The sequence below is a fragment of the Agathobaculum sp. TL06 genome (genome assembly GCF_054658635.1).
In genome coordinates this window covers 1-57,671 of record NZ_BAAGGY010000018.1, presented here as the reverse complement: position 1 = coordinate 57,671, position 57,671 = coordinate 1, and the positions used below count along the sequence as shown (strand labels likewise).

42 protein-coding genes, 5 tRNA genes, 2 pseudogenes and 2 other annotated features (1 of these 51 running past the window's edge) are annotated in these 57,671 nt (G+C 58.3%); of the genes and pseudogenes, 13 read left to right on the top strand and 36 right to left on the bottom strand.

All coding sequences use genetic code 11. The features are described 5' to 3' along the window. Both ACYQ3S_RS11605 and ACYQ3S_RS11600 read left to right on the top strand, forming a co-directional pair. Positions 1-7,992, top strand: partial view of an InlB B-repeat-containing protein gene (locus tag ACYQ3S_RS11605; protein WP_459689279.1) — the 3' portion only. Its footprint begins 498 nt before the window's first position; the window shows 7,992 of its 8,490 coding nt (coding positions 499-8,490); its start codon lies off the left edge, out of view; it ends in the stop codon at positions 7,990-7,992. Positions 7,993-8,233: 241 nt separating this feature from the next. Beyond that, positions 8,234-9,082: a tyrosine-type recombinase/integrase gene (locus ACYQ3S_RS11600; protein ID WP_459689278.1), complete on the top strand. Its 849-nt coding sequence runs from the start codon at positions 8,234-8,236 to the stop codon at positions 9,080-9,082. 227 nt (positions 9,083-9,309) lie between these two features. Here the strand turns inward: ACYQ3S_RS11600 and ACYQ3S_RS11595 are convergent. The 22 genes from ACYQ3S_RS11595 to pheS all read right to left on the bottom strand — a co-directional run bounded on the left by ACYQ3S_RS11595 (position 9,310) and on the right by pheS (position 29,221). Further along, positions 9,310-9,385: transfer RNA gene (locus ACYQ3S_RS11595), tRNA-Lys, on the bottom strand. A gap of 14 nt (positions 9,386-9,399) precedes the next feature. After that, positions 9,400-9,474: transfer RNA gene (locus ACYQ3S_RS11590), tRNA-Gln, on the bottom strand. A 78-nt stretch (positions 9,475-9,552) separates the two neighbouring features. Further along, a tRNA-His gene (locus ACYQ3S_RS11585) sits at positions 9,553-9,629 on the bottom strand. 27 nt (positions 9,630-9,656) lie between these two features. Next, positions 9,657-9,733 (bottom strand) — tRNA-Arg (locus ACYQ3S_RS11580). Positions 9,734-9,766: 33 nt separating this feature from the next. Next, positions 9,767-9,840, bottom strand: a tRNA-Gly gene (locus tag ACYQ3S_RS11575). A 133-nt stretch (positions 9,841-9,973) separates the two neighbouring features. Further along, complete coding sequence (locus ACYQ3S_RS11570; RefSeq protein ID WP_459689276.1) at positions 9,974-11,365, bottom strand: DUF4179 domain-containing protein; 1,392 nt, start codon at positions 11,363-11,365, stop codon at positions 9,974-9,976. Between the two features lie 3 nt (positions 11,366-11,368). After that, on the bottom strand, positions 11,369-11,866 hold the full coding sequence (locus ACYQ3S_RS11565) for an RNA polymerase sigma factor (protein WP_459689275.1): 498 nt from the start codon (positions 11,864-11,866) through the stop codon (positions 11,369-11,371). Positions 11,867-12,016: 150 nt separating this feature from the next. Next, positions 12,017-14,317 carry an ATP-dependent Clp protease ATP-binding subunit gene (locus ACYQ3S_RS11560; RefSeq protein WP_459689273.1) on the bottom strand — a complete coding sequence of 767 codons (2,301 nt, stop codon included), beginning with the start codon at positions 14,315-14,317 and terminating at the stop codon, positions 12,017-12,019. Positions 14,318-14,353: 36 nt separating this feature from the next. Beyond that, entirely contained in the window at positions 14,354-14,971 is a 618-nt protein-coding gene (locus ACYQ3S_RS11555) for a CvpA family protein (RefSeq protein WP_459689271.1), read from the bottom strand. Continuing rightward, on the bottom strand, positions 14,961-16,223 hold the full coding sequence (locus ACYQ3S_RS11550; RefSeq protein ID WP_459689270.1) for a DUF5711 family protein: 1,263 nt from the start codon (positions 16,221-16,223) through the stop codon (positions 14,961-14,963). The genes ACYQ3S_RS11555 and ACYQ3S_RS11550 overlap by 11 nt, the downstream gene beginning before the upstream one ends. A 98-nt stretch (positions 16,224-16,321) precedes the next feature. Beyond that, on the bottom strand, positions 16,322-17,092 hold the full coding sequence (truA, locus tag ACYQ3S_RS11545; protein ID WP_459689268.1) for a tRNA pseudouridine(38-40) synthase TruA: 771 nt from the start codon (positions 17,090-17,092) through the stop codon (positions 16,322-16,324). After that, a complete protein-coding gene (locus ACYQ3S_RS11540) occupies positions 17,089-17,901 on the bottom strand; it encodes an energy-coupling factor transporter transmembrane component T family protein (RefSeq protein ID WP_459689266.1) in 813 nt (270 codons plus the stop codon). The genes truA and ACYQ3S_RS11540 overlap by 4 nt, the downstream gene beginning before the upstream one ends. Beyond that, positions 17,901-18,770, bottom strand: coding sequence for an energy-coupling factor transporter ATPase (locus tag ACYQ3S_RS11535; RefSeq protein ID WP_459689265.1), 870 nt, complete (start codon positions 18,768-18,770; stop codon positions 17,901-17,903). The genes ACYQ3S_RS11540 and ACYQ3S_RS11535 overlap by 1 nt, the downstream gene beginning before the upstream one ends. A gap of 61 nt (positions 18,771-18,831) precedes the next feature. Further along, complete coding sequence (locus ACYQ3S_RS11530) at positions 18,832-19,680, bottom strand: energy-coupling factor transporter ATPase (protein ID WP_459689263.1); 849 nt, start codon at positions 19,678-19,680, stop codon at positions 18,832-18,834. Between the two features lie 21 nt (positions 19,681-19,701). After that, positions 19,702-19,851 (bottom strand): hypothetical protein, encoded by a 150-nt coding sequence (locus ACYQ3S_RS11525; protein WP_459689262.1) that lies wholly within the window; start codon positions 19,849-19,851, stop codon positions 19,702-19,704. A 67-nt stretch (positions 19,852-19,918) separates the two neighbouring features. Beyond that, on the bottom strand, positions 19,919-20,785 hold the full coding sequence (locus ACYQ3S_RS11520) for a class I SAM-dependent methyltransferase (RefSeq protein WP_459689261.1): 867 nt from the start codon (positions 20,783-20,785) through the stop codon (positions 19,919-19,921). A 214-nt stretch (positions 20,786-20,999) separates the two neighbouring features. Then, positions 21,000-22,349 carry an MATE family efflux transporter gene (locus tag ACYQ3S_RS11515; RefSeq protein WP_459689259.1) on the bottom strand — a complete coding sequence of 450 codons (1,350 nt, stop codon included), beginning with the start codon at positions 22,347-22,349 and terminating at the stop codon, positions 21,000-21,002. Positions 22,350-22,411: 62 nt separating this feature from the next. Beyond that, positions 22,412-22,843, bottom strand: a complete 432-nt coding sequence (locus ACYQ3S_RS11510; RefSeq protein WP_459689258.1) for a MarR family winged helix-turn-helix transcriptional regulator — start codon at positions 22,841-22,843, stop codon at positions 22,412-22,414. 79 nt (positions 22,844-22,922) lie between these two features. Further along, positions 22,923-24,863, bottom strand: coding sequence for a YgiQ family radical SAM protein (locus ACYQ3S_RS11505; protein ID WP_459689257.1), 1,941 nt, complete (start codon positions 24,861-24,863; stop codon positions 22,923-22,925). Positions 24,864-25,165: 302 nt separating this feature from the next. Then, on the bottom strand, positions 25,166-25,411 hold the full coding sequence (locus ACYQ3S_RS11500) for an IreB family regulatory phosphoprotein (RefSeq protein ID WP_031475480.1): 246 nt from the start codon (positions 25,409-25,411) through the stop codon (positions 25,166-25,168). Between the two features lie 265 nt (positions 25,412-25,676). Further along, complete coding sequence (gene pheT / locus ACYQ3S_RS11495) at positions 25,677-28,085, bottom strand: phenylalanine--tRNA ligase subunit beta (protein WP_459689254.1); 2,409 nt, start codon at positions 28,083-28,085, stop codon at positions 25,677-25,679. Between the two features lie 116 nt (positions 28,086-28,201). Beyond that, positions 28,202-29,221 carry a phenylalanine--tRNA ligase subunit alpha gene (gene pheS / locus ACYQ3S_RS11490; RefSeq protein WP_459689252.1) on the bottom strand — a complete coding sequence of 340 codons (1,020 nt, stop codon included), beginning with the start codon at positions 29,219-29,221 and terminating at the stop codon, positions 28,202-28,204. Positions 29,222-29,287: 66 nt separating this feature from the next. Next, positions 29,288-29,527: a binding site (T-box leader), on the bottom strand. Between the two features lie 142 nt (positions 29,528-29,669). Further along, positions 29,670-29,883 (top strand) — a binding site (T-box leader). A 52-nt stretch (positions 29,884-29,935) separates the two neighbouring features. On the opposite strand from pheS, the gene ACYQ3S_RS11485 reads away from it, so the two are divergent. The 6 genes from ACYQ3S_RS11485 (at position 29,936) to ACYQ3S_RS11460 (ending at position 35,953) form a co-directional block, all read left to right on the top strand. Beyond that, positions 29,936-32,557, top strand: a complete 2,622-nt coding sequence (locus ACYQ3S_RS11485; protein ID WP_459689250.1) for a valine--tRNA ligase — start codon at positions 29,936-29,938, stop codon at positions 32,555-32,557. A 97-nt stretch (positions 32,558-32,654) separates the two neighbouring features. Then, entirely contained in the window at positions 32,655-33,092 is a 438-nt protein-coding gene (locus ACYQ3S_RS11480; protein WP_459689248.1) for a hypothetical protein, read from the top strand. Positions 33,093-33,106: 14 nt separating this feature from the next. After that, positions 33,107-34,411, top strand: coding sequence for a bifunctional folylpolyglutamate synthase/dihydrofolate synthase (locus tag ACYQ3S_RS11475; RefSeq protein ID WP_459689246.1), 1,305 nt, complete (start codon positions 33,107-33,109; stop codon positions 34,409-34,411). An 81-nt stretch (positions 34,412-34,492) separates the two neighbouring features. After that, positions 34,493-34,810, top strand: coding sequence for an anti-sigma factor antagonist (locus ACYQ3S_RS11470; RefSeq protein ID WP_054326377.1), 318 nt, complete (start codon positions 34,493-34,495; stop codon positions 34,808-34,810). Between the two features lies 1 nt (position 34,811). Beyond that, positions 34,812-35,249, top strand: coding sequence for an anti-sigma F factor (gene spoIIAB, locus ACYQ3S_RS11465; RefSeq protein ID WP_054326378.1), 438 nt, complete (start codon positions 34,812-34,814; stop codon positions 35,247-35,249). Beyond that, the gene (locus ACYQ3S_RS11460; RefSeq protein ID WP_459689244.1) at positions 35,246-35,953 is read left to right on the top strand and encodes a sigma-70 family RNA polymerase sigma factor; all 708 of its coding nucleotides are present in this window, start codon (positions 35,246-35,248) and stop codon (positions 35,951-35,953) included. The genes spoIIAB and ACYQ3S_RS11460 overlap by 4 nt, the downstream gene beginning before the upstream one ends. 106 nt (positions 35,954-36,059) lie before the next feature. Here ACYQ3S_RS11460 and ACYQ3S_RS11455 read toward each other — a convergent pair whose 3' ends face one another. Beyond that, a complete protein-coding gene (locus ACYQ3S_RS11455) occupies positions 36,060-38,480 on the bottom strand; it encodes an ATP-dependent helicase (RefSeq protein WP_459689242.1) in 2,421 nt (806 codons plus the stop codon). 255 nt (positions 38,481-38,735) lie between these two features. Between ACYQ3S_RS11455 and ACYQ3S_RS11450 the strand changes: the two genes are divergently transcribed. Beyond that, a complete protein-coding gene (locus ACYQ3S_RS11450; RefSeq protein WP_459689240.1) occupies positions 38,736-38,963 on the top strand; it encodes a helix-turn-helix transcriptional regulator in 228 nt (75 codons plus the stop codon). Between the two features lie 61 nt (positions 38,964-39,024). Here the strand turns inward: ACYQ3S_RS11450 and ACYQ3S_RS11445 are convergent. Beyond that, positions 39,025-39,861: pseudogene (locus ACYQ3S_RS11445) on the bottom strand (nucleoside recognition domain-containing protein); the annotation flags it as partial. A 335-nt stretch (positions 39,862-40,196) separates the two neighbouring features. On the opposite strand from ACYQ3S_RS11445, the gene ACYQ3S_RS11440 reads away from it, so the two are divergent. After that, complete coding sequence (locus tag ACYQ3S_RS11440) at positions 40,197-41,819, top strand: recombinase family protein (RefSeq protein WP_459689239.1); 1,623 nt, start codon at positions 40,197-40,199, stop codon at positions 41,817-41,819. A gap of 109 nt (positions 41,820-41,928) precedes the next feature. Here the strand turns inward: ACYQ3S_RS11440 and ACYQ3S_RS11435 are convergent, their stop codons facing one another. Further along, the gene (locus ACYQ3S_RS11435) at positions 41,929-43,290 is read right to left on the bottom strand and encodes an NCS2 family permease (protein WP_459689238.1); all 1,362 of its coding nucleotides are present in this window, start codon (positions 43,288-43,290) and stop codon (positions 41,929-41,931) included. Between the two features lie 40 nt (positions 43,291-43,330). Then, positions 43,331-43,855 (bottom strand): adenine phosphoribosyltransferase, encoded by a 525-nt coding sequence (locus ACYQ3S_RS11430; RefSeq protein WP_459689237.1) that lies wholly within the window; start codon positions 43,853-43,855, stop codon positions 43,331-43,333. Between the two features lie 282 nt (positions 43,856-44,137). On the opposite strand from ACYQ3S_RS11430, the gene ACYQ3S_RS11425 reads away from it, so the two are divergent. Beyond that, complete coding sequence (locus ACYQ3S_RS11425) at positions 44,138-44,800, top strand: formate/nitrite transporter family protein (protein WP_459689235.1); 663 nt, start codon at positions 44,138-44,140, stop codon at positions 44,798-44,800. Positions 44,801-44,977: 177 nt separating this feature from the next. Here ACYQ3S_RS11425 and ilvD read toward each other — a convergent pair whose 3' ends face one another. After that, positions 44,978-46,693 (bottom strand): dihydroxy-acid dehydratase, encoded by a 1,716-nt coding sequence (ilvD, locus tag ACYQ3S_RS11420; RefSeq protein WP_459689233.1) that lies wholly within the window; start codon positions 46,691-46,693, stop codon positions 44,978-44,980. Positions 46,694-46,951: 258 nt separating this feature from the next. Here ilvD and ACYQ3S_RS11415 point away from each other — a divergent pair, with 258 nt between their 5' ends. After that, the gene (locus ACYQ3S_RS11415) at positions 46,952-47,668 is read left to right on the top strand and encodes a FadR/GntR family transcriptional regulator (RefSeq protein WP_459689231.1); all 717 of its coding nucleotides are present in this window, start codon (positions 46,952-46,954) and stop codon (positions 47,666-47,668) included. Between the two features lie 36 nt (positions 47,669-47,704). Here ACYQ3S_RS11415 and ACYQ3S_RS11410 read toward each other — a convergent pair whose 3' ends face one another. The 7 genes and pseudogenes from ACYQ3S_RS11410 to ACYQ3S_RS11380 all read right to left on the bottom strand — a co-directional run bounded on the left by ACYQ3S_RS11410 (position 47,705) and on the right by ACYQ3S_RS11380 (position 53,872). Then, positions 47,705-48,175 carry a low molecular weight protein-tyrosine-phosphatase gene (locus ACYQ3S_RS11410; protein ID WP_459689229.1) on the bottom strand — a complete coding sequence of 157 codons (471 nt, stop codon included), beginning with the start codon at positions 48,173-48,175 and terminating at the stop codon, positions 47,705-47,707. 196 nt (positions 48,176-48,371) lie between these two features. Continuing rightward, positions 48,372-49,571 (bottom strand): annotated as a pseudogene (locus tag ACYQ3S_RS11405) (tyrosine-type recombinase/integrase). 123 nt (positions 49,572-49,694) lie between these two features. Then, entirely contained in the window at positions 49,695-49,928 is a 234-nt protein-coding gene (locus ACYQ3S_RS11400) for an excisionase (RefSeq protein ID WP_044939743.1), read from the bottom strand. Between the two features lie 267 nt (positions 49,929-50,195). Continuing rightward, the gene (locus tag ACYQ3S_RS11395) at positions 50,196-51,530 is read right to left on the bottom strand and encodes a virulence-associated E family protein (protein WP_459689227.1); all 1,335 of its coding nucleotides are present in this window, start codon (positions 51,528-51,530) and stop codon (positions 50,196-50,198) included. 106 nt (positions 51,531-51,636) lie between these two features. Then, positions 51,637-52,863, bottom strand: coding sequence for a serine/arginine repetitive matrix protein 2 (locus ACYQ3S_RS11390; RefSeq protein WP_459689226.1), 1,227 nt, complete (start codon positions 52,861-52,863; stop codon positions 51,637-51,639). Positions 52,864-53,289: 426 nt separating this feature from the next. Further along, complete coding sequence (locus tag ACYQ3S_RS11385) at positions 53,290-53,595, bottom strand: molecular chaperone (protein ID WP_459689224.1); 306 nt, start codon at positions 53,593-53,595, stop codon at positions 53,290-53,292. After that, on the bottom strand, positions 53,579-53,872 hold the full coding sequence (locus ACYQ3S_RS11380) for a hypothetical protein (protein WP_459689223.1): 294 nt from the start codon (positions 53,870-53,872) through the stop codon (positions 53,579-53,581). Before ACYQ3S_RS11380 ends, ACYQ3S_RS11385 begins: the two co-directional genes overlap by 17 nt. 354 nt (positions 53,873-54,226) lie before the next feature. Between ACYQ3S_RS11380 and ACYQ3S_RS11375 the strand changes: the two genes are divergently transcribed. Continuing rightward, positions 54,227-55,075: a helix-turn-helix domain-containing protein gene (locus ACYQ3S_RS11375; RefSeq protein WP_459689221.1), complete on the top strand. Its 849-nt coding sequence runs from the start codon at positions 54,227-54,229 to the stop codon at positions 55,073-55,075. Between the two features lie 264 nt (positions 55,076-55,339). On the opposite strand, the gene ACYQ3S_RS11370 is transcribed toward ACYQ3S_RS11375, so the two are convergent. Beyond that, entirely contained in the window at positions 55,340-56,407 is a 1,068-nt protein-coding gene (locus ACYQ3S_RS11370; RefSeq protein ID WP_459689219.1) for a hypothetical protein, read from the bottom strand. A 5-nt stretch (positions 56,408-56,412) separates the two neighbouring features. After that, positions 56,413-57,671: restriction endonuclease subunit S (locus ACYQ3S_RS11365; RefSeq protein ID WP_459689217.1), on the bottom strand; the 1,259-nt coding region annotated here is incomplete at its 5' end.

The following is a 57,671-nucleotide window of genomic DNA, read 5'->3' as shown; positions in this document are numbered from 1 at the left end:
TATGCGGATTTTACCTATCAGGAACCGCAGGCGGACATTACGGTTAATGTAAGCGATGGCAGCATTACCGGAAACGATACAAGCGGTGTGACCAAAAGCGGCGATACCATTCGGATTGATCCAGCGGCGCTGAACGGCAAGGTTGTTAAGATCACTGGCGAGATGATTGGCACGTCATCAAACCAGGTTATCATAACATCAAGCGCGAAAGGCGTGGAGGCAAGCCGCAGAGCAGACATTATTTTGGATGATGTCCTCATGCTGCCGGTTACCGGTACAACCAAAGAAAATTACAAGACGCACCTGAGAAGTTCGCCAGCTAGTAGAGTATCGGTATTTGTGGCTGCCGCAGGCAATACAAACAGGCAGTCCAGTTCTTTCAAGACTGTAAGCGCGCCGATTGCGATTGCGGATGCGGATGTTCATATGACGCTGACAGGCTCCAACATACTGTCCAACAATTCAAGCTATTATGACAGCGGCAGTGTAAATCAGTCAGCTATTATGGTTGATGCAACCGCGAGCCTGGTAATCACGGATAAGTCCACGGGCAATTTGTTTGCGCAGGGTGGCGGCTGCTCCGCGGCGATCGGTTCGTCAGGCACGCAGCCGAGCGGCTTCGTAGAGATCGATGGCGGTACAATACAGGCGTATTCCGCGTTTTCTCAGCATTCGTATGCCGGCATCGGTAACGGCGGCCATTACACTTCCACTGACCCCGGCACGCGCGGCTTTGTCATGAACGGCGGCGATGTGGAGGCTATTGGCTTCCATTATGGCATCGGCGGCAACGGTGGACAGAACATGACCAGCGGCAGCTATGATTCAGATGTCGGCCGGCAGTATATTAATGTTACAGGCGGCACACTGCTCAGCGAGGCGTCTGCAGGTTCGCAGGGCGCAACACTTGGTTGGGCGTATAATAACGACGAGCATGTAGTCCGCATCGGCCGGATCGGAGACAATGACAGTGATTTGTCTGTCACGGCCGTGAACTGGGGCTATGGCGCAGCAATCTCCGGCCGCATGAATTTCTATTCCGGTACGACCGCCGCGTATTCCGGAGAATACGCAGCGGCAATCGGCGGCAACGGTCTCAGCAATGCGGTTGTGGCTAACCCGAGCGAAACGAATGCACAGCAGGGTACTTCGGCAATCACAGGTACGCAGCTTTGTGTATATGGCGGTAATATTACAGCTGTTGCGGGTGCGTTCGAGCAAGAGGGGTATGGCACCTCGCCGTCTACCTGGCGTGGAATCTCGGGGAACCGATCAGATTCTAACGCGATCAATACCATACCGATACTGAAGGGTGAGGTAGGTTACGGCGCAGCGATTGGCGGCGCGAATACCAAGAGCGGCGGTAGCGCGACCTACCTGTTTGGCGGCGCCATGGATGTGCAGTCCAGCCTGTATGGTGCAGGCATCGGCGGTGGCGGTGGATACGGCAGCAACGCAGCAGGCGGCGGCGGTACGACCCGTTTCGGCAGCCTGACCGACCTCTCCAGCGCAAATGCGAAAGCTGTTGATATGAAGGTAAAGGTGAACAGTTCCGTCTATGGCGCAGGCATCGGCGGCGGCGGCTCGCAGTCAGGCAGCGGCGGCGACGGCGGCGATGGACTGTATATCAGCACCAAAACCACGCCGCCATCCGTCGGAGCGAACACGTTCAGCTTTGAGATCAATTCCGGCAAATATGGCGCGGGTATTGGCGGCGGCGGCTCGCAGAGCGGCGCCGGCGGCTCGGGCGCGAAGGAATTGACTATCGACGGCGGCAACTTTTCGATTGTCTCGGGCGGTACGACCAGCGATAACGCGAATTATGGCGCGGGTATCGGCGGCGGCGGTTCCGAGAGCGGCGCCGCGGGCAACGGCCCCACCACGGCGCGGTTGAACGGCGGCTACTTTACGATCAATTCCAAGGGCTACGGCTCGGCGATCGGCGGCGGCGGCACGAATACGGGTACGGCTGGCGGCTGCGGCACGGTTTATGTGACCGGCGGCACCATCACTGCGACGAACAGCTCCGGCAATATCCAGCTCCGCGGCCTGGGCGGCGGCGCGGCCGCAAGTGCGAGCGGTACTTCCAGGGTAGAGGATGGTAATGTCATCATCATTGGCGGCAACGTGTATACGGATGCTGGCACGGAGATCCCGAACAGCAACAACGGCCAGTATGTATGGACGCGCCCGAACAATGCAAACCTGCCCAGCGCGAGCAACTCGTATACCGATCCGGACAACTGGGATGGCACGGTTCCGACGATTACCGGCACGCAGGACCAGTTGAGCCAGACGACCACTGGCCGTTATCAGGAGATTACCGGTATTCCGGCAACCCGTATCGGCCAGCAGGTGTACCAGATACAGTACAGTTTCCCCGCGGCAAACGGAACCACGGGCTCCTTCTTTGACTATGGCACGGAGGATACCTTTGTGACTAAGGGCGAGGATGGGAACGGCGCGATGGCGGTATGGGTACCCTCCGGCTATCGCCTGACGTATGACCTGAATCCGCAGGCCGGCCAGACGGTGACCGAGCAGAACGGCTATCAGGTCGGCGACAGCTCTGAGTGGGCGTCCGGCACCATAGCGCTGATTTTCCCTGAGGATCAGGGCAAGCCCAGTTATGTTTCCAAGGGACAGACGGTGTATCTTGTGCAGCAGGATACCCGGATCACAGAGGAGTTGACCCTGGGTAACGACCCGAATAAGCCGATCAGCGGCATCTATCAGGGTAAGTCCTACGCCACGGGTGGCGGGACGATCTATCGCAGCCTGCTTGAGCATCCGGATGTGGTCAAGGAAAATGACTGCGGTTCGGTAGGTACGGGCAAGGTTTCCACGCCGGTCGTATTCGCCGGTTGGTCTGCGGAAAAAGAAGAGCGCATTTTTGACGTACACCAGGGCTATTACCCCAAGTTCATCGACAGCGTGGACTTTACCACCGCCGACCAGACGGTTTATGCGGTATGGGGCTACGATGAAAACGGCAACGGCATTGCGGACATCGTGGAACAGAACCTGGAAATGAGGTACGACGCAAACGGCGGCATCGGCGCACCGACCAAGGTGGAGCAGGGCATCCCCGGCGCGACGTACACCATTGACAGCAAGGAGCCGACCCATGATGATTACATCTTTGTTGGTTGGAGCCTGACCAGACCGAACAGCGCTGTTACGGCAACCAATAAGGATGATACCGGTATGGCGAATGCCGGCGACAACTATAAGGATATTCTGGCGGACCTGTATATCTACAATGGGCAGAAGAGCTTCGGCTCCGGCGGTGTAGTGACAGGTAAGAAAACGATCGAACAGCAGACGGGCAATATGACCCTGTATGCTGTTTGGGCGGCGGATAGCAACAGTAATAATGTGCCGGACTTCCTGGAGTCGCTGTATACGATCACCTTTACCAATGCGTTGAGCGGCCTGACCGGTGTGACGATGCCCGCGAAGGTGGAGAATCTGCTGCAATACGATAAGGTGAACGTAGGCGGCACTGCGCCGAGCGGTACTGCAACGGCGAACGGTGTTTCCATGCTGTTTGGCGGCTGGACGACGGATCGGACCTTTGCTGAGAAATCCTACGGTTATCCGGACCAGACCGGCGGCATCTCGCGCGCGGAGCTGGAGAAAAAGCTGGTCAGCGAGGTCGTGATCGGGACAGCGGACGTTGCGCTGTATCCGGTATGGCTGGAGGATAAGGGCGGCGATGGTACGCCGGATATCGACCAGAGCGGCGAAAAGCTGACCTATCAGGATACCGCAGGCCTGGTAAGCGCGACCGATCTGCCGGAGGATACCAACCTGTATTACGCAGGCGTAACGCTGGCCGGCGCGAAGCCGAAGCTCCAATACGGCGAGACGGTAATGAAGGCTTCCGGCTACATGTTTATGGGCTGGACGACGGACGCCTCCAAGGGAATCAAGTACGAAAGCACGGATAAGGCGCTGTACGAAGCGAATTTTGTAACCGTAAACGATGCGCCGACCGAGCCGACCGACCTGTATAATAAGAGCTGGAATGGGGAGGATATTACTTTCCCGACCGGCGGGTCACTGTATGCGGTTTGGGCTGCGGACAGCAATAACGACGGTTCACCGGACTGGGATGCGACCGACAGCGACAAGGGACTGAGGGTGTACTACAACTCCGGCCTGAAGCAGCTGCAGCTCGCCGGCGCGGAGTTGGACCAGGAATCGATGCCGTTTAAGGACAAGAAGCTGCAGCAGACCGGTCCGAGCGGCGTGGAAGAGCTGACGACTTACGACGATAACACAGGCGCCGGCTACAATACCGGTGATACGGTCGCGCTCGACCCGACAGTGCCGGTCGTCACGCCGTCTGGCAAGCAGTATGTATTCCTGGGCTGGAGCCCGCTGTTCTGGGAACAGACCATCTTCAACAAGGATGACTTCGGCGCGTTCAAGAACCATCTGGACCTGATCTATGATATCAAGAAAGGCCAGAATGTGAGCGGGAAGAACGAGTTCGGCAATACGGGCAAGCCATATATCTCCGAAAAGGACGCGGGTACGACCCTGGGCGGTCCAGTGAGCACGCGCAGCACGTTCTACTCGCTGAAAGGCGGCGACGTGAGACAGACCGCGTTGATTTCGGACTGGTCCGCCTATGCCGGCGAGGGCCTGCTGGAGTCGGTGACCCAGGCCTCGATCGACTGGAAAAACAATACGGCGTCCAAGAATGACGGCACATATGAAACGACCTCCTGGACCGTATATCCGCTCTGGGGCATCGATGAAAACGGCAACGGCCTGCCGGATATGTTTGAAACCAGATATAACCTGCATTATGAAGGCAATGGGACGGGCGTGCTCAACGTACCGTATGACGAAGCCTGGCTGCCGGGTCAGAACGCAATGCTGAAGGATGAGCGCGATGGCGTAAAGATTTCCCGAAATGACGCTGCCGTCAGCCCGAATCCGCTGGTGTTCATTGGCTGGACAACTGAGCCTCCCGAAAGCAAGGGCGGCAGTCTGAAGGACCATTACGAGGAAAGCGATAAGGCGGCGCTGCAGCAGGTTGCGCTGATCGATAATGTCACTTTCGGCGGTTTTGATATTACGGTTTATGCCGTATGGGGCGTTGACGCGGATGGCAACGGCAAGCCTGATGTGAAGGAGGACGAGTATACCCTTCACTATATGGCGAATACCAACCGCATCAGCGCGGATGGCAGTCCGGCGTTCAAGTCTGAAAAGCATCAGTACCAGGACGTTGTGACGCTGGACTATACCAACAAGCCGACAGACGGCAACTATATTTTCCTGTATTGGACAGAGGAGACCGGCAATAACCTGGGTTACATCTGGAAGGGCAGCGACGACCTGGCCGACCTGCCGGATAAGTGCGAACAGGTCACTTTCAACAGCGGGGATATCAGCGTTTACGCCGTATGGGGCGAGGACACGGACAATAACGGCATACCGGATATCTATGAGAAAGATTACCACCTGTACTATGATGCAAACGGCGGCAGCAACCCGCCGGTAGACAACACCAATTACAAGTGGGGCGACACCGCGTATCTCAACACGGTGGCCGCAGGTATGACGCCGCCGCAGCCGGACTATGTGCTGATCGGCTGGACCACGGCGGATAAGAGCTCGTATCCCTCTGTTTACAAGGGCGGCGATACAACGCCGCTGCCGACGCTTCTGCTGCAGGTCAAGTTTGAGACCAAGGATATCACAGTCAACGCGGTCTGGGGCGAGGACAGCAACGGCAATGGCGCGCCCGATATCCAGGAGGGAAAATATAAGCTGGCGTTCGACCTGAACGGCGGTACCGACCCCGACGGCACGAACTTCGGCAGCCAGTTCCTGAATGAAAAGGTGCAGATCAGCCTGCCCGCAGCGTCACCGGTCAAGGCAGGGGAGACCTTCCAGGGGTGGAGCGACGGCGCCAGCCTCTATCAGCCCGGCGACCGCTTCACGATGCCGGCGAAGAATGTGACGCTGGTCGCCCAGTGGAGCGGCACGACCCCGCCCGTGACCCAGCATACGGTTTCCTATGATGGGAACGGAGGCTCCGGTTCGATGACCGATCCGAACAGCCCGTATAACGATGGGGATACGGTCACCGTGCTGGCAAGCAGCTTTACCGCACCCGCCGGCAAGATGTTTACTGGCTGGAACACGCAGGCGGATGGCATGGGTACGCCCTATGCGGCGGGAGATACCTTTGTGATCCGTGCCAATACCACGCTGTACGCACAGTGGGATTCCGCGACGGTCAACCTGATGTATGATGTCAATGGCGGCACCGCCTCCAGCGGCACCACGGTGGCTGACCCAGGTAATCCGCACAACAACGGCGCCTCGATAACCGTAATGGATATCAATGATCCGGCGCTCGGCTTCACCGCGTCTGCTGGAAAGAAGTTCTTGCATTGGAACACGAGAGCGGACGGCACGGGCCTGATTTACCTGCCGAACGAGACCTTTGTTCTCACGGCGGATACTACGCTGTACGCCCAGTGGAAGGATTATGACGGTGTGACCGAGACCTGGCGGGTCAGCTACGATGGCAACGGTGCGATCAGCGGTTCGACGGTGGATCCGCAGGCGTATCACACCGGCGACAACGCGACGGTACAGAAGAGCGGCTTTACCGCGCCGGCCGGCAGCGTGTTCGACTGCTGGAATACCAAACGCGATGGCAGCGGCACAGACTATGCGCCGGAAGACACGATTTCGAACATTTCTTCGGATATCGTGCTGTACGCACAGTGGAAGCAGGCGGTGCGGGTGACCTACCACGCTAATGGAGGTTCCGGCAGCATGGCGGACCCGAACAGCCCCTATGCGGTAGGCGCCGCAGTAAAGGTGCTGGCAAACGGCTTTACCGCGCCTTCCGGCAAGAAGTTTGACAGCTGGAACACCAAGCCGGATGGTACCGGCACGTCCTATGCGGCGGGCGCTGTCTTTACCATCGCCGCAGATACCGACCTTTACGCACGCTGGAAGACTGACAGCAGTTCCGGCGGCTCCGGCGGCAGCTCTGGCGGCGGCAGCTCCAGCGGCGGCGGAGGCGGCGGAGGCGGCTCCGTCACCAAGTATCCGATCAATGTCCGGCCCTCCGGCGACGGTTCGGCCAGCTCGAATAAGGATGAAGCCGCAGCCGGCGAAAAGGTGACCATCACAACGGATGGCACGGTGGAAAAGATTACGGTTACCGACGAGAATGGCAAACAGGTAACAGTAACCGATAAGGGCAATGGGGAGTACACCTTTACAATGCCCTCTGCTGGAGTTACCGTAAATGTAAAGTTTGAAGACAAGGAAGAACCGACGATGCCCGAGATTACGGATCCGGATGAAACCGGTATTTCGGCTGTGCTGAATACTAAGGATCATATGGCCTATATGCAGGGCGATCCAGCGGGCACGTTCCGTCCGTCCAGCAATATCACCCGTGCGGAGGTAGCAACGATCTTCTACCGTCTGCTGCTGGACAAGAACGTTGAGCAGCAGGGACGCTTTACTGACGTGGCGTCCGGCCAGTGGTATCATGACGCGATCGCGACGCTTGCGGGTAAGGGCATCATCAATGGCTACAATGATGGAACTTTCCGGCCGAACAACGCGATCACCCGCGCGGAGTTTGCCGCCATTGCGACACGCTTTGCAAAGGCAAACAATTCGGGCAGCCTGTCGTTCAGCGATGTTTCGGCAAGCGCATGGTACTATAAGTCCGTGCTTACTGCGGTAAATTACGGCTGGATCAACGGCTATTCCGATGGCACGTTCCGTCCGGATCAGCCAATTCTGCGCGCGGAGGCGGCAAAAATCGTCAACTATATGCTGGGCCGTATCGCGGACCGCAGCGCTGTTGACAGCGGTGCCGGCAGGAACTTCCCGGATGTTACCAAGAGCCATTGGGCGTTCTATGAGATCGCTGAGGCGACGACCGAGCACGAATATACCAGGGAATCCAACACCGTGGAGGAGAACTGGAAGTAATCGGGTCGTGGCTTTCCCTGAGGATAGGAAAAGCTGTGCCCCAGCGTTGACTTAGCCCAACGCAATGAAAAGCGGGGGCCGTCTGCTTTGGATGGCCCTCCGCTTTTATAAAAAAGAGAAAAAGCCAATAGAAAGTATGGATGCGTGGATAAGACTGTGATGCGGATGCAAAGCTGTGTCTGTTCCGTGTGCAGGCCGCTACTGCTGCATTGCGATGCAAGAGGAGAGGATAGAGCAGAACATGAGCTTAAAAGGGGAAGCATTGGATTTCCAAGAGCGGCAAACAGAAGCGGCGCAGGGCGTAATCGTTACTCAGGAACAGATCAAGCAATATTTGGAGCAGCAGCGCCGGACGGGGCTGGCGGAAGAGAGCCTGAAAGGGTACCGGCGCAACCTGATGCTGTTGTATACCGCGCTGCCAGAGGATAAATGCCTGCAAAAAGGCACGCTGCGGCAATGGCGGGACAGAATGCTGGAACAGGGTGTCGCGCCGCGCACAATAAATACGCGGATATCCGTGGCAAACAATTTTCTGGCCTATTTGGACAGGCGGGAGTTTCAGCTTCCAAGGCAGTTAACAGCAGAGGAGCCGGTCCATCCGGAGATGAGTCGGAACGAGTATCTCCGCCTGCTGCAGACTGCGCGGCTGTTGGGACAGCAACGCACATATTTGCTGATCAAACTGTTTGTTACGACGGGGCTGTACATACAGGAACTGCCCAAAGTGACGGTAGAGGCTGTGGGGCAGGGCGGCGTTACGCTGTCGTCCAAGAGCGCGGCCAGATGGATACCGTTCCCTGTCTGCCTGCGGAAAGAATTGCTGGACTATGCAGAGAAAAATGGCATCCGATCTGGCGCGATATTTATCACGCGGACAGGGAAATGCATTGGACGGAGCACGGCGAATTGCCAGATCCGGCGTATATGCCATGACGCCCGGGTGCCGCAGCAAAAGGGGAATCCGCGCTGCCTGAGAAGACTGTATCAGTCGACATTAACGGAACTCAAAGCGAATGTCATAATGCTGATGGAGCAGGCGTACGATCAGCTATTGGAGACTGAACAGGTCGCTATCGGTTGGATAGAGTGAGAACGGTTCAAGTTTGGGGCTATTTTTGGATACAGAAAACGCGCAGACGGCAATGCATCGTCTGCGCGTTTTCACAAAATAAACAGGCTGTGGAGCATGGCTTCCAATAGGGTTAGGAGCTGCGCACAGAATGAGATTTTGCACAACGGAGCTTCGTCTTCTATTGCGAAAAAGTTTATAAAACAAAATAGCCTGCATAATCGGGCGACTATGCAGGCTATTTGTCGTGGTGATCCAGCGGGGATTCGAACCCCGGACACCCTGCTTAAAAGGCAGGTGCTCTGCCGACTGAGCTACTGGATCGTATGAAGTTGAAATGGCAGGGACGGCTGGATTCGAACCAGCGAATGTCGGCGTCAAAGGCCGATGCCTTACCGCTTGGCGACGCCCCTGTATTCGGCTGGGTTGCATGGAGCCGGTCCTTATACTTATAACGCGCTGCATCAAGCAGCGCGTCACAAGGTTTCATATGGGGTGGGTAAAGGGACTCGAACCCTCGACCCTCGGAACCACAATCCGATGCTCTAACCAACTGAGCTATACCCACCATATAAACTGTAGTCAACTGGAGAGATGGCACGCCAGGAGGGATTCGAACCCCCGGCCTACTGCTTAGAAGGCAGTTGCTCTATCCGGCTGAGCTACTGGCGCATATCAATTCCAGCCCGCGCATGGGAAAGGAAATGGAGCGGGTGATGGGAATCGAACCCACGTGTTCAGCTTGGAAGGCTGACATTCTACCATTGAACTACACCCGCGGGTTTTTCTGACGCTTAAATAGTATACCAATTATCAGCGATTTTGTCAATACTATTTTCTGCATCTTTTTTCATATCGTGCGGCAGCACAATAAAAGAGCCTCTTTTGAGGCTCTTTTATTGTGTATGGCTTTTACTGCAGATCGATCGTGACGGCCTGCTCTTCGAGCAGATCCATATCGTCGTCCGGCTGCCAGAAGGACACGCCGGCGACTCTGGCAAGCTCCTCTGCGGTTATGCCGGGGTAATACAGGGTGGCGATGATGTTCCCAGTCTCACGGTCGGTGTAGCTGTCAAAGTAAGCGTTATGGTTGAACGCCAGACGGTTCCCGTCCGCGTCGGTCAGGCTGAACTGACCGTTTTCCTGCCAGGTCACGCCGCGGGTGGAGAAGGTGGCGACCGCCTTGTCCGCGCCGATCTCCAGCGTTTCGAGCGTCAGGCCGTTTCGACCCGCGTCGGTCAGCGGCAGCGCGTCCAGCGCGCCCTGTACCTCGTGGTAGTGATAGCTCCATTTGAACGGGATAATTGTGACCGACTTTGTCGTTTCATCCGCGCCGATGAATTCGAACTGGTTGACCGACCGGCCGAATCCGCTGGCGGTCAGCCCGCCGCCGATGAGGGGCAGATAATTGCCCTTGTTGTCGCGCAGGACGAAGCTGTCCCACGGCATATTGTCGCCGGATACGCGTTCGCTGAGCGTGATGGACGAGCTGAGCGGGGAGACCGACACACGCTCGATGCGCGGGGTGCGTTCTATCGTATAGGGATTGCCCATCTCATCCGTATGGGAGAGGCGTACAGTGAAGTCCTGCTTTGGCTCGACCGTCAGGCTGTCCACCGTGCTCTTGTCGACTGCCAGTGCAAATTGGAAATCCCCATCCTCTGGGCTATTGACGACGTCGCCGGTGTACAGCAGCAGGTCAAACTGGTTGGGCAGTGCTTCCTTGAGTGCCAGCCGGTGCATGCCTTTTAGCGTGCAGTCGTCAACGAAATAGGCCTCGTTGTCGATCGATCCGCTGGTATCCAGCATTTTGCCATCCACCATGGCCAGGAATATGGGCGAGGACCACTTGGCCAGCCAGCTTTCCGGCTCGTCGCCCTCCAGCCGCTCGAGTGGGGCTTCGCCCGTCATGGTGTAGAAAACGGTCATATAGCTGTCGTCCACCGCGATGTTGTCGATGGTCAGCGTCACGCCGTTCACAGTCTGGCTCGCGCCGACCGCGGCGTTGTAGGCTTCATATTGTGCCTGGTCGGCGGCGTATTCCGAACTGCCGCTCCCGCTGAAGTAGTCGATCGCGTTCCGCGTCATTTCCAGCATGGCGGGCGCGGCCGCCGAAGCGCCCACGACCAGCGCCGCTGCCGCGGCGATGCACACGGCCATGCGGAGCGGGCGGCGCTTTTTCGTGGGCTGTGTTGTCCGTGCGGGCAGAGTATCGAGCAGCGCGTCCATACGGCTGTCAAAGCCGTCGGGCGTGGGGCAGTCCTCCCGCGCGGCGCGCGCTTTCAGTTTTTCGTCAAACGTCATGGTCTATTCCTCCTCTAACAGCGTGCGCAGACGGCTCCTTGCGCGGGAAAGGCGGCTGCGCACCGTGCCTTCGCGCACGCCGAGCGTTTTGGCGATCTCGGCGGTGGTCATATCTTCGTAATAGAACAGCACGGTCGCGATCCGATGATCCTCCGGCAGACGGCAGACCGCGTCCCACAGGCCGAGGTCGTGCCGGTCCTCCGCACCGCCCGCGAGCGGCTCGAGGTCGTCGGTATAGGTCACGCGCGCGCCCTTGCGGCGATGCTCGTAGGCGCAGTTGACCGTGATCTTGATGAGCCAGCCCTTGAGCGCCCGTTCCTCACGCAGCCGCCCGAAGGCCTGCCACGCGCGTAAGGTCGCTTCGCTGACCGCGTCCTCCGCGTCCGCGTCGCTGTCGAGCAGGGCGCGCGCCGCGCGGTACATAGCGTGCCGGTGTGCGGTCACTGCAGCGGCAAACCGCTCGCGCGCATCCTCCTGCATACCAGTTAATATCATTTCCATCGTTTCACCTCGTCTCCGTTGTCCGGACACTATTAAGATGCACCGCAGGCGCGGTTTGTTCCCCGGAAAGAAGGGATTTTTTCAGCGTTTGCACGGGATGCAAAAACAGCCGGACGGAAGCGCCGTCCGGCTGTCGTTTTTTTGAGGGGGTCAGATAGTATCCAGTACCAGCTTCCCGTCCGCGGCGTGCAGGTATGCGCCGGAAAGCGGGCGCTCGCCTGTGACGATCGCGGTCGCAAGCGGGTTCTCGATCTCCTTTTCGATCAGGCGGCGCAGGTTGCGCGCGCCGAACTTGAGGGAGAACGACTTTTCGGTCAGGTAGTCGAGCAGCGTGTCGTCCCAGGTCAGGCGAAGCTGCCTGCCCGCCAGCGTATCGCGCAGCTCGCCCAGCATAATGGTGGCGATGCGGCGGAAATCGGCGTTTGTGAGCTGGTTGAACGCAATGATCTCGTCGATACGGTTGAGGAATTCGGGGCGCATGATATCCTCCAGCGCCTTCATCGCGCGCTCCTTGCTCTGCTGGGATACCGTGCGGCCGAAGCCCGCGGGCGTGCCGCCGGTCGCGGAGCCGGCGTTCGAGGTCATGACGATCACCGTGTTTTCAAAACTCACCACGCGGCCCTGCGCGTCGGTCAGGCGGCCGTCGTCAAGGATCTGCAGCAGGGCGTTGAGCACATCGGGGTGCGCTTTTTCGATCTCGTCGAACAGCACGACCGAGTACGGGCGGCGGCGGATCTTTTCGGTCAGCTGTCCGGCCTCGTCATAGCCGACATAGCCCGGGGGCGAACCGATCAGGCGGGAAACCGTGTGCTTTTCCATATATTCCGACATATCCAGCCGCACCAGCGCGTCCGGCGAGTCGAACAGGTCGAGCGCGAGCTGTTTGACCAGCTCGGTTTTGCCCACGCCGGTCGGCCCGACAAACAGGAAGGACGCGGGCTTGCGCTTGGGGCTGATGCCCGCGCGCGAGCGGCGGATGGACGCGCAGACCGCGTCCACGGCCTCGTCCTGGCCGATCACATGCGATTTGAGACGGCTCTCCATATCCCGCAGCCGCGCGGATTCCTGCGCTGCAACCTTGGAGGCCGGAATGCCGGTCCAGATCTCAATGACTGAGGCGAGGAGCTGCTCGTCAACCGCCGGGGCGGGCTGGGTCAGCAGCTCGTGCAGCCGGCCCTCCACCTGCAGCAGACGCTGGCGGCAGGCGGCGATGCGGGCGTAGGTGTCCTCCTGCTCGGTGCGCGCGCTGGACTGGGTCAGCAGGTCGAGCTGGGTCTGCAGGCTTTCCAGCTCCGCCTGGAGCGCGGGGATTTCGGAAAGCTGCGGGGAGTCCAGATTGAGGCGCGAGCAGGCTTCGTCGATCAGGTCAATGGCCTTGTCGGGCAGGAAACGGTCGGTGATATAGCGCTCGCTCATCTCGGCGGCGCGGCGGCACATCTCGTCGGACACGGTCACGCCGTGGAAGGTTTCGTAATAGGTGCGGATGCCCTTGAGGATTTCGGTGGTTTCCGCGACCGACGGCTCGCCGATATACACCGGCTGGAAGCGGCGCTCGAGCGCGGCGTCCTTTTCAATATACTTGCGATATTCCTTGAGTGTGGTCGCGCCGATAACCTGGATATCGCCGCGCGCGAGCGCGGGCTTGAGGATGTTTGCCGCGTTCATCGAGCCTTCGGAATCCCCCGCGCCGACGATGTTATGCACCTCGTCGATCACCAGGATGATGTTGCCGAGCTTTTTCACCTCGTCGATCAGGCCTTTCATGCGGCTCTCAAACTGCCCGCGGAACTGCGTACCCGCGACGAGCGCGGTCAGATCGAGCAGGTGGATCTCCTTGTTCCGCATCTTGAACGGCACCTTGCCCTCGTTGATGCGCACCGCCAGCCCTTCGGCCACGGCGGTCTTGCCCACGCCGGGCTCGCCGATCAGGCAGGGGTTGTTCTTCTGGCGGCGGTTGAGGATCTGGATCACACGGTCGGTTTCGCGGTCGCGGCCGACGATATGGTCGATGCGGCCCTCGGCAGCCTTGCGCGTCAGGTTTTCACAGTAGTTGTTCAGGTATTTGCGCTTTTTATCCTCGCGCGGGGGCGCCTGGGTGCGCGTGCGCGCGCTGTCGCGCAGCGGCGTCTGCGGCGGCAGAGGCGAAGCGGGGGAGGACGGGACCGGCGCCGCAGGGTCGGTTTCATGCGGCGCGTCGTCGTCCGACCCGTCCGAGCCGGCAGGCACCAGGTCGTTCAGGTCGGACAGCGAGCCGATCTCGCCCGAAAGGGCCTCGAGGTCGTCCTCGGTGATGCCCATTTGCTCCATGATATTGTCGAGCGGCTTGACGCCCAGCTCGCGCGCGCATTTCAGGCACAGGCCCTCCTGGGTCGTTTTGTCCGGCCCTTCGATCTTGGTGATGAAGACGACCGCGATATTTTTTTTGCATCGCGAGCACATTGGCATGTTCATAATGTGAAATCTCCTTTTCGGAAGTAGGGGGCGCGGTTAGATCGCCACCGGCAGTATATCCATCAGTTTTGCCAGCAGCAGGGTATTTGACACCCGCTCAGGTGAAAGACAGCCGAGCGAGGAGTAGGTGATGGGGAAAAACCACTCGATGCCGAGCAGCAGCAGGGCAACCAGCACAAGGCCGGTCACGGCGCCGACAATGCCGCCGGCGAGCGAATCCAGAATGCCGAGCGGCGTCAGGTGGGCGATAAAGTGCAGGCTTTTGGCCGCAAAGCTGATGATCCAGCCGAACAGGATCGCGCACAGCAGAAGCAGCAGCAGAAAAGCGATGCTTTCGGCCATGCTGGTCGCGGCCTCGGTCACGGTTTGGCGCAGTCCGTCGAGCAGACCGGCGGCCTCGCCCAGCGCGGCCTGGTTTTGAAAAATATCGCCCACAATGGGGGTTACGACCCACTTGGCAACAATCGGGGCGGCGGCGCGCGCGGCAAAGAACGCCGCGGCCAGGGCAATGAGCTTGCCGACCAGGCCGTACAGCGAGCCGAAGAAGCCGCGCCGGAAGCCCAGAACCATACAGATCAGCACCACTGCGAGAATGACGAGGTCCGGCAGGTTGAGCAGCCCCTTGAGCAGGTCTAACAATAGATCAGCTTGCATGGGAGATATCCTCGGATTGTTCAGAATGCGCGGTAAACAGCCGCGTGTTTTTGGCGTACAGGGCGAACAGGGTGCCGTCGTCCGTCAGCAGCACACGGCGCGCGCCGACAGCCTCGCTGTTATGCCAGAGCGGGGCGGCGCTGCTGTCATATACCGATACGCCGGAGGAGGTGAGCACGGCAAAGCCCGCGTTTGACAGGGAGACCGCGGACGGCTCCTCGGGCAGGGAGAAGGGGCCGTTCAGTACGCCGTCCTCCTGTACGGTATACAGGTCGCTGCGCGCGCCGCCGGAATAGGAGCGGGTGGCGAGCACCACCGCGCCGTTCTGCATGGAAAAGGCGAGCAGGTCGCTGGAAACAAAGGTCAGTACATGCTCGGCCCCGCCTTTCCGGTCGGCCAGGTAAAGCCCGTCATCCGCCAGGATGGCGGCTGTGCCGTTGGACAGGAAGCGGACGTCGATGCCGAGCGTCCCCTCCAGCACCGCATCCGCAGCCAGCTCGCCGCTGGAAACGGTGTAAAGCAGCAGGTGGGAGTCGAGCATGACCCCGTCCTGCCGGAAGGCCAGCGCGGCGAGCGTTTTGCCATCCGGCGAGAGCGCGGCCGATACGATATAGTATTCCGAGGATTGGTATTTGAAAACCTCTTTGCCGCTGGTATCATATACGGCCGCCGCGGTGCGGTAGCCCTGCTCGTCTGTAACGAGCGCAAAATGGCCGTTTTCGGCAATGCTGCCGGTGATGATCGGGGAGGTCAGCTCCAGCTCCGCAGCAGCGGAGACCGAATTGGTCAGCACGGCTTTCGTGCCGCCGCGGTCAAAGGCGAGAACGTAATCGTCGCAGGCCTCCACCACGGGGGCGGTATAGCCGAGCGTCTGCCGCAGCGTTACCAGGCCGCCGGGCTTGGCAAGGAACAGGGAATCGCTGTCCGCATAGGCCAGACCGGATTCAAACAGCGCCGCATCGGAAAACGAGCCGTTTTCATAGGCGATTGTGGTCGCGTCGCCCTCATGCTCCCGCAGGCCCGCGATTGCGTAGCTGGCAAGGCTTTGGATGGAAGCGGGCGTGAAAAGCCGGTAATTGGAAAGCAGGAACAGGAAAACCGCGATCACAAGCAGCCAGCCGCAGGCGGTGCGCAGCGTGGTGACAATGCGCACACGGATATCCTTGCTTTCGAGCAGCAGCCTGCGCCGTTCTTTTTTGGAGGACGGGAAACGGATGATATTTTGTTTTGTTTTCCTGGTCTTTTGGGTCAAATGCTTCCGCCTCCTCATTGTATCGCGTTTTGGGGATAAAAATGTGAATAAAAATTAAATTATCGGGCGTATATGGAACGGGCCGCATAAAAACGGGTTCAGCTTCCGAGCTGGAATGGGTCGAGCGCGGGGGTATGCTCGTACCACAGGCGGTTCATGAACAGCCCGTTCGCGGGCAGGGTGGGACCGGCCTGCTCTCGGTCGCCCGACCGCAGGATCGCGGTGACGTCGTCCGGCGTCAGCTTTCCGCCGCCCACATAGGCCAGCGTGCCTGCGATGGCGCGCACCATGTTGTACAGGAACCCGTCGCCGCAGACGCGGATGCGGATGAGCTCGCCCACCGGCTCAACCTCGCACCAGAACACGGTGCGCACCGTGCTTTTGACCGGCGTACCCTGGCTGCGCACGGCAGCGAAGTCCTGCCTGCCGACAAAGCGCTGCGCGCCCTGCTGCATTTTCGCAAGGTCGAGCGGGTAGTGGTAGCGGTAGGCGTAGCGGGCATGGAACGGGTCGCGCAGGGCCGAGGGATAGATATAGTACGCATATTCCTTTTTGGTGCAGTCAAAGCGGGCGTCGAACGCCTCCGGAACGGCGGCCGCGCCGGAAACCGCGATATCATCGGGCAGGAAGCTGTTCAGCGCATAGGGCAGGCGCGCCATCGGGATGGTGCAGTCCGCCCGAAAGCTTGCGACATACCGGCGCGCATGCACGCCGGAGTCCGTGCGCCCCACGCCGGAAACATGCGCCTTCTGGCCGAGCAGACGGAAGACCGCGGTTTCCATGCTCTCCTGGATGGAGGGGCCGTTTTTCTGAATCTGCCAGCCGTTGTAGTTCGTCCCGTCATAGGAGAGGACAAGCGCGATGTTCATAGGCCGTACCGCCCCAGCGCGATCACCGCGCCGATCACAACCGCGAAAATAACGCACGCGCAGATATCCACGCGTTCGATATGGAGCTGCTTCATGCGCGTGCGCCCCACATCGCCGCGGTACAGGCGGCACTCCATCGCAGTGGCCAGCTCGTCCGCGCGGCGGAACGCTGAGATGAACAGCGGCACCAGAATGGGGATCATCGCCCTGGCGCGCTGGATCAGGTTGCCGGAATCAAAATCCGCGCCGCGCGCCTTCTGGGCGGAAATGATCTTTTCGGTCTCCTCGATCAGCGTCGGGATGAAGCGCAGCGCGATCGACATCATCATGGAAAGCTCATGCACGGGCGCGTGCAGCTTTTTCAGCGGCGAGAGCAGGCGCTCCAGCCCGTCGGTCAACTGGATGGGGGAGGTGGTATAAGTCAGCATGGAGGTCGCGATGATGAGCAGCATCAGGCGCAACACCATGAAGAACGCGACCTTGACGCCCTCCCAGGAGATATGCAGGAAGCCCCACTGCCACAGATATTCGCCCGTGGCGCTGGGCGTGTAGAACAGGTTGAGCACCGCGGTGAACGCGATGATGAACAGGACCGGCCGCAGCCCGCGCACGACAAGACGAGGCGAAATGCCGGAAATGCCGATGACCACGGCAAGGAAAGCGATCACGACCGCATAGGAAACCGGACCGCCCGCCAGGAACAGTGCGATGATGAACACGACCGTCAATACGATTTTAACGCGCGGGTCGAGCCGGTGTACCGCGCTGTCGCCGGGGAAAAACTGGCCGATGGTAATGTCCTTGAGCATCAGTGCGCCGCCTCCTTCCGCTTGCAGGCGCGCAGCGCTTCCAGGGCCTGCGCGACGGTGAATACCGAGGTGTCCACGGCATGCCCGCGTTTCTTCAGCTCGAGCATGACCTTGGTAATCATGGGGATGTCGAGACCGGCCGCGACGATCTCCTCCGCGTGGGAGAATACCTCGCGCGGGGTGTCGCAGAACAGGACCTTCGCGTGGTTCATCACGAGCAGGCGGTCGGCCAGACGGGCGATGTCCTCCATGGAGTGTGAAACGATCAGCACGGTCGCGCCGGACTGGTCGTGGTACCGCTTGACAAGGCCGAGGATCTCATCCCGTCCGGCAGGGTCGAGGCCGGCGGTCGGCTCGTCCAGCACGAGCACGTCCGGACGCATGGCAATTACGCCCGCGATGGCGACGCGGCGCTTCTGGCCGCCGGACAGCGCGAACGGGGACTGGTCGGCAAGGCCGGCGTCCAGCCCGACCGCGGCCATGGATTCGCGCACGCGCTCGTCGACCTCCTCCTGCGGCAGCTTCATGTTGGTCGGACCGTAGGCGATATCTCGGGCGATCGTCTCCTCGAAAAGCTGGTATTCCGGATACTGGAACACCAGGCCGACGCGGAAACGGGTTTCGCGCGCGCATTTGCCCTTTTCGTTCCAGATGGGCTGTCCATCCAGCAGTACCTCGCCCGAGGCGGGCCTCAGAAGGCCGTTGAAATGCTGGATCAGGGTGGACTTGCCCGAACCGGTGTGGCCGATCACGCCGAGGATCTCGCCCTTTTGTATTTTCAGGTCAACATGGTCGAGCGCGGTGCGCTCAAAGGGGGTGCCTGCCCCGTAAACGTAGGTCAGGCCCCGTGTTTCAAGAATCGTTGACAATGGGTTCTCCTCCCATATGGATTGATGTGCGGGGGTGAAAGGCGTGCGGCGCGCCCGGCCGCTATGCCAGATACTGTTCCAGGGTATCCGCGCATTCACCGATGGAAAGCGCGTCGATCGGCAAGGCTTCGCCGTCCTGCCGGTCGAGGCTGTACAGCACCTCAATGGTCTGCGGCACGGTGAGCGACGCGGCGCGCAGCGTGTCCACCTGCGTAAAGATTTCGCGCGGCGTACCGTCCATCAGCACGTTTCCCTGATGCATGACCACCACGCGCTGCGCCTGCACGGCCTCGTCCATGTGGTGCGTGATCAGGATGACCGTGATGCCGTACTGGCGGTTCAGCTCGCGCACGACCGCCATGACCTCGCGCCGCCCCTGCGGGTCGAGCATGGCGGTGGGCTCGTCAAGCACCACGCAGCGCGGCATCATGGCAATCACGCCCGCGATGGCCACGCGCTGCTTCTGCCCGCCGGACAGGCGGTGCGGCGCCTGCTTGCGGTATTCGTACATGCCGACCGCGCGGAGCGCCTCGTCCACCCGTTTGCGGATCTCGGCGGGCGGCACGCCCATGTTTTCGAGCGCGAACGCAACGTCCTCCTCCACGACCGTGGCGACAAGCTGGTTGTCCGGATTCTGGAACACCATGGAGACGGTCTTTCGCACCTCATAGGTGTTGCTCTCGTCCCGCGTGTCCATCATATCGACATAGCACACGCCGCCCGTCGGCAGACGGATGGCGTTGAAGCAGCCCGCGAGGGTGGACTTGCCCGAGCCGTTATGCCCCAGCACGGCGACGAATTCGCCGCGCTTGATCGAAAGGTCCACGCCCTTCAGAACGGGTACGGAAAGCTGTCCCTCCTCCGCGGGATAGGCGTATTGCAGGTTTTCTGTTTTGATGATCTCGGACATAGCTTTTCATCCTTAAAACAATCAGAATTTCGGGCGGTTGGACTCATTGTTCGCGTCCTTGACCGCCTTTTTAATGACAAAATACAGCGCGGTCAGAAAAACTGCCGCGTTAAAGATACGCGGGATACTAATGATTAGAAAACCCAGTAAATGGTTTGCTATAAATTCCATTGTCAAATCAAATGCCTCCTGTCAGGAAACAGTTCGTATTTTTACACGCTGGATACAGCCGTATCCGTTATTCCGCCGCAATAAACCGCGCGCTCGACCCGCACGGCAATACCAGTCCGGTCGCTTCGACCGGCAGGCCAAGCTCCTGCGCCTCGATGCGTCCCGCGGCGCGTTTGGCCGCCGTGATGCCGAGCAGATAGGCCATGACGGACGGAGCCAGTCCGGTGGAATAGCTGGAAATCAGCACAAACAGCGGCTTGTCCGACAATACGTTCATCGTCATTGCGACAAACTCGGCCACGTCCTCCTCGATCTTCCAGGTCTCGCCCGAGGGGCCGCGCCCGTAGCTCGGCGGGTCCATGATGACCGCGTCGTATTTGCGGCCGCGCCGGATCTCACGCTGGACGAATTTTTTGCAGTCGTCCACGATCCAGCGGATCGGGCGGTTGGAAAGGCCAGAGGAGGCCGCGTTCTCGCGCGCCCACTGGACCATCCCCTTGGAGGCGTCCACATGGCAGACCGATGCGCCCGCCGCCGCGGCCGCGAGCGTCGCGCCGCCCGTGTAGGCGAACAGGTTGAGTACGTTGACCGGCCGGCCCGCGTTCCGCACCATGCGGTCAATGAAATCCCAGTTGGCGGCCTGCTCGGGGAACAGGCCGGTATGCTTGAAGCTCATGGGCTTGAGCTGGAACGTCAGCTCGCGGTAGCGGATGGCCCACTGCTCGGGCAGGCTGCGGATTTCCCACCTGCCGCCGCCCGCGTTCGAACGGTGGTAGATGGCGTTGGGCCTGTCCCACGCGCGGCAGGACGCCTCGCGCGGCCAGATGGCCTGCGGGTCCGGCCGCACCAGCACTTGACTGCCCCAGCGTTCGGCCTTTTCGCCGCCGCCGCAGTCAAGCACAGCGTAATCCTTCCAATTGTCCGCAATCCACATAAACACATTCCTCGTTTGGTGAGAGATTTACACAATTTATCAGTATCTATTCTAACACCAAAAAGCGGGCGGCGCAATGCAAAAGAAATCCCGCCGGAGGGGCGGGTTTTTATGAAAAACGGCGAAAACGGGCTGTGTACGCCGCCCGCAGCGCCGGAAAAGCAAACCGGACTGCGACCGCAGTCCGGTTTTGAGAAAGACGGGACAGGCGGGGTCAGGCGGTCTGCGCCTGCCGCGCCAGCCTGCGCGTGATGATTACGAACATCGCCACCGACATGACCACGGAGAACAGGTCGGCGATCGGCTGGGTGAAGATGATGCCGTCCAGCCCGAGCAGGGCGTTGAACAGGAACAGGCAGGGGACGAACACGAAGCCCTGCCGGCTGACCGCCAGCGCCAGCGACGCGGCCGCGCGCCCCATGGCCTGCAGGGCATTCTGCAGCACGAACAGGACACCGAGCACGGGCGCGGACACCATCAGCGCGCGCAGCATGGGTACGCCCGCCTGGATCACGTCCGCGTCGTTGATGAACACCGAGATGATGCGGTCCGCGGCGAAGTAGTAGGCCACGGTCAGGACCGCGCCCATCACCGTGGTGCAGACGACCGAGAAATTGACAACCCCGCGCAGGCGTTTGATGTTGACCGCGCCGTAAGCGTAGCCGATCAGCGGCTGCACGCCCATCGCCAGGCCGAGCTGCACAAATACCACCAGCATGTTGGCCTTCATCGCCACGCCCATGCCCGCCACCGCGTTATCCCCGTAGGCGGCGAGGAAGTTGTTGAGCAGGATATTGGTCAGGCTCATCAGGATGTTGTTGAGCGAGGCGGGCAGGCCGATGGCCACGACGCTGCCGATCACGCCGCGCACGGCAAAATCGCGCGGGCGGATGGAGAGCACGGTCCTGCCGCGCAGGAAGTAGCACAGGTAAAAAACGCAGGCGCAGATGTTGCCGATCACGGTGGCGATGGCGGCGCCGGCCACGCCCCAATCCAGCGACAGGATCATGATGGGGTCGAGGATGATGTTTACCACCGTGCCGATCATGTTGCCGACCATCGAGGCGGTCGCCGCGCCCTCGCCGCGGATCAGGTTGCAGAACGCATTGGCAAAGATGATGAACGGCGCGCCGAGCGAGATCCAGAACAGATAATCCCACGCATAGCCCACCGTGTTCGCGCTCGTGCCGATGACCGACAGGATGAACGGCATCGCGGCCAGGAATACGAAGATCATCACCACGCCCAGCGCAAGCGAGCCGTAGCAGCAGAATGCGCAGGCCTGTTTGGCGCGCCCGCCCTCGCCCGCGCCCAGCAGGCGCGAGATGAGCGACGAGCCGCCGATGCCGAACATGTTGCCCAGCGCCATCAGGATGAGGAACACCGGCGTGGCGACCGATACCGCAGCCACCTGGTTCGCGTCTCCGGTCTGGCCGACGAAAAAGGTGTCCACCATGTTGTACAGCACCACGACCAGCATGCTCAGCATGGTCGGCACGGCCATCTGTGCAACCGCCTTGGGGATGGGCGCGTCGCGGAATACCGTATCGTTATTTTTGCTCATATCATTACCTCCTGTAATCTCGATAAATAAGTAGCACGCTACATAAATAAGCGAAAAAATGCTTAAGGATCGCACACATTGTGGTAGACGCGCGCCAGATACTGCCCGAGCTGCGCCAGCTCCGCGTCGGAAAAGCCGCGCACGGCGCGTGCGTCCATGCGGAGGCGCGTCTGTTCCATCACGCGGCGCACCTCGTCGTAGCGTTCGGTCAGCCGGAGCACGCGGCAGCGGTGGTCGCGCGGGGAGACCGCGCTGGTCAGGAAGCCCTTGTCCTCCAGTCGCCGCACCAGCCCGACCACGGTCGGGTGCTTGAGCCGGAAATGCCGCGCGATATCCTGCAGGGTGGTTTCCTCCCCGCCGCGCTGGTCGAGGAACAGCAGCACGTCGCTCTGCGCCAGCGTCAGCCCGAGCGGGCGCAGCACCGCATCTGCCTGCGCGCTGAAATGAATATTGATCATTTTCAGATACTCGCCCGGGAACGGGAACTGCGGCATGGCGATACCTCCCTGAAATAAGTAGCTTGCTATGTAATTATAGGAAAACACCGGCCGTTTGTCAACGGCCGGTGTGGATTTATTTTTTGCGCTTGGCCTTGGCCCAGCCCTTCTTTTTGGGTGCGGCGGGACGCCCTGCCCCCGTGCGGGAGGGCGCACGGCCGGCCGCGGCCTTTTTCGCCGGGGCGGAGGGCTTTTTCGCCGCCGCAGGCGGCTGCTCGCCGCGGTGCGGGCGGATCAGACAGCCTTTGCCGTAGCCGATCAGGTCCTCGCGCCCGGCTTTTTTGAGCGCCGCCAGCACGATCGGCCGCTTGTCCGGCCGCCGCCACTGGAGCAGCGCGCGCTGCATGGCCTTTTCCTCGGGCGTTTTGGCCACATAGACCGGCTGCATCGTGCGCGGGTCAAGTCCGGTGTAGTACATCGCGGTCGAGAGCGTACCCGGGGTGGGGTAGAAGTCCTGCACCTGCTCGGGCATATAGCCGACCCTGTTCAGGTATTCCGCCAGCAGGATCGCGTCGTCCAGCGTCGCGCCCGGGTGGGAGCTCATCAGATAGGGGACCAGATACTGCTTGCGGCCCAGCTTCTGGTTGATGCGGGCGTACCGCTCGCGGAACTGTTCGTATACAGAAAATGATGGTTTGCCCATATAATACAAAGCGTTATCACTCATATGCTCGGGCGCAACCTTGAGCTGGCCCGAGATATGGTGCTCGACCAGCTCGCGGAAAAACGTGTCGTTGCGGTCGGCCATCATGTAGTCATAGCGCAGGCCGCTGCGCACGAATACCTTTTTAACGCCGTCAAGCTGGCGCAGTTCGCGCAGCAGCCCCAGATAATCCGTGTGGTCGGCTTCGAGGTTTTGGCACGCGGACGGGAACAGGCAGCGCTTGTTTTTGCACAGGCCGTGCTCCTCCTGCTGCTTGCAGGCAGGGAAGCGGAAATTCGCGGTCGGCCCGCCGACGTCGTGGAGGTAGCCCTTGAAGCCGGGCATCTGCACGATCTGTTTGGCTTCCGCGATCACGCTCTCGTGGCTGCGCGCCTGGATGTACCGCCCCTGATGGAAAGCGAGCGCGCAGAAGTTGCACGCGCCGAAGCAGCCGCGGTTGTGGATGATGGAGAACTGCACCTCCTGAATCGCGGGTACGCCGCCCAGCGTCTCATAAGACGGGTGGTAGGCGCGCATATAAGGCAGGGCGTACACATGGTCCATCTCCGCGGTGGTCAGCGGGAGGGAGGGCGGGTTCTGGATCATCACGCGCCTGCCGTGGCGCTGTAAAATCGCCCTGCCGCGCACATGGTCCTGCTCGTCGTACTGCGTTTTGACCGAGCGGGCGTAGTCCGCCTTGCGCGCGCACACATCCTCGTAGGAGGGGCATTCAACCGCGTCGAACGCCAGACCCTCCGCATCGTGCGCCAGATAGGCCGTGCCGCGCACGCCCACGCAGGCGTCCGCGCCCTTTTTGCCGTGCTTCAGGTTACGCGCCAGCTCGAGCACCGAGCGCTCGCTCATGCCGTACATCAGCCCGTCTGCGCCCGTGGACTCCAAAATGGAGGGCATCACGCGGTCGGCCCAGTAATCATAGTGCGCAAAGCGGCGCAGGCTGGCTTCGATGCCGCCGAGGTAGACCGGCACCTCCGGAAACGCGCGCCGCGCAAGCATGGCGTAAACGGTCACCGCGCGGTCGGGGCGCTTGCCCGCCCTGCCGCCGGGAGTGTAGGCGTCGTCCGAGCGGCGCTTTTTGGCCGCGGTGTAGTGCGCAACCATGGAGTCGATGTTGCCGCCGTTGATGAGCACCGCGTAGCGCGGCCGTCCCATGGCGAGGAAGTCGCGCTCGTCGCGGAAATCCGGCTGGCTGAGGATGGCGACCCTGTAGCCCGCGTCCTCGAGCACACGCGAAATGATCGCGGTGCCGAACGAGGGGTGGTCGACATAGGCGTCGCCGGTGACGAGCAGGAAGTCGCAGTAGAACCAGCCGCGTTCCTGCATATCCTGTTTGGAAATCGGGAGAAAACCGTTCATAAATCCCCTTTCGCTTTGCAAAGCGTGAAAAGACGTGTATCATAGAAGGAAGCGGTCCGGCAAGACGAAAAAGCGGTTGGCCACGCTCCTGCAGAGAAGGTGGTTTTTATGGAGAGTGTGCGGCAGATTATTTTGCTGCTGCTCCTTCTTGAAATCGTCAAGACCATAAAAAAATAACCGCCCCCGACCAAGGTTTGCGGTTATTTTTCAAAATAGCGTAAAACGCGGGTCAACCGTCTTTGCCGGGCTGCCCTTTTCTATTTTCATTATAACGGATTTGCACCGTTTGTCAAGCCCATCCCTCAGTTGTCGAGGTAGAACTGCACCAGCTCCTGCATCAGCTCGTCGCGGTCGATCTTGCAGATCAGGCTGCGCGCGTTATTGTGGTTGGTGATGTACGTCGGGTCCTCGGAGAGGAGATAGCCTACGATCTGGTTGATCGGGTTATAACCCTTCTCCTTCAGCGCGTCATATACTGCGGTCAGCGTGCGCTTCATCTCCTTGTTGGACTCGTCTACAAGGCTGAATTTTCTTGTGCCGTCAAGCATGTCTGTCTCCTTTCCGATCCTACCGGTTGGTTTTTGCTATAAACAGCATAATACAAAACAACGGAAAAGTAAAGCCCTTATCGGCCGAAAGGGGGGCGAAATCTTTTTCCAACCCTGCCACAGTACGGCTTGCCAACCGCACTGTGGCAGGGTTGGCTGCCGTCAGGGAAGTCTGGGAAAAGCTCCCCCCTACACAGCGGGGGCATGCGAACCCAAACAGAAAGCGGGCGGTTATGCCGCCCGCTTTCGGAAAACCGGTCTGTTATCAGCTGCGCAGGGCCGCGCCGAATGACTTTTCGAGCGCCGCCAGCGCGTTCTTCATCGCCTTGTCGCACTCCTCGTCGGTCAGCGTGCGGTCGGGCGCACGCATGGACAGCGAGTAGGCCACGGATTTTTTGCCCTCCGGAATGCCCTTGCCCTTGTACACGTCGAACAGCTTGACCGACTCAAGGATCGCGCCCGCGGCCTGCTCGATCGCAGCCTGCATGGAGGCCGCCGGAACCGCGTCGTCCACCAGCACCGCGATATCGCGCGTGGAGGACGGGAACTTGGGCAGCGGGTGATACAGCTTGTCGGGATCGATGGCCGTGAACAGCGCGTCCATACGCAGCTCAGCCGCCAGCACCTCGCCGGACAGACCATAGCGGCCCGCGACGGTCGGATGGATGGTGCCGAATACGCCTGCCGGCGCGCCGCCGATCAGCACGTTGGCGCAGCGGCCCGGGTGATAGGACGGGTTGTTCTTTTCCGAAGCGAACTGCACATCCTTGATGTTCAGCTCGCGGCACAGCGCCTCGATCACACCCTTGAACTGGAAGAAGGACAGCCGGCCGTACGAACCGAGCGTAAGCATCTTTTCCTCATGCGGGAGTACATCCGGATCGGCCTTGCCCTCCTTGACGGACGGGGTGTAGATCGTACCCAGCTCAAACAGCGATGCGGTCGGGTTGCGGTGCGCATGGTTGTGCGCGAGCGACTGCAGCATGGAGGGCAGCACGGTGGTGCGCATGACGCTGAAATCCTCGCCCAGGGGGTTGAGGATGGTGGTGGAGATACGGCGCGGGTCGTCCGCGGCCCAGCCGATCATGTCGTAGAACTTCGGGGAGATGAACGAGTGGCTCATGGCCTCGTCAAAGCCCGCCTCGCGGCACACCAGCGACGCGGCGCGCTCGGCCTGCTGCCTGGGCGTGTATTCGCCCTGCACCATTTCGCCCGCGTACAGCGTGGTCGGTATTTTATCGTAGCCGTACATGCGCGCGACCTCCTCGGCCAGATCGCACATGCGCGCGATGTCCGTGCGGAAGCTCGGCACGACGACCTCGCCGCCCTCGATGGCGAAGCCCAGCTTTTCCAGATAGCCCTGCTGCTCCGCGGCGGTCAGGGACAGGCCGAGCAGCGCGTTTATCTTGTCCGGCTCGAAGGGCAGACGCTTGGGAGCGGGATCGGAATGATCGACGTCGATAATACCGTCGATCACTTCACCCGCGCCCAGTTCTTCGACCAGCTCGCACGCGCGGTTGACCGCGTCGAGCGTCATGCGCGGGTCCAGCCCTTTCTCAAAGCGGCCGGAGGCCTCGGTGCGCATGCCGAGCGCCTTTGCGGTCACGCGCACGGTTGCGCCGTGGAAGCAGGCGGACTCGAATACGACAGTCTTGGTGTCGTCTTCGATCTCGGAGTTCGCGCCGCCCATCACGCCCGCGACCGCGACCGGCTTGTCGTTGTCGCAGATGGCGAGCATTTTGTCGGTCAGGTCGTGGTCCTGGCCGTCCAGGGTCTGGATGGACTCGCCGTTACGCGCGCGGCGCACGACGATCTTGCCGTCCGACAGGCAGGAATAGTCGAACGCGTGCATGGGCTGGCCGTACTCGAGCATGACGTAGTTGGTGATATCGACGATGTTGTTGATCGGGCGCACACCGCAGGCGTGCAGGCGCTCGCGCATCCACGCGGGCGACGGCTCGATCTTGATATTGCGCACCAGACGCGCGGTGTAGCGCGGACACAGGTCGGGGTCCTTGACCTCGACCGACATATACTTGTTGATATCGTCGCCCACGCCCTTGACCAGGGGGGGCTTGACTGCGAACGGGCGGTCAAAGGTCGCGGCGGTCTCGCGCGCCAGGCCGATAACGCTCAGACAGTCCGGACGGTTGGAGGTGATCTCAAAATCCGCGACATATTCGTCCAGGCCGAGCACCTTTTTGATATCCTCGCCCACCGGAGTACCCGCGGGCAGGAACAGGATGCCGTTCTCGCACGCATAGGGTACGCAGCCGTGGGTCAGGCCCAGCTCCTGGAACGAGCACATCATGCCGTTGGAGACCTCGCCGCGCAGCTTGCCTTTGGTGATCTTGACCCCGCCGGGCAGGGTGGACTTGTGCAGTGCGACCGGACAGACCTCGCCCACCGAATCGGGGGTCACGTTGGGCGCGCCGGTGACGATCTGGACAGGCTCGCCCTGCCCCACGTCAATCTGGCAGATTTTGAGATGGTCGGAATCCGGATGGTCGACGACCGACAGCACCTTGCCGGTCACGACGTTTTCGATCTCCGCGCCGAGGTAGCAGACCTCCTCGACCTTGGAGCCGGACATGGTAAGCCGTGCGTCATACTCCTTGGGCGTGACGCCGGAAATATCGGTATAATCCGAAAGCCAGGAAAGCGGCAGTTTCATAACAGATAAGCGCTCCTTTATTATTTGAAAGTAAGGGTACCGCGCAATGTAGCGCGTTTGCGCCGTCAGGCGCGCATTTTACTTTTCGATCGAAACTGTAGATTCGATCGAGTATATCAAAATTGCTCCAAAAACCGCACGTCGTTCTCATAGAACAGGCGGATGTCGTCGATCTTGAAGCGGCCCATGACCATGCGCTCCAGGCCGATGCCGAACGCGTAGCCCGAGTATTCCTCCGGATCGATGCCGCTCATCTCAAGCACCTTGGGGTGTACCATGCCGCAGCCGAGGATCTCGATCCAGCCCTCGCCCTTGCAGAGCGGGCAGCCTTCGCCGTGGCAGCGGTAGCACTGGATGTCCATTTCCGCCGACGGCTCGGTGAACGGGAAGTGGTGCGGACGGAAGCGGACGACCGTGTCCTCGCCGTACAGCTTTTTGGCGAACAGTTCGAGGATGCCCTTGAGGTCGGACATGCGGATGCCCTTATCGACGACCAGGCCCTCGATCTGGTGGAACAGCGGGGAGTGGGTCGCGTCCACCGCGTCCGAGCGGTACACACGGCCGGGCGCGATGATGCGGATGGGCGGCTTTTTCTTCTCCATCGTGCGCACCTGCATCGGGGAGGTCTGCGTGCGCAGCACCACGTTGTCCGAGATATAGAAGGTGTCCTGCGTGTCGCGCGCGGGATGGTCCTTGGGGATGTTGAGTGCTTCGAAATTGTAGTGGTCAAGCTCGACCTCCGGACCCTCCGCGATCGAGAAGCCCAGGCCGAGGAAAATTTCCTTGAACTCGTCCAGCACGATGTTGAGCGGATGCTTTTTGCCGATCACGACTTCCTCGCCCGGCAGGGTCACGTCGATCGTTTCGGCTTCCAGCTTGTGCGCGAGCGCGGCCTGCTCAATGACCTGCTTCTGCTTTTCGATGATGGTTTCGATCTCGGCGCGCACGTCGTTGATGAGCTGGCCTACGGCCGGGCGCTCCTCCGCGGCAACGTCCTTCATACCCTTGAGGAGCGCGGTCAGCTCTCCTTTTTTGCCAAGGAACTTGACGCGCGCCTCGTCAAGTGCGCGCGGGTCCGCGGCGGCGGCAAGCTGTTCCTTTGCGGACTGCAGGATGCCTTGCAGCTTTTCTTTCATGGTTGCCTCTCCTTTTTATATGAAAAATCAGCGTTTGGGACAAAATAAAAGCCTTTCGTCCCATGGATTAGGGACGAAAGGCGTAAAAGCAGCTTCCGTGGTACCACCCTGATTCCCAGCCGGAGCCGGGCGCTCATTGAACGCCGGTAACGGGGCGTCAACCCGCCTGCGCCTACTGGAAAAGCCGTTCAGCGCCGGTGCTCGCAGGGGAACTTCGCGTCATGCCTCTTTGGGCGGCTTGCAGCCAAAGGCCGCCTTCTCTGAAAAGAGGGGAATGGCGTTACTTTCCCTGTTCATCGCAGTTTGGTATTCATAGACAGTAATATTAAACCACATCTTTCGGGGAATTGCAAGCGGAAGACACGGTTTTTTTGACAGACGGGAAAGAGGGTGTGCCGCATCGCTTGACAAATCCGCGGTTTTTGGATATACTATTAAAGTTAATATGCAAAATGCGATGAAAAAGAGGAGTATTCCCGCTTCGCGCGCTGCAGAGAGAGGGCGGTTGGTGCAAGCCCTTGGGCGGAGGGAAGAAAGTCGCTTTGGAGCAGGAGGCCGAATGCCAGTAGGCTGTCCCGTCCCGCCCACGTTACGGGCAAACGAGTGCGCGGCGGCATTGCCGCGAATTCAGGTGGTACCACGGAGCACGCTTCGTCCTGTACGGACAGCGTGCTTTTTTGTTTTCCGCAATCAAACCGAAAAGGAGACAGACCAATGAGCGAACTGCCAAAGACCTACGACCCGAAATCGGTCGAGGACAAGCTGTACAGCTTCTGGAACGATTCCGGCTTTTTCCACGCCGAGGTCAATCCGGACAAGAAACCCTACACCATCGTTATCCCGCCCCCGAACGTGACCGGCCAGCTCCACATGGGCCATGCGTTCGATGAAACGCTGCAGGACATCCTCATCCGCACCAAGCGCATGCAGGGCTATGAGGCGCTGTGGATGCCCGGCACCGACCATGCGGGCATCGCCACCCAGATCAAGGTGGAGGAGACGCTCCGCAAGGAGGAGGGCAAGACCCGCTATGACCTCGGCCGTGAGAAGTTCCTCGAACGCGTGTGGGACTGGAAGCACCAGTACGGCAACCGCATCATCAGCCAGCTCAAAAAGCTCGGCTCCTCCTGCGACTGGGAACGCGAGCGCTTCACTATGGACGAGGGCTGCTCCAAGGCCGTGCGCGAGGTGTTCGTCAACCTGTATGACAAGGGCCTGATCTACAAGGGACACCGCATCATCAACTGGTGTCCGCACTGTGCGACCGCGCTTTCGGACGCCGAGGTTGAGTACGAAACCCAGCCGGGCAAGCTGTGGCACATCCGTTACCCGCTGGCGGACGGCTCGGGCGACCTGGTGGTTGCCACCACCCGTCCGGAGACCTTTATGGGCGACACCGGCGTAGCCGTCAACCCGAACGACGAGCGCTATCAGCATTTGATCGGCAAGACCTGCATCCTGCCCATCATGAACCGCGAAATCCCGATCTTCGGGGATGAGTATGTCGATATGGAATTCGGCACGGGCTGCGTCAAGGTCACGCCCTGCCACGACCCGAACGACTTCGAGATGGGCCAGCGCCACGACCTCGAGCAGATCCTTGTGTTCAACGAGGACGCGACCGTCAACGAAAACGGCGGCAAGTATGAGGGCATGGACCGCTACGAGTGCCGCAAGGCGGTTATTAAGGATTTGGAAGATGGCGGCTATCTCGTCAAGACCGAGGACCACGAGCACAACGTCGGCACCTGCTACCGCTGCGGCACGACCGTTGAGCCGATGACCTCGGCCCAGTGGTTCGTCAAGATGGCGCCGCTGGCAAAGCCCGCGATGGACGTGGTACACGAGGGCAAGACTAAATTCGTGCCGGACCGCTTCGCCAAGACCTACCTGCGCTGGATGGAGAACGTGCATGACTGGTGCATCTCGCGTCAGCTCTGGTGGGGCCACCGCATTCCGGCGTTTTACTGCGACGACTGCGGCGAAATGACCGTCTCCAAGGAAGACATCCACGTCTGCCCGAAGTGCGGCAGCAAAAATGTCCGCCAGGAGGAGGATGTGCTGGATACCTGGTTCTCGTCCGCACTGTGGCCGTTCTCCACGCTCGGCTGGCCGGAAAAGACGCCGGAGCTTGACTACTTCTACCCGACCTCCACGCTGGTCACGGGGTACGATATCATCTTCTTCTGGGTGGCCCGCATGATCTTTTCGGGCGTCGAGCATATGGGCGAGACGCCGTTCGAGACTGTGTATATTCACGGTCTGGTGCGCGATGCGCAGGGGCGCAAGATGTCCAAATCGCTGGGCAACGGCATCGACCCGCTGGAGGTCATCGACCAGTACGGCGCGGATGCGCTGCGCTTCACGCTCGCGACCGGCAACAGCCCCGGAAACGACATGCGCTTCTCGACCGAGCGCGTCGAGGCGAGCCGCAACTTCTGCAACAAGATCTGGAACGCGTCTCGCTTCATCCAGATGAACCTGACGATCGACAGGGACAGGGCGGCGTCGCTGCCCGCCGACCTCGCGCTTGAGGACAAGTGGATCGTTTCCAAATACAACACGCTGGTGGCCGAGGTCACCCGCAACATCGACCAGTACGAGCTGGGTCTGGCCGCCGCGAAGCTGAACGACTTTATCTGGGACAACTTCTGCGACTGGTATATCGAGATCGCCAAGACCCGCCTGCAGGCGGGCGACGAGAAGGTGCAGCAGGTGCTGTGCTATGTGCTGTCGGGCGCGATGCAGCTGCTGCATCCGTTCATGCCGTTCATCACCGAAACCATCTGGCAGGCGCTGCCGCACGAGGGGCCGTCGGTGATGGTGTCCCAGTGGCCGCAGTATGACGAAACGCTGCGCTTTGCCGCGGAGGAAGCGCAGATGGAGACCCTGATGGACGCGGTGCGCGCGATCCGCAACCGCCGCAGCGAGATGAACGTGCCGCCCTCCAAAAAGGCCAAGGTGCTGATCCTGACCGAGAAGCGCGATACCTTCGCCGCCGGCGCGGGCTTCTTCCCCAAGCTGGCCTATGCTTCCGCGATCGAGCTGGTGGATGCGGTACCCGCGGACGCGGCCAAAATGGCAAGCGTCGTCACGGGCGACGCGCAGCTCTATATGCCGATGGGCGACCTGATCGATTTCGCCGCCGAGCGCGCGCGTCTCGAAAAGGAGAAGGCCAAGGTCGAGGACGACATCGCGTTTGTGATGAAAAAGCTGGATAACCCGAGCTTTACCCAAAAGGCGCCGGAAAAGGTCGTCGCGGTCGAGCGGGAGAAGGCGGAAAAGCTGCGCGAGCACCTCGCAAAACTTGAAGAGTCCATCGCCGCGCTGGGATAAAACAAACAGGGGAAAAAGGAGGAAGCCGCGCTTCCTCCTTTTCTTTTTGTAAAAGTGTGTTATAATACTGAATAAAACGGAGTCCGGAGACAAAGGCATGGAGCATACTTATTTTTCACAAACCGCAGTATGGACAGCCGGCGGCGCCTATTATGATGCGGAGGGGCGGTCGTTCCCGTTAACGGGAGAGGTGCAGATGCGGCGCACGGCATCCGAATGGACGCTGACAGGCACGCTCACCGTACAGTCCGACCCGCCGGTTCGGTTTTCCAACAGCTACCGCATCGCGCATACGGAAACGCCGGATACGCTTTGCTGGGAATCGTACAACCCCGCGCTGGGGACGCTGCGCGGCACTTTTGAGATCGTCGGGCCGTGCATCGTATCGATGTACCGCTCTGCGGAGGGCGGATACAGCGGTACGGAAACGCTGCGCCAGCTCGACGGGCAGACGTATGAAAACGTTGGGGTGTCGTTCCGAAACGGCAGGCGCATATCCTCGTGGACAGCGCGTATCTGCAAAATCGAGGAATAAAAAAGAGGTCTTGTATGGATACCATAATATTGAAAACAGCAATTGACTACATCCACTCCCTCGGCCGCTTTACCGGCAGGCCGGGGCTGCACCGCATCTGCGCGCTGTGCGCGGCGCTGGGGGACCCGCAGGACGGGCTGCGCTTCGTCCATATCGCGGGTACGAACGGCAAGGGCTCGACCGCGTGCATGACCGCGTCGGTCCTGCAGGCTGCGGGCTATCGGGTGGGGCTGTATACCTCGCCGTATCTGGTGCAGTTCCATGAGCGCATCCGCGTAAACGGCGCGCTGATATCGGACGGCGACCTCACACGGCTGTCCGGAAAGGTGGCGGCTGCGGCGAAAGGCCTGTCCCTGCCGGCTGGGGAGACGATTGGGGAATTTGAGTTTACCACCGCGCTGGCGTTCCGGTATTTTGCGGAACAGGGCTGCGACATTGTAGTGCTGGAAACCGGACTGGGCGGCCGGTGCGACGCGACCAATGTGGTGCGGACCACCGAGGTCAGCGTCATCACTCCGATTTCCCGCGACCACATGGCGGTGCTGGGCGATACGGTGGCCGAGATCGCGGGGGAAAAGGCCGCGATCATCAAGCCGGCGTCCGCTGTGGTGTGTGCGGACGGCCAGCCGGAGGAAGCGCGGGTCGTGGTCCGCCATGCGTGCGAAGCGCTGGGTGCGGTGTGGTATGAGGGGGAGCGCGAATGCCGCCTGCTGCGCTGCGGCATCGACGGTTCGGCCTTTGTCTGCCGGGGGCAGGGCTACACTGTCGCCATGCCCGGCCGCCACCAGCTGCAGAACGCGATGACCGCGCTGCGCACGGTGGACGCTCTGCGGGAGCGCGGGTGGGAGATACCGGCGGAGGCCGCGGTGCGCGGTCTGGCGCGGGCGCGCATGCCGGGCCGCCTGGAGCGCGTGGTGGACCAGCCGCTCGTCCTGCTCGACGGGGCGCATAACGAGGCGGGGATAGAGGCGCTCTGCCGCACGGTGGACGAGCTGCTCAAAATGCGCCGCCTGCATGTGGTCATGGGCATGGTGCGGGATAAGGAGTACGAGGTCTGCGTGCGGCGGATGGCGCGGCGCGCGGACGTGTTCTATGCCTGCGCGCCGGATGCGGAGGACCGTTCCCTGAATGAACAGACGGTCGCCGCGCTGGCGGAGCAGGACTGCGCCGAGGTGTATGACTGCCATACGGTAGAGCGTGCGCTGGCCGCGGCGCTGGGGAATGCCTCGCACGAGGACTGCATCCTGGTGTGCGGCTCGCTGTTTCTGGTTGGAGAGGCCGAAAAAATCCTGCGGACACGACAAAAAACGGCAGAATAAACAGTTAAATATTGGTAATATAAGGCTTGTACAAGGGTACAGGCCTTTTTCTTTTTGGGAGAACAAACGAGGTGAACATATATGCTGCATATCACACAGGCCGAGCGGGACGGTACGCTGATGATCTCGCTTTCCGGCGAGCTGGACCACCATGCGGCGCGCGCGGCCATCGAGCAGGCAGAGGACCTGCTTGTGCTTTACCCCTGCGAAAAGCTGATCCTCAACCTGTCCGGACTGACGTTCATGGACAGTTCGGGATTGGCGGTCGTGCTGCACCTGCACCGTACCTGCGCGCGCAGCGGCTATGAATTTATCGTGCGGGGCGCGCCGCCGCAGCCCATGCGCGTGTTCGAGGCCGCGGGACTGCCGCAGGTTATGATTTTTGAGAGGGGGGAATAAGATGCGCGCTGTCGTTAACAAAATGAGCCTGAAATTTGAAAGCCGCTCGGTCAATGAGGCGTTCGCGCGGCAGTCGGTAGGCGCGTTCGTGGCGCAGCTCGATCCCACGATGGAGGAGCTGGGCGATATCAAAACCGTGGTGAGCGAGGCGGTCACAAACGCGATCGTACACGGCTACGCGGATAAGGCCGGCTTTATCACGGTCGCGGTGCGCCTGCTGGAAGGGCGGGTGCTGGAGCTCAAGGTAAAGGACGCCGGACGCGGCATAGAGAACGTTGAGCAGGCGCGCCAGCCCATGTTCACGACCGGCGACGATACGCGCAGCGGCATGGGCTTCACCATCATGGAAACCTTTACGGACAAGCTGCGCGTGCGCTCCACGCCCGGCAAGGGGACGATGGTGACCATGGTTAAGGTACTTAAGGAGCGCGGCGCGTGACGACCGGCATGCGCGGCCTGCTGGAACAGGCCGCCGCGGGCGACCGCGGCGCGGAAGCGCGGCTGATCGAGGAAAACAGCGGGCTGATCTGGTCGATTGCGCGGCGTTACTATGGGCGCGGCGCCGAACCGGACGATCTGTACCAGCTCGCCTGCGTGGGCTTTATCAAGGCGGTTCGCGGCTTTGACCCAGCGCTGGGCAACGAGTTTTCCACCTATGCGGTACCCAAGATCGCGGGCGAGATCCGGCGCTTCCTGCGGGACGACGGCGCGGTCAAGGTCAGCAGGGCGGTCAAGGAGCGGTCGGTGCGGGTGCGGCGCATCCAAAGCGAGCTGGAAAGCAGAACCGGTCGTTCGCCAACCGTGTCCGAGCTGGCGGAAGCCGCCGGTTTGACCGTGGAAGAGATTGCCGCGTGCGAGCAGGCGGACGTAGCCGTGGACTCCTTTGAACGCGAGCTGTCCGGCGGCGGGCGGCTGGGCGATATTGTAGGCGACGAGGGCATGGAGGAGCGCGCCTGCCTGTATTTGTCCCTGGGCGAGGCGCTGCGGACGCTGCCGGAGCGCGACCGGCAGGTGTTGGCGCTGCGTTTCTCGCGCGACCTGACCCAGCAGCAGGTGTCTAGGATTATCGGCGTATCGCAGGTGCAGGTGTCGCGCATTGAAAAACGCGCGATCCAGGCGCTGCGGGAAAAGCTGATGGAATAGGCGGGCTGTCCGTTGAGGGACAGCCCGCCTTGCTGTTTCTATGGTGGGGAAAACGGCGGCAGGAAGAGCGTCCGACCATAGGCAGGCTGTCAAAAGAGCGGGCGGCCTAATCCAGCTTCTGCATAAACTGCGCGGCCGATTTTGCCATTAACCGCTTGGTGCCTTTCTGGTCGAAGGCGATTTCGAGCAGCGCGTCGCCGCCCATGGGCTTGACCGAAACGACCATCCCATCGCCGAATGCCTTGTGGCGCACGCGGCAGCCGGCGGAGAAATCGGGCAGGGGGGAGCCGGCCGGCTGTGCCGCGGGAGCGGCAAAGGAGGGGGCGGCCGCGGCAGGGGAAACATAACGCGCCCGCGCGACCTGCGCGCGGGACAGCCCAGGGTCGGGCTGGGTGGCCTGCTGGAACATGCGGCGCTCCACGATGTTGCTGTCGAGCAGCTCGCGCGGCATCTCGTCGATAAAGCGGGAGGGATGCGCGTATTGAGTGCGGCCGTACAGCATGCGCCGTTCGGCACAGGTCAGGTATAACTGCTCCTTGGCGCGCGTCACCGCGACATAGCACAGGCGGCGCTCCTCCTCCATATCCTCGTCGCGCTCCATTGCGCGGAAGCCGGGAAACAGGCCGTCCTCCATGCCCGCGAGGAATACGACCGGAAATTCCAGCCCCTTGGCCGAGTGCATGGTCATCATCAGGACCGCGTCCTCCTCCTCGCCGGACTGGTCGGCGTCTGTGTACAGCGCCATTTCCTCAAGGAAGCCCGCCAGGGAAGCGTCGTCATGGTCGTTTTCATAGCTGACGATGTAGGATTTAAGCTCTTCGATATGCTCGATACGGCCCTGCTCCTCCGCGCCGCCCTTGGCTTCCAGCGCGGCGAGGTAGCCGGTCTGGTCGAGCAGCCCGTCGTACAGCTCGGAAAGGGAGAGGAACTCCTTCTGCTTCCGCAGGTTTTCCATCATCTCACCGAATTTTTCCATCGCCGCCGCGCCGCGCGACAGGGCGGGATAGTCCGACGCATGGCACACCGTTTCGTACAGTGTCACGCCGTTTTCCACAGCGAGCTGTGATGCCGTTTCAACCGATTTGTCGCCGATCTTGCGCGCGGGTACATTGATGATGCGGCGCAGGCGCAGCTCGTCCGCCGGATTTTCCAGCACCCACAGGTAAGCGAACATATCGCGCACCTCGGCGCGCGAGAAGAAGTCGCGTCCCTTGTACACACGGTAGGGGATGCCCGCGCGGATGAACGCGGCCGCGATATTGTCCGACAGGACGTTGTTGCGGTACAGCACCGCGAAATCGCCCCAGCGATGTCCCTGCTCCACTCCCTCGCGGATGGTATCCGCGATGTAGGCGGCCTCGCCCTCCTGGCTGTCCGAGCGGTGCAGGCGGATCTTGGCGCCGTCGCCGTGGTCGGTCCACAGCTCCTTGCCCTTGCGGCCGACATTGTTGCGGATGACCTCGTTTGCGGCGTTCAGGATATTGCCGGTCGAGCGGTAGTTCTGCTCCAGACGGATGGTTTTCGCGTCCTTGAACTGCTTTTCAAATTCAAGGATATTGGTAATGGTGGCCCCTCGGAACTTGTAAATGGATTGGTCGTCATCCCCGACAACGCAGATGTTCTCGTAATAGCCCGCCAGCAGGCTGGTCAGCACATACTGGGCGTAGTTGGTGTCCTGATACTCGTCCACCAGCACATAGCGGAATTTGCGCTGGTAGTATTCCAGCACATCCGGATTGCTCTGCAGCAGGAGGACGGTTTTCATGATAATGTCGTCGAAATCAAGCGCGCAGGCCTTTTTCATTTCCTTTTCGTAAAGCTGGTACACCTCCGCGACCTTTTCGCGGAAGTAGTCGCCCGCCGCGTCCGCGCGGAACTGCCTGGGGGTCATCAGCTTGTCCTTGGCGCGGCTGATCATGCTCATGACGGTGCGCGGGTCGAACGTTTTGGTATCCAGATTGAGCGATTTCATCACGTTCGTGACGACGCGCTTTTTATCGTCCTCGTCATAGATGGTGAAAGCGGTCTCAAAGCCGAGCAGGTCGACATGGCGCCGCAGGATGCGCAGGCAGGCGGTATGGAACGTGTAGGCCCAGACGGCGGAGGCGGCCTCCTCGTCTCCCAGCGCGGCCTGCAGGCGTTCGCGCAGTTCGCGCGCGGCCTTGTTGGTGAACGTGATCGCGATGACCTCCCACGGCTTTGCCGGATGCATGGCGCACAGCCGCTCCGCGTGTTCCCGATTTTCCGGCCGGGGGTCGGTCAGGTATTCGGTGAGGAACAGCAGGTCCTCCTCAGAGGCGCCCGCGGGCGCATAGGGGCTGTCCAGCCCCTCGCCAAAGCGCAGGATATTGATGATGCGGTTGATAAGCACAGTGGTTTTGCCGCTGCCCGCGCCCGCAAGGATAAGCAGCGGCCCCTCGGTGGCAAATACCGCCTTGCGCTGCATTTCATTCAGGGAAGAAAAGTGCTGCTCTATAACGGCGCGCCGTATGGACGCGTACTTCAGGTCGAATTTGGTCGGTTCCATAGGTTTCCTCGTTTCATGATGGAGATACAAAACCAGTATAGCATAAAAACAGAGGGAAAACAAATGTTCCCGTTCCGCCCCTGTGGGAGCGCCGCAGCATGATAAAATCCCCTTCTTTGTATTTTTGTGGAATAAAAATAGGCATTTGTGGAGTTTAACTCAACAAATGGTGAGTGTAAACGCACAAAAGTAGAATAGCATGATATTCTTATCAGGGCGTTACATGGGTAGACTTATTACCATGAGGTGATAAGAATGGATTTCAGGCATTCCGATAAATACAGGAAGTTTGGGCTTAATGTCGCATACTACCGGAAAGACCGGCATTTCACGCAGGAGGGACTGGCGGAGGTGATCGATGTGGACCGGTCCACGATCGCAAAAATCGAGGGCGCGACAGCGGGCGCGTCAATGGATACCCTGTTCGATATCGCGGACGCGCTGGAGCTTCCCGCGTATAAGCTGCTGGAATTCCGCGATTGATACGCTGGCGCGGACCAAAACGCCGGTATAAGAAAAACCGCCCTGGACAGGGCGGTTTTTTTCAGGCAAAGCCCAGCAAAAGGCTCGCGGTATGCACGATAAAACACAGCGCACAGCCGAAAACCGTTGGCAAGGCGATGGCGGCAAGCGTCCATTTGACGCTGCGGCATTCCTTCCAGATCGTCAGACAGGTGGTGGAGCAGGGCCAGTGCGCAACAGCAAAGAGCAGCGTGCAGAGTGCGGTCGTCAGCGTCCAGCCGTTGGCGAGCAGCAGGGTATGGAACGAGGCAAGGTCGGCGACGTCCGCGAGCGTACCGGTTGCCAGATAGCCCATCACGATCAGCGGCATGACCAGCTCGTTGGCAGGGAAGCCCAGCACGAAGGCCAGCAGAATGACCCCATCCAGGCCGAGCAGCCGCGCAAAGGGGTCGAGGAAAGCGGTCAGATGGCGGAAAATCGGAATGCCGCCGACTGTGATATTGGCGAGCAGCCAGATCACCAGTCCGGCGGGCGCGGCAACCGCCGCCGCCCGACCCAGGACGAACAGGGTGCGGTCGAATATGCTGCGCAGGATGACCCTGCTGATCTGCGGCGCACGGTAGGGGGGCAGCTCGAGGGTGAAGGAGGAGGGAACCCCTTTCAGTATCGTCGCGGAGAGCAGGCGGGAGGCGGCGAGCGTGAGCAGCACGCTGCCTGCGATGACCGCGGTCAGCAGCAGGGAGCCGCCGGCGGCGCTGCCGGCAAAAAAGACCGAGCAGAGGAAGATCAGCAGCGGGAAGCGCCCGTTGCAGGGGGCGAACGAGTTGGTGAGCATGGCGATCAGACGCTCACGCGGGGAGTCGATGATGCGGCAGCCGACAACGCCGCAGGCGTTGCATCCAAACCCCATGCACATGCTTGGGGAAAAAGTGGATGCGAACTTTTTGTTCGCTGTTTTATCTTATGTAGTGAAAAAACGGCGGGGAAAGTGCGGAAAATGCTGCGTTTGCCGCCGAAAACCGTAATCGGGCAGCTGGCACATACATATTATAGCTATGAGAGCACTTACATACAAAAATGTAAAGGGAGGTATGCACATGACTGACCCCAAGCCTAAAGCGCGTCCGGCGCAGCACGGCAGTACCTTGCTGGAGTTGCTGGAGAACGTGATCGCCGCGCAATTTGAAATGGAGAAAACAGCTACATAGGCGGTTGTGACCGTCCGCAGGCGGCAAACGAAGGGAGGCGACCCGCTTGCATGATCGTATTGCCGCCAATCGGGCGGTACTGTACCTGCGGCTGAGCCGCGATGACGCCAACCGGGGTGAGAGCGAGAGCATCCAGAACCAGCGCGCCCTGCTGCGGGAATATGCTGCACGGCAAGGCTTCTCTGTGGCGGACGAGTATGTAGACGATGGGTGGTCGGGGACGAACTTCGACCGCCCTCGCTTTCAGGACATGCTGCGCGATATGGAGCAGCACCGGTTCGATATCGTGCTGGTCAAGGACCTGTCCCGCCTGGGGCGCGATTATATCCAGATCGGCAGGTATTTGGAACTGGTGTTTCCAGAGCAGGGGGTGCGCCTGATCGCGGTCAATGACGGGCTCGATACCGCGCGGGCGGATACCGATATGGCGCCGTTCCGCAACGTCGTCAATGAGATGTATGCACGCGATACCAGCCGGAAGATCCGAAGCGCCCTGCACGCGAAAATGCAGGAAGGGAAATTCGTCGGGAATTTCGCACCCTATGGGTATCAAAAAGATCCCGGGGATAAAAACCATCTGATTCCGGACGGGCATGCGGCGCAGGTCGTGCGGCAGATCTTTATCTGGGCGGCGGCGGGCTCCCGTCCGGCGGAGATCGCGCGGAGGCTGGGGGAGCGCGGGGAACCGCCGCCCGCGGTATACCGCTGCCGGGCGCATCCCGAACTGAATCCGGACTGTTACTCAAAGCGCAAGGAATGGACTGCGGGCAGTGTCAGCCGGATTCTGCGGGATACGGTCTATCTGGGCTGCATCGCGCAGGGGAAGACGGATAAGATCAGCTTCAAGAGTAAGAAAACGCGGGAAAAGCGGCCGGAGGAATGGATCGTTGTGCCGGAACGGCATGAGCCGCTGGTCTCGGTGCAGACCTTTGAGACGGTACAGCACCAGCGCGCGTCCCGCCGCTGCGGCCGGAAAGGGACGTTTGAAAATCTCTTTTCGGGCCTGGCGTTTTGCATGGACTGCGGCAAGGCCATGTCCACGGTCGGTACGCGGAAAAAGGGATCGGCCGCGAACCTGGCCTGCGGCGCATACAAGCTGCACGGCGCATCGGCCTGCTCCAATCATTTTATCGCGTATGAGAGCCTGTATCGCTGCGTGCTGGAGGCGGTGCGCCGGTATGTCTGTCTGTCCGAGGAGGAATGCGACGCTCTGTTTGAACGCCTGAACCGCCGCCTGCGGTTGGCCGAGCGGGAGCAGGAAGCCGAACGCGAGCGGGAGCAGCTGGAGCAGGAGCTGGCCCGTATGCAGCGCCTGGTCGCACAGCTTTATGAGGATCGTTCAGCGGGTAGGATAGGAGGGACAAATTTCTATCCGCTGCTCGAAAGATACGAACAGAAAACAGCCCAGCTGCAAAAACAGCGCGATGCGTTGCAGCCGGATGCCGGAGATGCGGGCCTGCGGCGGCAGCAGGAGCATCTGCGCGCCCTGATCCATCGGTATAAGGATATCGACGAGTTGACGCCGCCGCTGCTCTTTGAACTGATCGAGCGGATCGAAGTAGGGCAGGGTACATATGAAAAAACAGAAAGGGGCAGGGTCAAACGGCAGAAAATATCAATCGCCTTCCGTTTTCTGCCCGAGCCCTGTGAAGTGGAATGGATGGAATAAGCGGGACATACCGATGAAGATCGGATACGTCCCGCTTTCTATTGAATCAGGGATGCGCAAAACGGGCGTCCGGCCCAGCGCCGGACGCCCGTTCCATTGCCCGAATGGTTCAGAGGAAAATATATTTGAGGATGAACAGGACCGCCAGTACATACATCAGCGGCGCAACCTTCTTCCCCTTGCCGGCCGCCAGGTTGAGCAGCACATAGGAGATAATGCCCATGGAGATGCCCTCGGAGATGCTGTAGAACAGCGGCATCGAAAGGATGGCGAGGTAAGCCGGAATGGCGTCGGTCAGGTTGTCCAGATCGAAGCGGATTTCCGTTACCGTGCCGACCATCAGGAAGCCGACCATGATGAGCGCGGGCGCGGTGGCGAACGAGGGGATCGCGGTGAAAATCGGCGCGAACAGGGTGGATACCAGGAACAGGCCGGCGGTGACGAGCGCGGTCAGGCCGGTACGGCCGCCGACCGCAACGCCGGAGGCGGATTCGACGAACGTCGTCGTGGTCGAGGTGCCGAGTACCGCGCCGGCAGAGGTCGCGATCGCGTCGGACAGCAGGGCGGGCTTGATGCGGGGCAGCTTGCCGTCCTTATCCAGCATATCCGCCTTGGTGGCAACGCCGATCAGCGTACCCAGGGTATCGAAGATATCCACAAACAGGAACGAGAAGATCACAACGATAAAGTTGATGATGCCGACCGTGCTGAAGTCCACGTTGAAGCACTGGCCGAACGTCAGGCCGAGCTTGGTGAAATCGGTCATGCCAAACACGGGGAACAGCGAATAAAAGCCCGCTTCCGCGTCCGGAACATACAGGCCGATCCCCTGACAGGCCATGCCGATGATCCAGGTCAGCAGGATGCCGAACAGGATAGCGCCCTTGACCTGATGGATATACAGCACGGCGGTGATGAACAGGCCGACCAGCGCGAGCAGCGCGCAGATGCCGGCGGTATGGAAGTTATCCGTAAAGCTGGTGATGGTGACGAGCGTGGAGGAATCCACAGACAGCCCCGCGTTCTGCAGGCCGATAAAGGCGATGAACAGGCCGATGCCCACGGAAACGCCGCGCTTGAGCGTCAGCGGGATCGCATTGAAGATTGCCTCGCGCACATTGGTCAGCGAGAGGACGACAAAGATCAGGCCCTCGATAAAGACGGCGAGCAGTGCGACCTGCCAGCTGTAGCCGTAACCGGCGACGACCGTATACGCCATAAAAGCGTTCAGGCCCATGCCGGCGGACAGGGCAAACGGCAGGTTGGCCATCAGCGCCATGCACACCGTGCCGATGAACGAAGCCAGCGCGGTAGCGAGCAGGACGGCGGTCGGGTCCATGCCGGTCGAACCGAGGATGCTTGGATTGACCGCAAGGATATACGCCATGGTCATAAACGTGGTGATGCCGGCCATGACCTCGGTCCGGACGGTGGTCTTATTATCGGACAGCTTGAATACTCTTTCCAACATTTTGTTTTTCAGCCCCTTTTCTTTCTCTGGTTTCCCTTCCTCATTTGCCGTCGTAGGATACGACGGTCGCCAGCGGATAGTCCTTCAGACGGTCGCGCCCGTGCAGGCCTTTCAGCTCCAGCAGGCAGACGATCTTGACGACCTTTGCGCCGAGCTGCTCCAGCAGGTGCGCCGCGGCCTCCAGCGTGCCGCCGGTCGCGATCAGGTCGTCGATCAGGACGACGCGCATGCCGGGCTTGATGTCGTCCTTATGGACCTCGATTGTGGCGGTGCCGTACTCCAGGTCGTAGGTCGCCCCGACTGTCTCGCGGGGCAGCTTGCCCTCCTTGCGGATGGGGATGAACGGCTTGTGCAGCTTGTACGCGATCGGCATGCCGAACAGGAAGCCGCGGGATTCCAGACCCGCGACCACATCGAACGGCTCCCCCTCGAGCAGCGCGGCCATCTCGTCGACCGAAAGCTGCAGGCCGTCCGCGCTGCCGATAGCGGTGGTGATATCGCGGAAGATCACGCCCGGTTCGGGAAAATCCGGAATGCTGGTGATATACGGTTCTATTTTGCTCATGCTTCCTCCTTCTTTGGTGCGGGCGGTGCGGCCCGCGGCTCTGTGGTTGCTTTCCCCCTGCCTGCGGCGGGCGCGCCCGAATGCCGTGACCACCGCATACAAGTTAATTGTAACAAATCTTTCGCACTTTACAAGAGCTTTATTTGCCGAAATACGACAAGATATCCGCTTTTATTTTTATATCCCCGGTGCGGGCGGCGGAATTCGCACATCGTATGATTTGTCAGACGCGTTTTGATTTGGTATAATAAAAAAACAAAACAGAGAAAAGGGACGACGGTTGTGGAAAAGAAAACAGGCGGCGCAAGGCCGTATATGGGGATCCTGCTGTCCGGCGTTTTGGCCGGTATGATGATCTCGGTCGGCGGGACGGTATATTTATCGGTGGACAGCAAGGTAGTCGGCGCTTCGCTGTTCAGCATCGGATTGTTCTTTGTGGTTTCCATGCGGCTGTGGCTGTATACCGGCAAAATCGGGTACCTGTTCCGCGGCGGACACGGTTATGCCGCGAAGCTGCTGTTGACGCTCGTGGGAAATTTTGCGGGCGCATTCGGCACAGCGCTGCTGCTTCGGCAGACGCGCGCGGCGGCAAACCTGGTTGGCCGCGCGGCTGAGCTGAGTGCGGTAAAGCTGCAGGACGCGCCGGCCAGCGTTTTTATCCTGGCGGTGTTCTGCGGCGTGCTGATGTACATTGGCGTGAATGGGTTTGGCGTTTTTGAGCTTGCGCTGGGCAAATACGCCGCGGTATTTTTGGCCGTTGCAGTGTTCATCCTTTCCGGCTTTGAGCACTGTGTTGCCAATATGTTTTATTATTCGCTGGCCGGCGTGTGGGGCAGCGGGCAGGCGTGGCTGTCCATGGCGGTCATGGTGCTGGGCAATTCGGCAGGCTCGGTCGCCGTGGCGGAGGGATACCGCGCCGCACAGAAGCTGCAGGACGCAGCATAACTCCAGATAACACGAAAAAGCGCTTCGACACGCAGAAACCGTGCCGGAGCGCTTTTAAGGATACGATACAGCAGTCCGCCGCTTTTATCGGACGGAATCGGGACAGCGCGTATCAGCAGACAGGAAAACCGCCTGCGGCTGGTTGCCGCAGGCGGTTGAGTAAAGCCTGTTTGCGCGTTATTTCATGTAACCACCCTGCATGGGGGACACCGCGTGCTCGGAGAAGATCTTGAGCACACCGGAGGTGTATTTCGCCGGCTTCGGCTGCCACTTGGCGCGGCGCGCGGCCAGGATTTCCTCCATTTCGGCGGGTGTTTTTTCCTCGCCGTTCACACCGACGATTGCCAGCACACGCGCGGGGATATCGATGCGGATAAGGTCGCCCTCCTCGACCAGCGCGATCGGGCCGCCGCTGGCCGCTTCGGGGGAAACGTGGCCGATGGACGGGCCGGTGGACGCGCCGGAGAAACGTCCGTCCGTTATCAGGGCGATCGAACGGCCAAGCTCCTTATCGGACGAGATCGCCTCCGAGGTGTAGAACATTTCAGGCATGCCGGAGCCCTTGGGGCCTTCGTAGCGGATGAACACCGCGTCGCCGGGCTGGATTTTGTGGGTCAGGACCGCGTCGATCGCCTCTTCCTCGCTGTCGAACGGGCGGGCGCGCAGCGTCGCCTGGAACATCTCCTTGGGGCAGGCTGTATGCTTGATGACCGCTCCCTCGGGCGCGAGGTTGCCCTTGAGAATCGCGATCGCGCCGTCCGTGCCGATCGCCTTGTCAAACGGGCGGATAACGTCGTCGCGGGTCACGCCGTGCGCGGCGCAGTATTCGTCGCACTTGTCGTAGAAGCCGTTGGCGCGCAGCTCTTCCAGGTTTTCGCCCAGCGTTTTGCCGGTGACGGTCATCGCGTCGAGGTGCAGCATGGACTTGATCTCCTCCATGATGCGCGGCACGCCGCCCGCGTAATAGAAATACTGCGCCGGCCACTTGCCCGCCGGACGGATATCGAGCAGGTAATGCGCGCCGCGGTGCATGCGGTCAAACAGCTCGGCGTCCAGCTCGATGCCGAACTCATGCGCGATCGCGGGCATGTGGATGAGCGAGTTGGTGGAGCCGGAGATCGCCGCATGCACCATGATGGCGTTTTCAAACGACTCGCGCGTGACGATATCGCGCGGCTTGAGACCGGTTTGCGCAAGGCGCATGACCTGCTCGCCCGCGCGGCGCGCAACGTCTCGCAGGTCCTCGCAGGTGGCGGGCATGAGCGCCGAGCCGGGCAGCATCAGGCCGAGCGCCTCGCCCATGACCTGCATGGTGGAGGCGGTACCCATGAACGAGCACGCGCCGCAGGAGGGGCAGGCGTGCTGCTTGTAATAGGTGAGCTGTTCCTCGGTGATCTCGCCGCGCTGGCACATGGCGCTGTATTTGCCGATCTGTTCAAGCGTCAGCAGGTCGGGACCCGCGTCCATGACGCCGCCCGTGACCAGGATGGAAGGCATATTGACGCGGCCGATCCCCATCAGGTGCGCGGGTACCGCCTTGTCGCAGGAGGCCACAAAAATGCCGCCGTCAAACGGCGTCGCGCCCGCATGTATCTCGATCATATTGCAGATCGTGTCGCGCGAGGCGAGAGAATAGTTGATGCCGTCATGCCCCTGCGCCATACCGTCGCAGATATCCGTGGCAAAATAGCGGGCGGGCCGGCCGCCCGCCTGCTTGACACCATCCGTCGCGCGGTCGACCAACTCAAGCAGATGGGCGCTGCCCGGGTGGCTGTCGCCGAATGTGCTCTCAATCATGATCTGCGGCTTGGACAGATCCTCCACCGTCCAGCCCATGCCCATGCGCAGCGGGTCCTGCTCCGGCGCGAGCTTGCGAATCTCCTGACTTATCATACCAGTTCCGCTCCTTTTCTCTCAAACATGTTTTGTCTGATGGTTTTGCGCACCCATCAAATTCATCTGATGACTTTAAGCTTATTATAGACGCTGCCGATAGAATAAGTCAATAACAAAACAGAAAATCGAAAAAATAATACCAACACAAAATAAAGAAGATAAAATATATCTGATGATTTGAGGAGAAAATGCTGGGAAGCGCTTGCGCGCGCCGGCTGGTTGGGATACAATAGAGACAGGGAAGGAGGCGGCGCCATGGCGGAGGAAAACCGGTCGCTGGCCGGCCAGACAGCGGACGCGCTGATCGCATATATCGTAGACAGAGGGCTGGAGCAGGGGGACCGGCTGCCCAACGAAAAGGAACTGTCTGGCCTGCTGGGAGTGGGGCGCAGCACGCTGCGGGAAGCGGTGCGCATGCTGTCCTCGCGCAATATCCTGGAGGCGCGGCAGGGGGCGGGGGTGTTCGTCAGCGGAAACACCGGCGTATCGGACGACCCGCTGGGCTTCACTTTTATCCGTGATAAACAGAAGCTGGCTGCCGACCTGGTGGAGTTCCGCATGATGCTCGAGCCCCGCGTTGCCGCGCTGGCCGCGCTGCGCGCTACCCCCGCGCAGGCGGACGAGCTGGCCGCGCTGGCGCGGGCCGTCGAGCAGCGGTATGCTGCCGGCGCGCGGCACACGCAGGAGGACGCCGCGTTCCATGCCAAGCTCGGCGAGCTGAGCGGCAATGTGGTGATTCCGAATCTGGAGCCGATCATCCTGGGGGCGATCGATCTGTTCATCGACCTGACGGATGCACGCCTGAAGGAAGAAACGATCAGCTCGCATCGTGCGATCGTGGAGGCTGTCCGTGCAAATGACCCGATTGCCGCGGAGGATGCAATGACGCTGCATCTGGTCTATAACCGGAACCGCCTGCGCGAGCTGCTGGCACGGGATGGGCAAACAGGGGATACAGAAGAGCGGCGGTAAGTCTTTACCGCCGCTTTTTGGCTGTTTTGGGTGTGGTTATAGAGGTTCCGCATGCGTGCTGAAGCATGTCCGGAGCAGGGCGGCGCAGCCGGCTGTGATATCCTGCCAGGTCTGCTCAAAATCGCGGGTGTACCAGGGATCGGCAACATCGCGGGGCTGGGCGGTGAAATCAAGCAGCAGGCGCAGTTTATGGTCAGGATCGCCGCCGCAGATGCGCCGCATCGCCGCGAGGTTGCGGCGGTCCATGCCGATCAGAAGGTCGTAGGTCTGGTAGTCCGCGGCCTGCAGCAGACGGGCGGTTTTTCCGTCACACCGTATCCCGTGCTCGGCCAGCTTGCGGCGCGCTGGCGGGTAGACGGGATTGCCGAGCTCCTCCGCGCTCACAGCGGCGGAAGCGACCTGCGCGCAGCCGGATAAGTCGGCGCGCTGCAGCAGGTCCTTCATCACGAACTCGGCCATGGGGCTGCGGCAGATATTTCCATGGCACACAAAAAGTATTTTTATCATCTTTTTATAACTCCTCATAAGTCCTGTATTTCTTCTCATATGCTTGATATTACAGGATTTTTCACACTTTTTGTGCAGCCTGAGCTTCCACCTGTTTTGAAGATATCTTCTCGAATCTTCTCAGGATTTCTCATGTTTTTTCCTGCAATATTGGTAAAGGCGTTGGTAAAGAAAGTCGCTTTACCAACGGGCAATTTTAAGCGTTCGCCACACGCAGCAGTTCATCTTTGGCGTCATCAAACTTCACATGGGTGTAAGTATTCAGCGTTACACTGATGTCTGCGTGGCCCATGATGTACTACAATGTCTTGGGGTTCATCCCGGATTTTGCCATATTGGAACAGAAGGTGTGCCTGCACACATGAGGCGTTACTTTCGGCATCTGGATGCGGTAAATCTTGTTATACTTCTGGACAATATGCTCCATGTACTTCTCCCAATGAAGCGCTACCATGGGCATATCGTTCTTGTCCAGAAACAGAAAACCAACGTACCCATCCACCATTGGCTCCGTTTTGGGGACCACACGGTTGGCGATGATCCGGCGAAAACAGGATGCTACCTCCTCGGTCATCGGAACATAGCGTATGCCGCTTTCTGTCTTGGGCTGCTGGATCACATACTCCATCTGTGATGTTCTCTGCAACTGATGATCTACCTTGATACGCATTTCCTCAAACTCAACATCCTGGATCGTAAGTCCACAGAATTCCGAGATACGAAGCCCTGTGTGAAAGAGAATATAGATCCCGTCGTAGTATCTGCTGAAATGCTTGTCCTCTTTGATGAACTTCAGAAGATCCCGTTCCTGTTTTCGGCTGATGGCTTCTCTCGTCACTGAGTCATTGACAACTACCGATGCCAGCTCAAAACCAAACGGATTCTTGCGGATCAGGTCATCATCCACCGCCATCTGGAATGCCGGTCTGAGAACGCCTCGAATCGAATGAATGGAGCTATACCCTCTGCCATCCACCTTCTGAAGCTTGATGAGCCATGCTTTGGCATCCGACAAGCGCACCTTGTCAATGCGCTGCCTGCCGAACGACTCTTTTTTCAAGATGTTGATCACCGTCTTGTAGCCTGCGACCGTATTATGGCGAACGCCGGTTTTCAGAGACACATACTTTTCCACCAGTTCCAAAACCGTGAGCTTTCCACTGTTGGTTACGATGTGATCGAACAGATCCGCTTCAATCTGCTTTTCCTTTTCTCTCAGGGAAGGCTCTCGCTTTTTTCCCTTGGGCATAGGATCATTTTTATCCAGCCGCCAGCTGTACACATTTTGCTCTTTGCCATCCTCGTCGAGATAGCGGAACCGATACCTCCCATCCTTGCGCTGATACTCGCCTTCTCGCAAAATCCGATTGCGATTGTCTCGTCTTTTTTCACTCATTGAAATCTCTCCTCTAAAAGAAAGGAGAGCCAGACTTGCACTCTTATCATAGCACAAGTTTGGCTCTCCGTATAGCTTTGCCATGAAAGAATGGCGATCTGCCATCAACTTTTTGAAAGGTTATTATACAGCAGTGGCCTGATCCAGATACCTTTCAAATTTCTCCCGTTTGATCAAAGCACGGTTTCCATTCATCACATAAAAATCCTCGTTGGGATGCTCATCAATCAGCATCCGCAGCTTTCCCTCTCCGATATGATAATATCCGGCGGCTTCCTCAATGGTCAGGGTATAGCGCCGCCAGACCGGAATATCCAAACACTTCTTACTGCAAGTCATTGTCTTTTCATTTCCCATAGGCTACCTCCATAGATCAGAAAAGCCAGACAAAGGACATCGGCAACGAAGCCCAGCAACAACCCCCGAAATACCTGCAACCTATCGTCTGACCATCGTTTCTTACTTTTCAAATTTTCTTGTGAAATCTCGTTGCTTTCGTTGTCAGAGAGCCAATACTCCTCAAAAATTCTTGCTTTATGAGCATTTATCGTATCCATACCCCCATTTTTGTGACAACAAAGTCAGCAACCAGCCGACAACCAACTGGGCAACATGCCCTGTAAATCAGGCAATCCACTCCTTTGGCAGCTCCAGCTGACGGACTTCTTCCTTGCTCAGTTCTACAAATCCATCTTCGTTGTCGGGCAGTTCGTTGCCGGAAATCTCCCTTTCCCAGCCACGCTGCCGCCCATATCCAGCAAACATCCGTGGGTTAGAGAAAGACTTCCAGCCGGTCACCACTGTGTTCATGATCTCATTGATGTTGTGCAGCTGCCAACGCTTCGGCTCCTCAAAAGCGTGTCCCAACGCTTCCTTGAACAGCTGCTTGGAGCAGACTACATTACCGGTATAGTGTTCCAGGAACCCCTGAATCTGCCCAGCCTCGGTGTCCTCCGGCATGAAGTCCTTCTGAACCTCCACCAGCTGCTTTTGAATCTCCTTTGAAAACTTCATGGAATACTCGCCGCTGCGGTAAATGGTCATAGCCTCCGCCCATACCTGCAACAGATATTTCCTGGAAGCAGCTTCGTCCTCCAGAATGTGAACCTCCGCTTTCTCAGGGTAAATCATCACCGGCAGGAACCGGCGGTTTCCAGCCCGGTCAAGGGGTAGGAAATCCAGCGTGTTGGAGGAACCGCCGAACACACACTGCCTCAGCCGGTCTTTGGGCTGGGATTCATAGGGCGTTCGGTAGGTTTCCTTTTGACGGCTGATAAAGGAGCGGATCTCCTCGATGCTCTTGGCGTTACTGGTGGCCAGCATCTCCGACATCTCGATGATCCAGTGTCCTTGCAGCTTGGCAAACACCTTGTCATCGTCCAGCTTTTTCAGGTCGTCGGAAAACCACTCATCCTGTATAGCCAGAAAGCGAAAGAAAGTGGACTTTCCCGCTCCCTGACCGCCCACCAGACAGAGCAGCTCCTCATACTTGGAGCCTGGATGGAAGACCCGGCGGATAGCTCCCAGCAGGAAGTGCTTGAGCATTTCTTCCACATAGTCGCTCTCGTCTGCCCCCAAAAAGTGATGCAGGCAGGAGCGTATCCGGGGCTTTCCGTCCCACACCAGACTGTTCAGCACATCCTGAATGGGGTGATAGCAGTTTTCGTTTGCCACGATGGAGAGCGCCGCCATCAGCTTCTTTTCACTGGTCAGGCCATAGTTCTGCTCAAAGTAAAGGAGCAGATATTTGACATCGGTATCGGTCAAGGCGCTGGTGTTTCTGCGCCAGCCCAAATCCCGCACAATATCCACACAGTCGGTCAGCAGATTTAGCCGGATTGCGCCCCGTAAAAGCGGATCTTGGCAAAACACCGTGCGGCAATTTCCAATGGTATTGGCCGGTTGTCCTTTTTCTGTCGTGGAAAGGCTTTCCCGCACTTCATCAATAGTCAATTCCATGCTTTCGGCCTGCTGGGTTGCAGGCACTAAACTCTGCGATTCGCTGTTCAATGTTTCTCACCTCCTCAAGGGAAAAGCATCTGATTTGTTCGCAAAATCAGATGCCTTAAAGCTCCATATCCTGTTTTTCCCGCTGCTTTTTCCGGTTGTATTCTCTCTGTTTGCTATCCTGCTTGGCTTTTTTCAGGAAAGCAAGAATGGATTCCTTGGCCTTTTCCTGAATCTGCTGTTTACCAGCCTGTTTAACCTCCGGCTGCATCAGCTTCTTCTGGATTTTTGTCAGGGCAGACTGCATGGCATTTTTAATTTTGGAGATCACCCCATCCAGCCGGGTGGCGGCATACTCACGCTCTTTTTGCGGAGCTTTCCGTTCTGGCGAGAGTAACCAGGTTTTCGTTTCTTCCACCAACCGGATGTCCTCCTTATGGGTTTCCAGCCGGACAGTATCGGTGACAACCTCCACCGCCTTGTCATAGGCAATATCCGAAACTTCCTCCACCAGTGTTTCCGCATCCTCGATTTTCAGGGTCAGCTCCTCCAGCTTCTGTTTCTGGGCGGCCAACTGCTCCTTTTGCTTCATCAGGATATAATCCTGTTTCTCCAGATACGTCCGCCCACCATAGGACGGCTCCTGCTCCAAATGCACCCCATGTTTGCGGCTGATGTCAAAGAGCAGCGTGCGGCATACTGCATCAAAGGTTTGTTTTCGATTGTTGTGTTTGCCCTTGGGCTTACTCGGATCAGGCAATTCAAAGCCCAGTTCCTCCAGCGCCTTTTCCTGCTGGGGGCACAACTCCCCATACCGGTTTTTGCAGTCAAACACATGGCGCTCGTGGATGTGAGGCGTACCCTCATCCAGATGCAGCGCCCAGTCCAGAATGTGGATATGGGAACCAAAGCGCTGTTCAAACTCCTCATAAAATTCGCTGACAATGAGTGCCAGAGTACCCGGTGGAACGGATTCTTCCATGGTGCCAATCTGGTAGATACTTTCCTCTGGACAGGTCTTGTTGTTTTTCAAAAGATCTTCCACCGTGCGGTTGCGCTCGGTGTGCCGGGTTTTCTCGTTCCGGGCGTTCTGGGCATCCACATGGTCGGAATAATGCTCGTAGTAATACATCCGCTCAATTTCTTCAAAGCTGAAATCCGGCTGTTCCGGATTTTCCCGAAGTCCCGGGGTAGTGAATCCACGGTAGCAGTCCCAGTACGCATTTTTCTTGGCTCGCTGGGCATCAATGTGTTCACTGTTTTCCACATCAAACCGGCGGTCATTGTGCCGGGGATTATATGTGCCATGCTTGCCGGAGCGTCCGTTATGCCGTGTCAGTTTCAATTTCCATCCCTCCATTCTCCGTTGATTTTTCCCGAAGGAAAGCAGCGGCGAAGCCGCCAAACCTGCGGATTTCTGCGTCAGGTAATACCCAGTACGAATTGACGCAAAGCATCAACTCTCCCTGGGCAAGGCGTTTCACCCTTGACCCGATGGGACGGCTGCCCTCAACCCGCCAATGGGCCTTGCCCCTTGACCCCAACAGGGCGCTGCCGCCCCTGCACCCAGGCACAAAGGGCTTGCCGCCCTCTGTACTCCTGCCCGGAGAAGCTGACTTTCATCGCTTGTGCGGTTTCTGTCAGCTCCTCCGGCTCTGAATGCTCCTTTTGTCGCATTTCCCGGCAGGGAGGGATACCGGGGTGTCCCTGTACCAATTCACTGTAAAATACCGGGTGCAGACCTGCCATTTTCCTGTGAATTGACCCGGTTTCAGGCGCTCTTCTTGTCCGTCCGCAAGGCCTGAAATCCGTGCTGTTTGGCGTACTCTCTGGCAGCAACCAGCCGTTCCTCACTGTACGGCGGTACCAGACGGATGGACAGGCGGGACTTGTCCATCACATAGGTCACGCTGCCCTCAGTGCTGCTGCGCTCCAACCGGCACAACTGAGGATACTTGCGGCTGAACTCGGCCAGCCTGCGCTTCAGATCGGCGTTGAAGGTGTAAATACTGGCGGTGTTCTCCGCCTCGTTCCAGTTGATGATGGTTTCTTTCTCATACTTAGACAGCTTCGTCATACAGATTCTCCTCATAGTCGGTGTTTTCCTTTACTAAACGCAGACGGCGCTTGGCGCTGTAATACTCGTCCATCTCCGCACGGAGCTGATGATAAAAGCCGGTGTACCAGCTTTCTGCCATCTTTGTTTCCATCTTCCGGGCCAGTTCCAGCATCCGGTGCTTGGCCTGCGGGTCAACGGTCAGGGCGGTCAGCCATTTCAGCCGTGTCACCGTGTTGTGGTGATTGGGACAGGCAAAGGCATACAACACTTTCTTTTCCTTCATACTTAACTTCATAAAATCAACCTCCTAAAAAGAATGATGTTTTTTGTGTTAGTTGCCGGGCTATTCTGGTGTCGTTCCTCTGCCGAATCTCACAGCAGCGTATCGTTCCCGTTGGTACGCTCGTTCCGGTCAGATGCCGGAAGTCTTGGCGCTACATCCCCAGGGAGCATATCCCACGCAGACCGGTCATTCAATTTTTAAGGTTCTGTGTCTCCTGACAAAACTCATTTTACCGAAAAAACAGGCCCTCTCCCGTATGTCCAAAACGATGGAAAACGGCTTGAAATCAGCATATTTCCACGCTTATGGAATCATGGTATAATGGTTGAAAACGGCAGGATTTTCCTAATGAGAGGGGGAATTTGGATGCATACAAAGCTGTCGATCCCGGAGCGGTTAAAAGACTTGCGGGTGGTGGATAGGCACCTGACGCTGGAGCAGCTGGCCGAGCAGACTGGGCTTTCCAAATCTGCTCTCAGCAAATATGAGAGTGACGATTATAAGGACATCAGCCCCTTTGCCATCGCTACACTGGCGGAATTTTATGGGGTGTCCACCGATTACCTGATGGGGTTATCGGAAAATAAAAATCACCCAAATACAGAGCTTCAGGCCCTGCATTTGAGTGATGATATGGTTACATTATTGAGCAGCGGAAAAATCAACAACCGGCTGCTGTGTGAGATTGCCACATACGGAAACTTCCAGCGGCTGATGACGGATATTGAGATTTTCGTTGACCAGATCGCCGATATGCGGATTGCCCAGATGAATCTGGTGCTGGAGGCCACCCGGCAGGAAGTGATCCGCAGCCATGCGCCGGGGGAGAACGACCTTTATGTCCGCCCGCTGGAGCTTGGACAGGTGCAGGAGAGCGACTTTTTCAGCCACACAATTCATGATGATCTTGACAGTATCGTTCGTGATATTCGTCAGGTCCATGTCACTGACCGCACCACCGCCGATCCGCAGCCGACTTTTACAGAGGTCAAGGAAAAGTTTGACCGTGCTATGCAGTTGGGCAGTAATGAGGAACGGGTAATCCACGAGTTTTGCGACCAGATGCAGATTCCATTTGACAAGATTGCTTCCGAGGATTTCTCGGCGTTTATGAGGATACTGAGCTTGTCCAGGTTGCTGAAGAATCCCAACAATATGAGGGGAAAGGCTCGGCCGCACGGACATAACAGCACCAAGAAAAGGAAGCGGCGATAAAATAAATACTCGTTATCCATGAAATTATATCAGTTTTCTTATTTCATGCAGGAAACTGTATTTTGGAAAATTTCGCAAGTTAAATTTAGCTGGAAATCCTCGACAAAAGGCCCCTTGTTGGGTGATGAGCGGATTACTCATCCCTCGTATAATTTCTTGGTGACACTAAAAAAGAGGCTGCCGCATTTATGATTTGTTAATCATGATGCGACAGCCATTTTATGCACTTTCCTGTGCGTTCGCCCTGTGTCATTAAAGAGAAGATTAGCGTTTTGCTTCAATCTCCACAATATTTATGTCTACAATTTCTTTTAGTACCAAGTACGCATTTTTAAAAATAATCTGCCATTCTTCATCAAGTGGATCAATGATTTCGTGAAAAAGAGCATTACGCAAACGATAGACAAAATCCAGAAACCATAAAATGCTAGTTGTTTTCAGGATTTTATACAAGTTCTTATACCATCGTTCTTCGCTCGCCGTCATATCTCTAACAGGCTGCCATTCAACATCCCGGTGATATAAAAAGTAATTCAACGGGCGCTGTCGAACTATTTCATATGTATTCCTGTCAAGCTCCATCTCATCTTTTGATTTGGAGGACTCGTCTTTGGCATTAAGAGAAAATATTGACCATATTGCAGAAATTGCCTGTTTTTCAAGATTGTGAATTTTTGTTATGACTCTTTTCCCGTATGTTGCTTTTTCATACATAGTTTTGAATGTCTCGACAATCTCATGAGTAACGCTATAGTTGATTTCCTTCAATAACCATGACAAATAGTCCTGCTCACTGACTCCTTGATTCTCTGCTATGTATTCAGGTGAGCGATTCAAAATATCGGAAATGTTCAATCGAAAATTCAGGTTTTCGTTATACTCTTCCCCGTAATACTTTCCGAAGAGTCGAACAAACCCGGTAATGATAAAGCTCCATTTCGTTCCACGATTTCTGTTCATCTTAAATCCGACTATAAGACATTCAGATTTATCTGGTGGGATCTGCTTGTATGTGAAATCGAAGTTCTCATTGATATTATAAAAGTCCCATAGATAGTATTCTGGATATTTCTCAAGAATAACATTACGACCTTCTTGATATACTTTTTCAATTGATGCCATAATGTTTTCGTCAATGATCAGCTTTTTATAGCCAGTTGTTTTGTAAAACTTTTTGTAGGCATCCAGATACTTTTTATCGCCACGCCGGTTATATGCTTCTGGAAACATCGTTCTCAAGGTTGAGATATATGCGAACCAAGTTTTAATAAAAAGAGAAACAAAATCTGCCTCAGTGACCGTTTTCCAGTTTTTGTATGTCTTGTCTGGCATTGTAGTCACGCCTCCACATTGGAAATCTTACTATTTAACCATGCCAATGCAGAATCTTCTCCTTGCTCAATTGCCATCTCTACAGCTTGCTTTGCATATTCAAGGAATTGATTGGAGTAACGGCGGAGAGCAAAAGATTCTTGAATTTTTTTAGCAATTTTTTTTTGAATTTCCATATCCAGAACAGGAATAGGTATCTTGGCAATATCCTCGTCATAGATATTGATGATACCGGTGCTACCAACAACATATCGATAGATAAGTTCCTGGCCGATTGTAGACTGAAGGAAGATACACAGAACTTCAGGAAGAACACGTGCATTTTGTTTGGCTCTATATATCCTAAGAGTGGAATCAGTCACAAATCGCTCCTCTCCATCACAGGAGAATAGACTAACCTTTCCAAGAGAGCCAACGCCCATTGAAGCAAAAATCACATCTTTGTTGGAAATAAATGTGCTTTTGTTCTGAGCGCATACTTCATTTGTAAAATAGCTCTCAACGCCTTCGGTGTTTACACCGGAATTTGTAAGTTGTTTTGTTTTTATTACGCCGACATCACTGACTCCCTCCGCATAATTTGTTCCAGAATTTTTAAACACGTCGAATTCAGCAGGAATTCGTGTGGTTTCAAAACGCGAAAGTATCTTAAGATAAGAATCATACTTCGGCTGATAGTATTCTGCATCCAAACGTCCCGATGTTATAAAGGATTTCGATAAATATTTAGTTGTATATGAGCTAACTGATATTGTCTCTACACAAATATTTAGTTCGTCCATCAAGATCTGTTTTGCTTCAGAATACAGCACTTGCGCTTGACGGTTAAGATTTTCTAGAACCGTAAAGTGCTTTTCTATCTCGCTCTTAAACGAATCAGAATAATTGTAAACTAACAAATCTCTGATAAGAGTAATTGTAAGATGAGGCTGAGCGGTCATAGAACTTGATCTAACCATTTGCTTATATGCAAAGTTGCTAGAAAAAAACAAGTATAATACGACATAATCCTTACGACTAAGGATAGAAGAGTTGATGAAGATTAAATCTCGTGTCACATAACTTGGACAGGTAATCAATCCAGCTGTTCCGACTCGACCGCCCTTCGTTAAAACCACATCACCTGGATAACACATATGTAGCGTTTTAAATTCTTCTCCCATCTCCGGGATATTAACACAGGAATTGTAATCTATTTGTTTTTTAACATCAGCAACTCGAATAAAGGGAATGGCACCCGTGTTATAGTAGGGCTCAAGAGATG

What these genes read in the sequence shown, in the direction of transcription:
- ACYQ3S_RS11600 (WP_459689278.1), top strand. Translation starts at nt 8,234, where the DNA reads ATGAGCTTAAAAGGGGAAGCATTGGATTTCCAAGAGCGGCAAACAGAA.
- ACYQ3S_RS11485 (WP_459689250.1), top strand. Translation starts at nt 29,936, where the DNA reads ATGAGCGAACTGCCAAAGACCTACGACCCGAAATCGGTCGAGGACAAG.
- ACYQ3S_RS11515 (WP_459689259.1), bottom strand. Translation starts at nt 22,349, where the DNA reads ATGAGCAAAAATAACGATACGGTATTCCGCGACGCGCCCATCCCCAAG.
- ACYQ3S_RS11530 (WP_459689263.1), bottom strand. Translation starts at nt 19,680, where the DNA reads ATGTCCGAGATCATCAAAACAGAAAACCTGCAATACGCCTATCCCGCG.
- ACYQ3S_RS11400 (WP_044939743.1), bottom strand. Translation starts at nt 49,928, where the DNA reads ATGGGAAATGAAAAGACAATGACTTGCAGTAAGAAGTGTTTGGATATT.
- ACYQ3S_RS11385 (WP_459689224.1), bottom strand. Translation starts at nt 53,595, where the DNA reads ATGACGAAGCTGTCTAAGTATGAGAAAGAAACCATCATCAACTGGAAC.
- ACYQ3S_RS11525 (WP_459689262.1), bottom strand. Translation starts at nt 19,851, where the DNA reads ATGGAATTTATAGCAAACCATTTACTGGGTTTTCTAATCATTAGTATC.
- truA (WP_459689268.1), bottom strand. Translation starts at nt 17,092, where the DNA reads ATGAACATCGCGCTTGTCCTCTCCTATGACGGGACGAACTACAACGGC.
- pheS (WP_459689252.1), bottom strand. Translation starts at nt 29,221, where the DNA reads ATGAAAGAAAAGCTGCAAGGCATCCTGCAGTCCGCAAAGGAACAGCTT.
- ACYQ3S_RS11455 (WP_459689242.1), bottom strand. Translation starts at nt 38,480, where the DNA reads ATGGAACCGACCAAATTCGACCTGAAGTACGCGTCCATACGGCGCGCC.
- ACYQ3S_RS11560 (WP_459689273.1), bottom strand. Translation starts at nt 14,317, where the DNA reads ATGAACATGCCAATGTGCTCGCGATGCAAAAAAAATATCGCGGTCGTC.
- ACYQ3S_RS11410 (WP_459689229.1), bottom strand. Translation starts at nt 48,175, where the DNA reads ATGATAAAAATACTTTTTGTGTGCCATGGAAATATCTGCCGCAGCCCC.
- ACYQ3S_RS11415 (WP_459689231.1), top strand. Translation starts at nt 46,952, where the DNA reads ATGGCGGAGGAAAACCGGTCGCTGGCCGGCCAGACAGCGGACGCGCTG.
- ACYQ3S_RS11435 (WP_459689238.1), bottom strand. Translation starts at nt 43,290, where the DNA reads ATGTTGGAAAGAGTATTCAAGCTGTCCGATAATAAGACCACCGTCCGG.
- ACYQ3S_RS11480 (WP_459689248.1), top strand. Translation starts at nt 32,655, where the DNA reads ATGGAGCATACTTATTTTTCACAAACCGCAGTATGGACAGCCGGCGGC.
- ACYQ3S_RS11500 (WP_031475480.1), bottom strand. Translation starts at nt 25,411, where the DNA reads ATGCTTGACGGCACAAGAAAATTCAGCCTTGTAGACGAGTCCAACAAG.
- pheT (WP_459689254.1), bottom strand. Translation starts at nt 28,085, where the DNA reads ATGAAACTGCCGCTTTCCTGGCTTTCGGATTATACCGATATTTCCGGC.
- ACYQ3S_RS11555 (WP_459689271.1), bottom strand. Translation starts at nt 14,971, where the DNA reads ATGCAAGCTGATCTATTGTTAGACCTGCTCAAGGGGCTGCTCAACCTG.
- ilvD (WP_459689233.1), bottom strand. Translation starts at nt 46,693, where the DNA reads ATGATAAGTCAGGAGATTCGCAAGCTCGCGCCGGAGCAGGACCCGCTG.
- ACYQ3S_RS11375 (WP_459689221.1), top strand. Translation starts at nt 54,227, where the DNA reads ATGCATACAAAGCTGTCGATCCCGGAGCGGTTAAAAGACTTGCGGGTG.
- ACYQ3S_RS11430 (WP_459689237.1), bottom strand. Translation starts at nt 43,855, where the DNA reads ATGAGCAAAATAGAACCGTATATCACCAGCATTCCGGATTTTCCCGAA.
- ACYQ3S_RS11570 (WP_459689276.1), bottom strand. Translation starts at nt 11,365, where the DNA reads ATGACGTTTGACGAAAAACTGAAAGCGCGCGCCGCGCGGGAGGACTGC.
- ACYQ3S_RS11565 (WP_459689275.1), bottom strand. Translation starts at nt 11,866, where the DNA reads ATGGAAATGATATTAACTGGTATGCAGGAGGATGCGCGCGAGCGGTTT.
- ACYQ3S_RS11505 (WP_459689257.1), bottom strand. Translation starts at nt 24,863, where the DNA reads ATGAACGGTTTTCTCCCGATTTCCAAACAGGATATGCAGGAACGCGGC.
- ACYQ3S_RS11540 (WP_459689266.1), bottom strand. Translation starts at nt 17,901, where the DNA reads ATGCTCAAGGACATTACCATCGGCCAGTTTTTCCCCGGCGACAGCGCG.
- ACYQ3S_RS11380 (WP_459689223.1), bottom strand. Translation starts at nt 53,872, where the DNA reads ATGAAGTTAAGTATGAAGGAAAAGAAAGTGTTGTATGCCTTTGCCTGT.
- ACYQ3S_RS11520 (WP_459689261.1), bottom strand. Translation starts at nt 20,785, where the DNA reads ATGTGGATTGCGGACAATTGGAAGGATTACGCTGTGCTTGACTGCGGC.
- ACYQ3S_RS11370 (WP_459689219.1), bottom strand. Translation starts at nt 56,407, where the DNA reads ATGCCAGACAAGACATACAAAAACTGGAAAACGGTCACTGAGGCAGAT.
- spoIIAB (WP_054326378.1), top strand. Translation starts at nt 34,812, where the DNA reads ATGCGCGCTGTCGTTAACAAAATGAGCCTGAAATTTGAAAGCCGCTCG.
- ACYQ3S_RS11470 (WP_054326377.1), top strand. Translation starts at nt 34,493, where the DNA reads ATGCTGCATATCACACAGGCCGAGCGGGACGGTACGCTGATGATCTCG.
- ACYQ3S_RS11395 (WP_459689227.1), bottom strand. Translation starts at nt 51,530, where the DNA reads ATGGAATTGACTATTGATGAAGTGCGGGAAAGCCTTTCCACGACAGAA.
- ACYQ3S_RS11450 (WP_459689240.1), top strand. Translation starts at nt 38,736, where the DNA reads ATGGATTTCAGGCATTCCGATAAATACAGGAAGTTTGGGCTTAATGTC.
- ACYQ3S_RS11475 (WP_459689246.1), top strand. Translation starts at nt 33,107, where the DNA reads ATGGATACCATAATATTGAAAACAGCAATTGACTACATCCACTCCCTC.
- ACYQ3S_RS11510 (WP_459689258.1), bottom strand. Translation starts at nt 22,843, where the DNA reads ATGCCGCAGTTCCCGTTCCCGGGCGAGTATCTGAAAATGATCAATATT.